Source organism: Bacillus sp. EKM501B (genome assembly GCF_011800505.1).
GTDB classification, from domain to species: domain Bacteria; phylum Bacillota; class Bacilli; order Bacillales; family Bacillaceae_G; genus Bacillus_A; species Bacillus_A cereus.
Map to the genome: position 1 here is coordinate 209061 of NZ_JAALFZ010000003.1, position 57671 is coordinate 266731.

The following is a 57671-nucleotide window of genomic DNA, read 5'->3' on the forward strand; positions in this document are numbered from 1 at the left end:
AGGAGCTCCAATGCCCTCCTGTTCTGAGCAAGTCACCTCCGCTTTAAAGTAATATCCAGCTCCAGCGGCTAGAATCTCCGGTCATTTCGCTCTCTCGCTCGAAGCAAAAAGCGCTTCAAGGTCGAGAGCTTGAAGTGTCCTGCGATTCTGAACGAGCCGCTTCCGCTTTTATTTGTTAAACAGCCTTTTGTTTTTCTTCTACATCTTGCCCATCCCAGCACTCTGTATTCTTTAAGCCAGGGATAGAGTTTGCAACGAAGACAGGATCTTTTCCTTGTTTCTTTTGCTTCAAATAGTCTACTAATGCAGCGTAAGCAAATTTGCTAAGGAATGAGATGGCAATTAAGTTTGTGAATACCATTAGTCCCATGAATAAATCAGCTAAACTCCAAACTGTTTTAAGAGCAGCGATTGATCCGAAGAATACCATTCCGACAACTGCAACACGATAAATCATTAACCATGTTTTACTTTCTTTAATGAATGCGATATTTGTTTCACCATAATAGTAGTTTCCTAGAAGTGAACTGAAAGCGAATAGGAAAATAATAATCGCTAAGAAAGTGCTTGCCCACGGTCCAATTTGTGAACTTAATGCGTTTTGTGTTAATTCGATACCTTCTAAATTTGATCCTTTGTAAAGTCCAGAACATAATACGATAAATGCTGTTGATGTACATACTAAGAATGTATCTACGAAAACGCCTAATGCTTGAACAAGCCCTTGTTTTACAGGGTGAGATACATCAGATGTTGCGGCTGCATTAGGAGAGCTACCCATTCCTGCTTCTGTAGCGAATAAACCGCGCTGAATTCCGAACTTGATTGCTGCTCCAATACCACCAGCGATGGCTTGGTCTAAACCGAATGCACCGTTAAAGATTTCCATGAAAATGCTTGGTAACATACTGAAGTTGTTAATAACGACAAAAATAGCCACGCCGATATAAACGATTGCCATTGGCGGAACAATCATTTCTGTAATACGTGAAATGCTCTTAATGCCACCAAAAATAATAACTGCAACTAATAAGGCTAATAGAGCTCCTACGATTGTTCGCTCTAGTCCAAAAGCATTTTCAAACGCTATTGTTACTGTATTTGCTTGCACTGAATTGAAAATTAATCCGTACGCAACTGTAATAAGAAGTGAAAACCAGACGCCCATCCAGCGTTTGTTTAACCCTTTTTCCATGTAATATGCTGGTCCACCACGGAACCTACTTCCATCTTTTACTTTATAAATTTGCGCAAGTGTACATTCTACAAAACTAGTAGCTGCTCCGATAATTGCGATAAACCACATCCAAAATATTGCGCCAGGTCCACCCATTGAAATTGCTAATGCTACACCAGCTAAGTTTCCGATACCGATACGTGCTGCTGCACTTAAGCAAAATGCTTGGAATGGTGAGATGCTATCTTTCTTTTTTTCTTTTCGATTAAACCCTTTACTAATTAAGCTGACCATCTCACTGAAATGAGTAATTTGGACAAATTTTAATTTAAAAGAGAAGTAAAGACCGAAGCCGATTAGCATTGCAATAAGAATATATGACCATAAAATATTATTCGTTACCTCAAGGAATCTGCTAAAGATATCAACCATATAATACACTTCCTTTTTTTCGTAATAAGAAAATTATATGCAAAAAATATACGAGAATCAATTTTTCTAAAAAATTATGTTACTTAAATTGTTTTTGTGTTATGATTATGTTACATAGTAATATTTTTAGAATTATTTACATTTTAAAAAACTAAATTTAAAGCGAGAAAGTGGGGATAATTTGAAAGAAGATTCTTTATGGAAAGTAAGCCTTGAGAGTTTGAAAATGAGAAGTAATATATTTTTTATCATTACATCTTTAAGTATCTTTTTAGGGTCCACTTATTATTACAATAAAAGATTTCCAAATCACAAATATCCTGAGTGGCTAGAATTTCTAAAGTTGATTGGATGAATAAAAGACAGAAAAACAGAAAATTAAAATAAAAAAGTTATGGAGGAGCTAAAAATGAATATTAGAGAAAGTGAACTTCCAGGTATTGGTTATAAGTTTCAAATTGTTACGAAAGGTAACGAAAAGATGGTAATTGTCATTCATGACGATGGTCGTAGAGAAATGTATCATTTTGATTCAGACCATGAAGAAAGCATCTCAAGTATTTCACTACGTGACTCAGAGGCGAGACAAATCGCTGCAATATTAGGTGGAATGGCATATAAGCCTAGGGCGTTAGAAAATGTTGAGATGGTTTTTGAAGGTTTAGCGATTGAGTGGTTCAAAGTGGAGAATACAGCTCCAGCAATTGGAAAAACAATTGGCGATCTTGAAATCAGAAAAACATATAGCGTAACAATAATCGCAGTTATGAAGAAGAACATGAAGAAGCTATTTAATCCAGGACCAGAAACAGTAATTGAAGAAGGAGATATGCTTGTAGTTTCAGGTGAGAGAGAAGAAATTAAAAAAATCATTAATGAATTACTTTCAAATAGGGGGGACTGATTAGATGGATACGTTAATTTTTGAAGTTGGTACAGCTTTAGTTTTAGTGGCAATTGCAGCAGTAATTGCTGGAAAATTTAAATTCTCAGTAATTCCTTTTCTAATCGTTCTTGGAATGTTAGTAGGACCGCATGCACCGACAATAGGTGTTATCGATTTCAAATTTATTGAAAGTGCAAGTGTAATTTCCTTCCTTGGACGAATTGGGGTTCTATTCCTTCTATTCTATCTAGGATTAGAATTTTCAATGAAAAAACTAATTAAATCTGGACGCTCTATTGCGATTGGCGGAACGATTTATATTTTAATTAACTTTTCACTTGGTTTGTTATACGGATTTATAATGGGATTCCCATTACTAGAAATCTTAATTATTGCGGGTATTATTACGATTTCTTCTAGCGCTATCGTTGCTAAAGTGTTAGTGGACTTAAGAAGAACTGGTAATAATGAAACCGAATTAATTTTAGGAATTATTATGTTTGAAGATATATTCCTTGCTGTATATTTATCAGTTGTTTCTGGTTTAGTACTTGGAGATCACGCTTCCTTCTTAGGTGCCCTTACTTCAATTGGAATTGCTTTAGGATATATGCTTCTATTCTTTATAGTAGCTAGAAAGGCTACGCCGTTATTAAATAAATTGCTCAATATTAGCTCAGATGAAATCTTTATTATTGTAGTATTTGCTTCGTTATTCTTCATTGCTGGTTTTTCAGAAACAATTCACGTTGCAGAAGCAATTGGAGCACTTCTTCTAGGATTAGTTTTCTCTGAGACAGAGCATAGTGACCGAATTGAACATCTTGTTGTTCCATTTAGAGACTTTTTCGGAGCTATTTTCTTCTTCAGCTTCGGGTTAAGTATTGATCCGTTCTCATTAGGCGGAGCGATATGGTTAACGTTAGGTGCTGTCCTTCTTACGATAATCGGTAACTTTGTAGCAGGAATGATTGCAGGAAGACAAGCTGGATTATCTCATAAAGCATCAACAAATATCGGATTAACAATCGTTTCAAGAGGAGAGTTCTCCATCATTATGGCTAATATCGGTATCGCCGGTGGTTTAATGTCAGTACTGAAACCATTCTCAGCACTATACGTGCTTATACTATCCATTTTAGGCCCACTTCTGACAAAAGAGTCGAAGAATGTATATAAATTCTTAAATAAAATCTTTAAGTGGGATACGAAGACTAACTAAATTAAAAAAATAAAAGTACAAGATATTTCCTGCTTGTACTTTTATTTTGGTGATGAAAACAGTAAAGAGAGGTACATGATGTTAGGAGAGTTGATTCATTCGGTTTTAGTTTTTTTAGAAGGACTTGGTTATTGGGGAATTATGCTTGGATTAATGCTAGAGGTTATTCCAAGTGAAATCGTATTGTCTTATGCAGGCTATTTAGTATCAACAGGAAGCATTACATTTTGGGGCGCTGTCGCGTTCGGTACAATTGGTGGTGTAATTGCACAACTATTCATTTATTGGATTGGTCGATATGGAGGAAGACCTGTTCTTGAGCGATATGGAAAATATATTTTAATTCAGAAGAAACATATTGATTATGCTGAAGATTGGTTTAATCGTTATGGAACTGGCGTTATCTTTACCGCACGTTTTATTCCGGTTGTGCGTCATGCTATTTCGATACCAGCGGGTATTGCGAAAATGTCACATGCTAAGTTTATTACGCTAACTACATTAGCTGTTATTCCGTGGTCAATTGTGTTTGTATATTTAGGTTTTAAATTAGGAACAGAGTGGGAAAGTATTAATAAAGTTGCGGGGCCATATGTGAAATACTTTGCACTTGCTGCTATTGTTTGTGCAATTGGTTATTTTGTATTAAAAAAAATGATGAAAAAAAAGTGATTACAGAAAAGGAATCTATGTCGACATAGATTCTTTTTTTATTGGCATTTTTTCAAGGATGAAAGAATACGTTTAATATTTACTATATTGTGGCATACATATAGGAAAAGGGAGTTTGGAAAGGGGAATAAAGAAAAATGGAACTCCAGTTTCAAAATGTATATCAACAGGTAGAGAATTGGTATGTGTTGGATTCGGAGCTTCCTTGGGATGTCAAAAAGCTGAGAGAGGATTTGTGTTCTCTTATTGAAGTATGTAAAACACCCGTTATTTTTTGTGATACGTGTGATGCAAATGATGTACTTCTATCATTAGGGGAAGAGGAAGAAGAGTTCCTATTCCCAGTAGGTGGTTTTTATCATAAAGAAAAGAAATTAATTTTCGTTTGTATGTGGGAAGAGTATGAGCAAGTTCTCAAAACGCTACTGCATGAATTTCGCCATGCGATGCAACATAAGAGAGATATATTGTATGTGGGAAGTGAACGGTACGAAGAGCGGTGGATTGAAAAAGATGCGAGGAAGTTCGCGGAGAGGAAATTGGATGAATATAAGAGTAGAAAGTTAATGTAAAGCATAGTGGAGAAATAGCCCTGTGCTTTCTTTGTGCTTATTAAAAATAAGTATTTGACTTTTATTAAGTTTAGTTCTAAACTAATGATATGAAACGAGCGAGGTGATGAAATGAAAACAGAAGATAGACTAGGGCTACTATTATGGTTTCGTTTGTCACGCTTTTATAATAAGAGTATTCGTGAGACGAATCAGCATTTGAAAAGATGGAATGTATCTGCCGCCCAGTTTGATGTGTTAGCTCAAGTTGGAGGACATGATCGTTTAACGCAGCAAGAACTTGGAAATAAGCTATTTGTTACGAAAGGAAATGTAACGCAGCTTTTAAATAAAATGGAGCAGCTTGAGTGGATTTTGCGTGAACAAGAGGGTACTACGAAATATATTTCTTTAACAGAAAAGGGAAGAGCTTTATATGAAGAAATCGTCCCACCTCAAGAAACGTTCCAAGCAGAGAAGTTTCATAATTTAAACATAGAGGAACAAAAGCAATTATTAACACTACTAAAAAAGTTACAATAAGAAAAAAATTTAAAATAAATCTCGAATTCGAGATAGTATGAGGTGAAGGATATGTTTAGAAAAGTTGATCATAAAAATATGGGCAGAGCAAATCATGGTTGGTTAAATACACATTTTCATTTTTCTTTTGCCAATTACTATAATCCAAATAACATGAACTTCGGAGCGTTACGTGTTATTAATGATGATCTAGTAGCGGCGCAAACTGGTTTTGATATGCATCCACATCGTGATATGGAGATTATTTCTTACGTTGTAGATGGTGCTTTAACACATGAAGACAGCATGGGAAATCGCGGAACGATTGAGCGTGGACATGTTCAATATATGAGTGCTGGCACGGGTGTATTTCATAGCGAGCATAATTTAGGCGATGAAACGCTGCGTTTATTACAAATTTGGATTTTACCAGACCGTGCGGATCATAAACCAAACTATGGTGAGTTTAAATTTGATTGGAGCAAGCGCGAAAATGAATGGTTCCATATGGTATCTTCAGTAGAAGGAAATGCACCAATTCAAATTCACCAAGATGCGAATTTATACTCCTTATCATTAGAGGCTGGAAAAGAAATTCATTTTCCAGTGAAAGAAGGCCGTCAATTGTATCTTGTACAAATTGAAGGAAGCAGTGTAATAAATGGTGAAACGTTTGTTATGCGTGATGCAGCAGAAGCGGTAGAAGAAGATATTCATATTGAAGCAAAAGAGCAATCTCATTATTTAGCAATTGAATTGAAAAAACAATAAAAGGTTTATAGAAAAGAGGACATCCGATAGATGTCCTCTTTTTTGATTGGAATTGTCTGAAAAATGTTTCTCAAATTTTCGGTAGAGGTATCGGCTGGGAAAATAAGAATTGTATAAAAGTGTCAAAAATCTTTATGGGAATGGGGAATGTTATAGTGAAAAAGCAAGTCATTTCATCAGCATTAGCGTTAACTGTTATCGCCGGGGGATTTGGAGCGTTTGGAGCAACGACAACGAAAGCGGAAGAACAAAAAATTCAATATCATCAAGAATTTAAAACACCTGCATACATAGGTGAAGAATGGAAAGCACCGGAAGGACTAGATAAAAAAGAGACAGTCTTTCAATACTTAGAGAGTAAGAAAGATATGTTTAAATTAGCAGGAAATATTGAAAAGCATTTTAATATCGTTGGAGAAGAAAAAGACGCTGAATCTGATACGACACATGTGAAGCTAGTTGAGAAACATAATAACATTCCTGTGTACGGTTCTGATCAAACTGTTACACTTGATAAAGAGAATAATGTAAAAGCATTCTTCGGACAAGTTATTCCGAATTTAGATGATAAAAATATTCCTGCAGCTGCAAGCATTACTGCGGAACAAGCAGAAACGATTGCAAAGGCAGATATTGAGAAAGAAATTGGTAAAGTAAAGAGTTATGACGGTGTGAAAAAAGATTTGTTTGTATATGAAAAGGACGGTAATTACTACCTTGCATACTTAGTTAAGGCATCGATTTCAAAACCAGCTCCAGGATATTGGCATTATTTTGTTGATGCAACGAATGGAAATGTTATTGAGAAATATAACGCTGTAGATAACATTACTGGATTTGGTTACGGAGTATTAGGTGCTAGACAATCATTTGAAATTGCTCAAGATACGAAAACAGGACAATTCAACTTGTTTGATGGTAAACGAGGACAAGGCATTCATACATTTGATGCAGAAAATATGGACGAGAACTGGTTTAATTTATTCTCACAATGGCTTGGATATACAGGAGAAGAAGTTGAAAGTAAATCTAAGTTCTTCGAAGATAAAGCTGCAGTTGATGCGCATGTAAATGCAGGGAAAGTATATGATTACTACAAAAAGACATTTAATCGTAACTCTTTCGATGATAAAGGTGCGAAGCTTATTTCAACTGTTCACGTAGGTACAGCTTGGAATAACGCAGCTTGGAATGGTGTGCAAATGATGTATGGTGATGGAGATGGAAAAACTTTCATTCCATTATCTGCTGGACTTGATGTTATCGGTCACGAATTAACGCATGCTGTAACTGAACATACAGCAAACCTTGTTTACAAAAATGAGTCAGGGGCGTTAAATGAATCGTTATCTGATATTATGGGTGTTATGGTTGAGAAGAAGAGCTGGGATTTAGGTGCTGATATTTATACACCTGATAAACCTGGTGATGCGCTTCGCTCTCTTAAAGACCCAGCGTCTATTCCAAACCCATTAAAACCAAGTGAAGGTTACCCAGATCACTATAGTAAACGTTACACTGGAACAGCTGATAATGGCGGCGTTCATATTAACAGTAGTATTAATAATAAAGCTGCTTATTTAGTTTCTGAAGGCGGAGATCATTACGGCGTGAAAGTAACTGGAGTGGGCCGTGAAGCGACAGAAAAAATTTACTACCGTGCTCTTACGAAATATTTAACTGCAAACTCTGACTTCAAAATGATGCGTCAAGCGGCACTTCAGTCAGCTGAAGATTTATACGGTAAAAACTCTAAAGCTGTACAAGCTGTAACGAAAGCTTATGATGCAGTAGGTGTAAAATAATAAGAGAAAAGACCTGACATCCTAGTCAGGTCTTTTCTTTATCCCGCTATCCGCAAATGATGAAATTTCCACTTTATTTAGTCGCGAATACCTAATGCGATTTTCGCCATACGTGACATACGTTCTTTCGACCACGGTGGATTCCAAACGACATTTACTTCTATTTCATTAACTTCAGGTACGTTTGTTGATAATACTTTTTTAACGTCTGATACGATTTGCCCAGCCATTGGACAACCGATAGAAGTCATAGTCATCGTAATGACAGCATTATTATTTTCATCTGCTGTAACATCATAAACTAATCCAAGATTAACGATATCAACACCTAGTTCAGGGTCAATAACAGCTTCTAAATTGGCAAGTAATTTATTTTCAAATGCTTCTTGTGACATAAGCAGCCCCTCCTACACTTTAATGATATCGATTCTCATTATAACGGAAATGAGCATAATGTGCAGGAAATGAGCTCAAAAAAATATCCCTCTTCGCAAGAGGGATATTTTTTGAACATCTATTCTGTTTTAAAATGAGATACGAGCTGATCTAACTCTTCAACTGTTTGTTTCATTTTTCTAGCAGTTACTGTCATTTCATTCATAACAATAACTTTCTGTTCAGCAGATTGTGCCGTTGCGGCAGTTTCGCTGGATACTTCAGTAGAGATAGAAGCGATGTTATTAAGTGAAGCATTCATTTCTTCAGCACTTGCAGCCATTTCTTCAGCAGTTGCTGATATATCTTGCATTTGAGTAGATACTTTATTTACTTGTTCCACAATTGTTGTGAAAGAAGTACCAGCTTCACGAATAACATTGATACCTTCAAATGCTTCAGAACGGCCTTGAGACATCATAGAGCTAGCAGTTTCTGTATCATTTTGAATTTGATGTAGTAATTGATTAATGTCTGTTGCAGCTGTTTTAGATTGTTCAGCAAGTTTTCGAACTTCGTCAGCTACGACAGCAAATCCTTTTCCTTGCTCGCCAGCACGAGCAGCCTCAATAGAAGCATTTAAAGCAAGTAAGTTTGTTTGCTCAGCAATATTAGAAATAGATTGTACAGCAGTATCAATATATTTCGTATGAGTGATTAGACGTTCAACCACTTCTGACGTAGCATTTACAGCTTCGTGTATTGTTGTCATTTGTGAAACAGATTTTTGGATAACGGTACTTCCATCGCTAGCATGTTCAGATGTGGCAACAGCAAGTTCCGCTACAGATGAAGCAGATTCAGCAATACGCTGAACACTTACTGCCATATCGTCCATTGCAGTTGAACTTTCTTCCATACTAGAAGTTTGTGATTGAATACTTGCATTTAAGTTGGACATCGAGCTTTGGACTCTTAATGTCGCCTCACGTGATGTATTCGTTTTTTCTAGCATATTTTCAGAAGCGGTTTGTACTTCCACTGATGTTTTTTGAACGCGATTAATGATATGTTGTAGGTTTTCTAACATTTTATTAAATGATGTTGCGATAGCACCGATTTCATCGTTGCTATTTACTTGTAGACGTGCCGTTAAGTCACCTTCTTGAGAGGCTAATTCTTTTAGTTTTGTATCAATTTGTTGAATTGGTTTCACAAGTTTACCAGAGAACCACCATGCAAGAATAATTGCAACGACAATACAAATAACAAGTGATAGAAAGACTGCATATTCAATTCCTAGTGAAGATTGATCAATTTGTTCAATAGATTGTTCACGTAATTTAGCTTGTTCATTACTGTAATTTGTGAAGTCACCAATTACTTTATAGACCGTTCCGTTTTCTGAAGAAGCTACTTGTAAAGCTTCTTCCCATTTTTGTTCTTTTGCAAGAGTGAATACTTTTTCTTCAACGAACTTTCTCCAAGTAGACCCTAATTCCATTGTACTTTTTACGGACGAAGGAAGATTTGGATTAGAAAGAAGTTTATCTTTTGAATCCTCAAGACGTTTACTCATCTCATTAAACTTGTCTAATTCGACTTGATCATGTTGTAGTAAATAACCTCTTAAAGCAGATAGCTGTACTTGATAAGCGTCTCCACGTTCTTTCAATTCTGTTGCCAGTGGAGAAATTTCTTTTTGTAATGTTTCAGCTTTACGAGATTGGTCAATAGCAAAAAATAAAATAAAAGCTAAGGCGATGCCAAATAAAGCGCAAATCGTTCCCATCATGAACATAAGTTTTTTTCTGATACTTACAAAATTCATATGATTAAAAGCCTCCTTTGTGAAATCTTAGTATTAGAATTAATAAATGTAAAAAATTGAAAGAAAGCTTTACTCCAGTTGGAATAAAGCTTTCTTATTTCCTTTAGGAATTATAGCAGACGGAATGAGAGATAGAAAGAGATATTTTAAATTGAAAAAAGAGAGACTGTAAAATTTTCTTTCCTATACCTTTGGGCTTGTGTCATTACAAGCGAAAGGTTCACTTTAAGCGTTTGTTTTGAAATGAGAGACGAGAACTTCAAGTTCTTGTACGATTGCTTTCATTTCAGAGGATTTGTTAGCCACGATACTCATTTTGTTTACTTGATCACCAGCTGAATGTGCTGTTTGTAATGTTTCTGCAGCAACTTCATTTGAAATAGAGGCGATATTATTTAAAGCTGCGTTCATTTCTTCAGAGCTTGCAGCCATCTCTTCAGCAGTTGCAGACATTTCTTGCATTTGCGTAGAGACTTTGTTAATGTGGTTAACAATTTCTGAGAATGAAGATCCGGCAGTACGAATAACAGTAATTCCTTCAGAAGCTTCTGCTTGACCTTGTGTCATCATGTCATTTGCTATTTTAGTATCGGCTTGAATTTGATGCAGTAAATGGTTAATGTCAGTTGCGGCTAGTTGAGATTGTTCAGCAAGTTTTCGAACCTCATCAGCAACAACAGCGAATCCTTTTCCATGTTCACCAGCACGAGCTGCTTCAATAGAAGCATTTAAAGCGAGTAAATTTGTTTGCTCGGCGATATTCGAAATAGATTGAAGTGCAGTATCGATATGATTTGTATGTGTAATGAGTCGCTCAACTACTTGTGATGTAGCGTTAACAGCTTCGTTAATTGTGTGCATTTGTGTAATAGATTTCTCAATGACTTTATTCCCATCATCTGCTTTTTCTGAAGTTGTGACAGCTAAACTAGTAACAGAAGAGGCGGACTCAGCGATACGCTGAACACTTGTTGCCATGTCATCCATTGCAGTTGAACTTTCTTCAATGCTAGAAACTTGTGAACGAATATTGTGTTCAAGAGCATTCATAGTTTCTTGGGTCCTTGCGGTATTTTCCATAGAAGCAGTCGTTTCGATAAATACATTTTCGGAAGCTTCTTTTACACTTGTTGATGTTTGTTGAACTTGTTTTATTATATGCTGTAAGTTAGTGAGCATTTGATTAAAGGAATTTGCAATGTCACCTATTTCATCTTTACTTGTTACGTGTAATCTAGCCGTTAAATCTCCATCTTGAGAAGCTAATTCTTTTAACTTCTCATCAATTTGTCGAATTGGTTTAACGAGTTTACCAGAGAACCACCATGCTAATAAAATAGACGTTAATGTACATGTAATGAGTGAGAAGAAAATAATATATTGAATAAGTGATGAAGAAGACTCGACGTCAGCAATTAATGCGTCACGTTTCTCATTCTCTTCATTTGTATATTTATTAAAACGATCTAAAAGATCATTTACATAATCTGTTTGTGCTAAAGCAATTTTGGATGCTTCGTCCCATTTTCCTTCACGAGCAAGAGGTAGTACCTCATTATCTATGACGCTACGCCATTTTCCCCCCATTAAAATAGCTTCTTTCATTCCTTCTGGGAGCTTCTTGTCACTTGTTACTTTCTCTCTAGTATCAGCTAATTTTTTCCCTTCTCGGTTGAACTTATCTAATCCTTTTTGATCATGTGATAGTAAATATTCTTGTAAACCAGCAACTTGTGCTTGGAACCAATCGCCACGTTCTTTTAAAATCGTCGCTCTTTTTGATACATCATTTTTTAACGTTTCGATTTCACTTGCTTGATTCATGGCGAATGAAAGAATAACTATAAGAGCAATGCTAAATAAAGAAGAAATGCTTAAGAGTGTGAACAGTAGTTTTTTTCGAACACTAACATATTTCATCGTTACCCCTACTCTCATTTAAACTGTTTATTATGATTTATGGATATTTAAAACAAAATTAATAAAAACATTATTATGAAGTTATTAATCTGTTCAATGAAAATTATAGCAGATAATGGAAGGAGTCAGATTGGTATTAGAAAAAGTTCTTAAAATGTATACATTTGCATATCATAAAATTCATAAATAAATATTAGAAATGCTATTGAAATTTGAAATGCCATCATGTATACTTCTAATTAGTTGATAACGATTATCAGTATCAACTAAAACATTACTCTTCGTTATGTTGGTCATACCCCTTTTTGACGACGTAAGTCAGAGACGAAATGTTGAAATATCTTGTGTCCTATTCTACAGAATTATGGTAATCTCCAACCTCAACTTATATGCGTGAGCATGCAAAAAGGATCCTATCCGTGAAGGGATCCTTTTTTGCATGCTGTCGCAATTATTGTATATAGACCAGGGATACGTTCTTCGATTCCTTCCGGTGCAGTAGAAGGGAAGAGCCATCTTTGATGAGGTCCGTGTTCTTCAACTAGTTTTTCAATTTTAAAATGTTCTTCCGCGAGTGTTGTAATAATTTCTCCTAACGTCCAGCGACGGATGGTTGTTTTAGGTAGCGATTCTTTCTGTGCTTCTGTAAGAAGGATGCTATAAGCAACATCATCTTCAATTAATTCTTCATCGAAATAATTTCCACTTGCTCGAAATGATGGATGGTCTACTCCTAATAGCTTTGTGTATATTGGATGGTAATCGCGAAGGATAAGTATTCCACCGGGCTTTAGTAGTTGAGAGATTGTTGTGAAAAGTGGTTTTAAATCTAGAAAGTAATGGAGTACACCAAGTTCCAGCAATACGATATCAAATGATTCGGAGAGCTGTACATTTAATACATCAGAAACGACATACTGGATAGAGACATCTGCTGCGTCCGCAAGTTCATTTGCATATTTTGCATTACTTGCTGAAATATCAAAAACTGTTACGTCAGCTCCTAAAAGAGCGAGTGCGACAGCTTTATTTCCTTTTGAGCCGAGTAAATTAATAATACATTTTCCTTTTGGGGATTTTATGTAAGGTAAATAATGTGCTACTTCGCGCGTGGGATCTTTCATGATTTTTTTCGCATAATCAGCTGGTGCCCCGTGGCGATTCGTCCAAGCTTCATAAGCAGCTGTATTCCAGCTTTTTTCATTTATAGTGCTTAGTTGTTTTTGGTTCAATGTTATCACTCCTTTTGTGAACGTATAGTTATTCGGCAGGGGGATGGGATTTCCTTTTCTTTCTGGATAAAAGTTTGATTTTTCTGTGATTAAGTCGTACAATACTTGTTATACGTAAAAGCGTTGAAAAGGAAAAGTAGGATGAACACATTCTTTCCAGAGAGCTTCGGTAGCTGAGAAGAAGCAAGAATATTCATTTGAACAATGGCCTTTGAGCTTCGTCCTGAACTTATCAAATGATAATAGTAGGCGGCGACGAGAGTTGGTACTCGTTATCAAAACCACAGTATAAGAGCACATAGCTCCGTACTTGTTAAGGCTAATTATGTAAGTAATTGGCGAAATAAGGTGGTACCGCGACTGTTTATACAGCCCCGCCCTTATCTTTTTTAAGATAAGGGCGGGGCTTTTTATATTTAAAAGGAGGAATGTAAGATGAGTATTTTTATTGGAGGCGCTTGGCCGTATGCAAATGGTTCGTTACACCTTGGCCATATTGCGAGTTTGTTACCTGGAGATATTTTAGCGCGTTATTACAGGGCAAAAGGTGAGAATGTGCTGTATGTTTCAGGGAGTGATTGTAATGGAACACCGATTGCAATTAGAGCAAAACAAGAAGGTGTGACAGCGAAAGAAATTGCTGATAAGTATCATGAAGAGTTCCAGCGATGTTTTCGTAGCCTTGGTTTTACTTATGATTGTTATACACGTACAGATAGTGAGCACCATCATGAAACGGTTCAAAATGTTTTTTTACGTTTATTAGAAGAAGGACATATTTATAAAAAAACAGTGGAACAAGCGTATTGTGAAACGTGTACACAGTTTTTACCGGATCGTTATGTAGAAGGAATATGTCCACATTGCCATGAAGCAGCAAGAGGAGATCAATGCGATGCTTGTTCTGCTATTTTAGATCCTCTCGATTTGTTAGAAAAGAAATGTAAGTTATGTGGTAGTACGCCATCTGTAGAGGAAACAGAGCATTTCTATTTTGCATTGCATACATTTCAGCAGCAAATTAAAAGAGCTGTAGAAATTGCCAAACAAACAGGGACATGGCGCGACAATGCGATTCAACTAACAGAGAGATATGTAAAGGAAGGATTACTAGATAGGGCCGTATCACGTGATTTACCAATTGGGGTACCAATTCCAGTAGAAGGGTATGAAGATAAGAAAATTTACGTATGGATTGAAGCAGTGACAGGCTATTATTCAGCGAGTAAACATTGGGCTGAAGAAACAGGGAAAGATGATCAAGAGTTTTGGGATAGCGAAGCGAAAACATATTATGTGCACGGAAAGGATAATATTCCGTTTCATTCCGTCATTTGGCCAGCGGTATTACTTGGAATAGGGGAGGAAGCAATCCCGCGTCATATCGTTTCGAATGAATATTTAACAGTTGAAAAAAGAAAATTATCTACAAGTAAAAACTGGGCAGTATGGGTGCCTGACATATTAGAACGCTATGATCCAGATTCTATTCGTTACTTTTTAACCGTCAACGCACCAGAAAATCGCGATACTGATTTTTCATGGCGGGAATTTATTTACAGTCATAATAGTGAATTATTAGGTGCATACGGGAACTTTGTGAACCGGACATTAAAGTTTATCGAAAAATATTATGGTGGTATCGTGCCGAAGGGAAGTATTGAGGTAGAGCTGAAAGATAAAGTAGAAGGATTATATAAGCGTGTAGGAGAGGCGATTGAGCAAACTAAATTTAAGGTGGCGCTAGAAACAATATTTGATACAGTACGTTTTGCAAATAAATATTTTGATGAAAAGCAGCCTTGGAAACAAAGAGAAGATGATCCAGTTTCATGTGAAGAAACGATTTATAACTGTGTGTATCTTATCGCTAATTTTGCCCATCTCCTTGAACCATTTTTACCATTTTCAAGTGAAAGAGTTCGAAACACATTGTCAATTGTGAACCGAAATTGGGAACCGCAAAATACGTTGCCAAGTAGAATTGATAGCGTGCAGCCATTATTTGAGCGAATCGATGTAAAACAAATTGAGCATGAGATAGAGAAGCTGTATGGAGCGGTAAAATGAGATAGAGAAAAAGACCTTTCAAGTAAATGAAAGGTCTTTTGTTATGCAGTATGATTCTCTTTCTTATCTTTCAAAAAGAAAAGTACAGCAAGGATTACAAGAATAATAGCTGCAATATCATACGTTATTTTAAATGTAGTATTAAAGTTTAAGTACTCTACGAAAGGAGTTTTCACTGCTCCTGCATATATACAAACGGGAACGAGAAGTAAATCGTAAAATTTCTTTTCTTTCATATATCTTATTAGGAAGAAGATACACATAATAGCAAAAAATACGATGCTTAAAATAGTCATTTATACCTCCAGATAAATTTACTTATTTTAATTGCAGTTATATCTTTTATATAAATTCTGTATTTTTTCAAGCGCTGTGCACGCGATTGTGTTTCCTTTCTTTCCTAGCCGTAAGCAGCTGAGGAGTGAAGATCCCAACCAATATAAAAATAATTCCAATCCACTGCATGAACGTTACGACTTCATGTACAAGTGTAATTGAAGCAATAATAGCAGTTGGTAATTCAGCTGCACCTAATATCGTACTAAGCCCTGTTCCAACCTTTGGTACACCGATTGAAAAACAAATGACAGGTACGACAACACCGAACAAGCCGAGGAAGAAAGCATATTTCCATAGGCCAGCTTGCAAAGCACCGTCTGTTAAAAAGGTTGGCGGAAAGAATAGGCATACGATAAGAGTAGCACTTGTTGTCATAAGAAAGCTTTTCGTATAAGGCGGAACATCCGTAGCGACGCGCCCGCTTGCAAAAACATAGAATGAAAAAGAGACCGCAGCTAATAGCCCAAAGATAATCCCTTTCGTAGAAAAACTTTGTCCGAGGCCTTCAAATACACCACCTGCAAACAATGTACCAGCAAATAAAATAAGGATAGATATGATCTTATCGCGGCTTGGAAATGTTCGATTTGCAATGGCTTCGATAATGACACCAATCCAAGTGAACTGAAAGAGTAGGACGACAGCGATAGATGCGGGTAGTTCTTCTACAGAAATAGCGTAAAAAATCCCAGTCATACTCATTGTTGTTCCGACGGTTAGTAATGAAAAAAATTGTTTTTTTGTTACTTTATGTTGTGAAAAGAAAAGAACGAGTAGAAATAGTCCAATCCATCCGAAGACATATTGTCCCCCTAGGAGTTGATGTGCTGAAAATCCATTTATGAATCCGAGTTTGAAAATAGTTGAAAGTATGCCGTAGCTGCAAGCGCCGAATAAAATGAGCAATGAATATTTAAACTTTTCCATAAAAAATCCTCCTTTTAAGTAATAAAAAACGCCCGCTATCCAAATAAGGATAACGGGCGAACGAAACAGAGTAAGACACTCTACAAAATTCCGCCACTCACACATGAAGTATGAGTTTGGGGTATGTAATTATAGTGAATGTTACATTGCTTTTGGGAATACAATGGAGCATTTTACACCTTGAGCTGTGTTTTGTATCCCGTAAGGAAACTGATGTTTATCTAATATTTGTTTCACGATATATAATCCAAGACCACTACCTTGTACTAACCCGTGTTTATCAGGATTTGCGCGATAGAAAGGCTCAAATAAATGAGCAAGTTTATCTTCATCAATTTGTGAACCTGTATTTAATACTTCTAATGCGTAACCATTTGGTTTTTCATAAAGCTTTATATATACGTGCTGATGGTCAATTGTATAATGAATTGCATTTGAAATAATGTTAAAAATAGCAGTTTGAATAAATTTAGGATCAGCTAAAATTTGTACGTCGTGTTTAATATTAGATTGTACATTTAATTGTTTTACAGATACAAAGTAATCTACTTTCTTCATAACATCCTCAATAATATTAGATAAAGAAATGACTTCTAAATTCGGTTTAAATTGAGGGTTTTGTATTTTGGATAATTCCGACATTTTTTCCGTTAATATGTTAATGTCTTGCATCATCTCGTAGGAACGTTTCAAATACTTATCTCTATCTTTATAAGCTCCAATTCCGTGAATCATGCCATCTAGTTGTCCCATAACGGCTGCGATTGGTGTTTTTAATTCATGGGACACCATAGACATAAATTCTTTACGAGATTGTTCTAATTGTTGTTCCTTCTTGAGCTCGTTTCTTAAATCTTGATTGCTTGCATGTAAATTCTTCACAATATTTGGTACTTGTGAAGCAGCTACTTGCAAATTAAAATCTGTTTGATCTGCATTTTTGTTAAGTAGCTTTTTATCGGAGAAATCAAGATTCATAATATCTTTTAAAGCATCACTCATATATTGAAAAGGTTTGGCAATTAGTTTTGTATAAATTAATGATCCGAGTAGTGATAATGCAAGCATTGTCGCGCCAATATGTGGAGCTAATTGCTGCAACGCATCTGCTAACTTTGGATTATCATTTGTATCATTTGTTTTACTTGCTGCATTTTGTGTATGTAAGGCATCATTATTAGCGGCTTTCTTTTCTGCTTCTGTAGGCGGATTAGAAGTGCTATTTTTCCCCGAAAGATTTTGTGTATGTTCTTTTGCCTTTGCAGTTTGGCTAGGCTGCAAAAGGTGATTGATAGCTGTAGAAAGAGATTTATAATCTATAATAGAAGATTGGAAATTAGAAATACTCCCCTTTGACACAGCTTTATTTTGCTTCGTTTTACTTCCGTCGTTTTGCTTATCTGAATCGGCCTGTTCTGTAGTCGGCGTTCCATTTTCTTTCGCAAAACGTTCTTTATCGTAGTTTGAAGCTAGAAAGTAAATAATTTGATAAAGACAAAGTGATAAAAGAATACAAAATAATAAGGTTTTGATGAAAATATTTTTGGTGATGTTGTCTTTGCTACGATTCGATTTTGTAGCCAATGCCTTTCACCGTTTTAATATAAGGAATTCCTAATTTTTTTCTTAAGTTTTTAATATGTGTATCTATAACTCTTACATCACCATAATGTTCATAGCCCCATACCTTATTCAACAAATCACTTCTTGATAATACTTTTCCTCGATTTTGCAGTAAAGTATAAATAATTTCAAATTCTTTTGTTGTCAATTCAATTTGATTACCATGAACATAAGCTGCATATGCTGTAGAGTTTAACATCAATTCATGGAATTGTAGTATAGTTGCAGCTTCTGCTTCCTTCGTTGCTGCCCTTCTTAATACAGCCTCTACACGCTTAATAAATACAGTGTAATGGAACGGTTTCGTAATATAGTCATCAATACCTAACTCAAATCCTTTAATTTCACTTTCTTCATTATGTAAGCCTGTTAACATAATGATTGGTACATCAGATTGTCCTCGCATAATTTTACAAATACTATAGCCATCTATATCTGGTAACATTACATCGAGGAGGACAAGATCGTATGAATTTTTTTGGAAAAGAAGAATACCTTCTGTTCCAGCACCAACTACATCAACTGTAAAGTTTTGTGCCATTAGAAATTCACGAATAAGTTCTTGTATATCTGGGTTGTCTTCAATCACCAGTATATGCGTCATAGTAACACCTCCTAAATAACGCTTTTTACTGCAATATTCGAATTCATCATTTTTCGAGTGACTCAGATTGTTTATACATATAATAAGCCCCCGCTATAAAATAATCATGAAGGTAGCAAGGGGAATAGTTTAGTGTTACTGAATAATTCAGAATTACAGTAGTTCTATTATAGTATGTATTATAAAATTTATAAAATATTATAACTGTATAATTTTAATATCTACGTTTATCAATGTTTAGATATTAGCTAATCAAATCTATTCCTATTATATATGTAAATACAGTTGTTTTGCTACTGTAAATGAATAAATAAAATAAGCCAAGACATAAAATTCTTGGCTACACATAAATCTTGTTTTTAGGCTATTTTACAGTGACAGTAGCTTGCTGCTGAACGCGCTCAAATAACCAGTGTATATCATTGTTATACATACGAATACAACCAAGTGTTGTCCATTTGCCGATTGCTTGATTATTGTTAGTTCCGTGAATCGCATAAGTTGTTCCGTAAGTTCCTGCCATATTTAATCCGAGCCAACGGTCACCAAGTGGATTACGTGGATCGCCGCCTTTAATTTTGCCTGTATAATAAGGGCGGTTTTTAATTTTATTTACGATTTGAAAAGTGCCTTTAGGTGTAGGTGTTGCAGCTTTTCCAGTAGCGACAGTAAAACTTTTTATAAATTTTCCATCCTGATAATAATCCATTTTATTTAACTGAGTGTCTACGATTAATTGATCTTTCGTTGTAGCTGCCTCTGCACTAGCGAATGGAAGAGTTAAAAATCCTAATGATAATAGTGCGCTTAATAATAATTTTTTCATTGTTATTCTCCTTTTACTATCGTAATAGTCTTACATACAATGAAGTTGTAATCCTCGTAATGCTTTATTTACATTTTCATCTAATGTTTCAAAGAATGTAGTGATTTTGCTGTTGTGTTTGTTGTTATCAATAAGTAATCTTTCATTTAATAAAAGCTCACCACGTAGTCCAAAACTTTGAACTTGAATATTTAGCTCATCTTCATTTTCAGAAATGATTGGTAAGAAATAGTGAAAAGCTTTTGTTGGAATGATGTAGCTTTTGCCAATCATGCTTTCTTGATTTGAATTAATCCATTTTTTCGTGACAATTTTAATATTCTTTTTTGAAACGATAAAAGATAGTGTTGTAGATTTTGTTAAACTTACGTCAAATTCACTTGTTTCACATATTTGTAAATTAAAAACGGTTTCATTTTGATGAGATTCAACATTTGTATTAATAAAATCGTGCATTTTATATGCTTCCATTTCGTATTCACCCTTTTTTCAATTTCGAAAAACGACTTATATTTATTCAAATTAATGCTTAGTCATATATTGGTTAAATTTTTCAACAAATTCCGATATAATCTTACAATACGTATATGAAGCTAATATGAAGTTAGCATGAGTTTGTGATGGTTTTTTATTGAGAACAAAATAAGAGAGCTTTTTTAGTGCTAAAAAATGGATAAAATCTGCATGTTATTAATGCGTCTTTTCGCTATTTCGACTTGGAAAATAATTTTTACTATTTAATAAAGAACGAAAATCATTAGTGTGACCCTTACAAAAATGTAATAAAAATGTAAGCTATTGTGATAGTTATTTCGACAATTTTTTTATACAATAATAGTAAGAAGTTGTACGTGATTGAAAGGAGAGATGACATGGAATGGATTCATGAATTATTTCAGCAATACGGGTATTATGTTGTACTTGTCGGCTTGCTGTTAGAATATATTGCACTTCCGTTTCCGGGAGAGCCAACATTAGCATATGCGGGATTTTTAGCACATAAGGGTGATTTAAGTTTACCGATTTTAATTATTCTATCCTTTATTGGGACAAGTGTAGGAATGACGATTCAATACTTTTTAGGAAATAAATTAGGTATGCCTTTCATTCAAAAGTATGGGAAATACGTATTTTTAACACAAAGAAAAATTGACTTAACGAGAATGTGGTTTGATAAGTATGGGTACTTCCTAATTTTTATTGGTTTCTTTATTCCTGGTGTACGTCATTTCACAGGATACTTTGCAGGAATTATTAATTTACCATTCCGTCGTTTTGCCATTACAATTTATTCAGGCGCTCTATTTTGGGCATCATTCTTCTTAATCGGTGGTTACTGGTTAGGTGGAAACTTACATGATATCTTTGGAGTGCTAGAAGGTCATATCGGTAAAATTATTTTTGGAGTTATTGTGATTGTAGCGGTTACGTTAGGTATTCGTTTCCGTAAGCAGTTAAAACGAGTATTACTACAAAACGCAAGTTAATATGAAATCCATTCTATGTCAGAATTTAGGAAGGCAGTGCAAAAGCACTGCCTTTTTTATTTTATTTTTAAGACTATGTTTAATGCACATTTTACATTCTTTATAGGAATTTGATACAGGATAAGAAATAAGTATTTTGTCAATTATGATAGTCGTAATGACAATTATAATTGACAAATATAAGGATATTATTTACAATTTTAATTAAATAAATGAAAAAGAGGGAAGACATGAAGCTTCAAAATCGAGTGAGGGAATTGCGAGCAAAGCATCGTTTATCACAAGGGGATTTAGGGAAAGCGATTGGATCATCACGGCAAACGATTAGTTTAATTGAGCGTGGGGATTATGCACCATCTATCGTATTGTCGTTAAAAATTGCACAAATTTTCAATGTACCGGTGGAGGAAATATTTACGTTAATAGAGGGGGAAGAGGACGATGAAGAGTAAGCGAAAAAAACAATTTGATTCTGTGGGGAAAATAGCATTAAGTATGATAGGAGGATTTTTAACGTCTTATATAGCTTTAAATTTACTCTCGGATGAACCGAGAAAACTATCATCCAATACATTTATAGGTATATGTACTATTTTTGGAATTTTAATGATGTACTATACTTGGAAGAATACACGTATGTTAGCAGAGGCACGCGATGAAGAAGAGAGCGTACAAGGCAGAAAATTAGGCATTATAAGTATATATTTACGTGTAGGTGATATAGTTACGCAGGCATGGTTTGTATATGCAGTTATTACATGTAGACGTGCACTGTTGCAGGATACAAATGTTTCATTTGCGGTGTGGAATTTAGTAGCTTCTATTGCTTGTTTAACTACTGTAGTAATTATCGGACTCATAACAAAAAATCGTTATAATAAGCTATATCCTGAACAAGGTGTAACGTATATGGAATCTATGAAAATGTGGACGAAAAATGCAGATGAAGGATTAAAGCACATTGTGCATGAGGCTGGATATAAAGCATATGAATTTACGAATACAATATTGGCATATGTATGGTGGGCTGCCGTTATATATACAGCTGCTAGTAATATCGATTTTGTATTAATTGGCTTAATCTCATTTATTTGGATATTGCATCTTGGGAAGTTCATGTACGAAATGCAAAGGAAAATGATTTATTAAGGGGAGAAAAAGGTGGATATTTTAAGAAGGCCAGCTGGCTCAATGACAGTGGCGTTAATTCTGTCCATTTTATACGGAGTAATCCGAACTGGGAAATTAGAAGTAATTTTGAACCTATGGGCAATAGTTGGAATTTCATTATTAGTGTTAGCCATTCATGAGCTAGGACATGTAGTATTTGGTGTAATAGGTGGTTTAACATTTAAATTTATGACAGTAGGACCCATTACTATTCAAAAAGAAAAGGGAAAATTACGCATTCGAGCAAATAAATTATGGGCTTACTTTGGAGGCGTTGCAACACTAGTACCACCTTCTATAGAGACACCGAATCTTTCGAAAAAATGGGCGTGGCTCACTTTAGGTGGACCAATTACGAGTTTACTGTTTGGTATTACTTCCGGTTACATATACATGGTGAGTTATTATCAATATCTTTTATATTTTTCCTTTTTCCATTTTGCAATCTTTGCGGTTACAATTGTGCCGATAAAAGGAACGCTTATGAGTGATGGGATGCAATTTCTTATTTTAATTAAAGATGATGAAAGAGCTAGAAATCATTTATATGAGATTCAAATATCGAGTGAGTTATTTAGTTATAAAAGACCGAAAGATTGGGATGAAAGATTAGTAGAATTGAGTGAGGAGAAAATAAAAGAGAATAAAGGGATAAGAGAGATAATGAGTAGACTTATGCTTGTCTTTTTTGCTCGTGCAGATCAAGAGGGAATGGAAAGAGCGATACCGTATATAGAAAGAATTGTTCAACTACCTGTAACGAAAGAAAATAAGTTTTTCGTTAGTAGTTTTCATAGTTGGTATCTTTTATATAAAGCCCTTTATGAGATGGATAGTCTTTCTTTGCAAGAAGCAAAGGAACATGCAAAGGCTATTACAAAAATGGACTTAAACGGATATTATCGTACACAAGGAATTATCAAATATTTAGAGAATGATCTAGAAGCTTCCCATACTTATATGAAGAAAGCTGATAAAGAATTAAAGAGCGCCGAGAAGAGTGAGATTGGATATTTACAATTAGAAAGAGAATGGTTTGAGCAGTTGAAGGTGAGGGTATCTTACGATGGATGAGGTATCCTCTTTTTTATATGTCATCTTATGCCGTTCCATAAATAGCCTGGGGCGAGTAAAATGAGATAAGAAGAGCAAAGCTTGGAGGAAGTAAATATGGAAATTTTATCAATTATTTTGATAGTCTTGCTCATTTATGTTGTTTTTAAAGTGGCATATGTAGCATTAAAGATACTCGCGATCCTATTAATTATCTTTTTAATCGTAGAGTTCGGCAGTAAGTTGCTTGGGGGATAGGGTATATTGTGCGTTTCGAGTGTCGAAGGTTGTCGTTAAATCGATATCTTGTGTTGAACCGTTGATATAATGAAAAAATCGTTGATATAAGTGGAGAAATGATCGATATATTTTAAAAAACGTTGATATATTTTAGTGAATACGAAGTGGGGTATGTGGAAAAGAAGTTGCCGTTGGGTAGCTTCTTTTTATTGTAGTGGCAGGGTATAGAGCATAAATAGGTTGCCGAAAATTGCCGGTAAGTCGATATCCTGTGTCGAATGGTCGATATAATGAAAAAATCGCTGATATAAGTGGAGAAATCGCCGATATATATGGAGAATCGCTGATATAATCCGGTTGGTACTGGATGGGGTATGTGAGAAAGAAGTTGCCGTGAGGGTAACTTCTTTTTATCGTGATGCGGGGATATGCAAAACAATATAAAAAGCTGGAAGAGTATCTTCCAGCTTAAGAGTTACTTTCAATTTGACGACCGCTATCTTCTTCAGTGTCTTGTAATAGGTTGAATACGTCTGCTAGGCAGAATGCAATGAACCAAGTCCATAGACCGTGGAAGAAAGCTGAGCTTAATTGAAGTGGTAATGTATAGTTTGTCATTGAGTAGGAAATACATCCACCAACGATTCCGATCATTGTTAATAACATTGTTTTTTGAGCATTTTCTTCTGGATTGAAGAGGAAGTAAATGTATCCGCCTAAAATTGAAGCGCTTACAAGCGTTTCGATTCCATTAAAGATGATATTCTCTCCAAGCTGAGTGTTTGTCCAGAAGCAGATTGTTCCGCCGATAATAGCAAACAGGACAGCTATTGTATATCGTATATATTGATTCATATGTTCATCTCCCTATGTAATAAGATGATTTGGAAGTCAAAAAGGTAGGTATAGTATATTGAAGTGAGTTTTAATTGTACGTATCTTTTTATAAAAAGATCATTGAAGAGTAACTAAGATGATCGGTTGTTTAAACCGTTACGTGTATGGTGTCTGAAATATACCCGACTGCTCGTTTCTTTTTGCTTGTAAAATAAGAGAAACTTCCAAGTCTATATACTCTTTTTTTTGTGAGTCTGCTTTCATTATAACACATTTAGGGACATAATAATAGAATTATCTGATTTTGTAATAAGTGTAAAAAATAAAAAGCGTAAGGAAATACCATTAACGGTGCAGTTTAGTGAAAGAAGGATTTTAATTTATTATGATGAAATATGTAATCAAGGTGAGATCTAAGAATGAGGCTTAAATACTATAAAAAATGTTTTATAGTATGAATGTAAGGGAGGAGAGCTAACTTGGAGTTCACAACAGAAAGATTAATAATTAGACCTTTTAAGAGTACTGATTTACAGGATGTATTTGCTATTTATAATAGTGATGATACATGTAAGTTCCTATTACATAATAAGTGGACTCATGAAGACATGCAGAAAAGATTTAATAAAAAGCTAGCAAATAATGTACTTACTAAAGAATCAATATTAAGTTTGGCAGTTATATACAAAACTAAAGTAGTTGGTGATTTATCAGTATGGTACACAAATATGAAAGACACTGTTGAGATTGGTTATAGTTTTGCAAATGAAGTAGCTGGGAGAGGTTTGGCTACAGAAGCAGTAAGTAGTTTGGTATTGAAATTATTTAATGAATGTAATGTACATCGTATACAGGCTAATCTTGATGCACGTAATACAGCTTCACAAAAATTGTGTGAACGAATAGGCATGAGAAAGGAAGCCCATTTCATACAAGATTTTTGGAATAAAGAGGAATGGACAGATAGTATTGTATATGGAATGCTATCCTCCGATTTGTAGTAATAAACTTAGTGATTTTATTATGCTAAAAGGTACGTTAGTTGAATAACAAAGGGCATAACATATTATATATGACTAATATGTTATGCCCTTTAATTTATTAACCTGTTTTATATGCGTTTGAAACGGCCGACAATTTCAACTGTTTCAGTAATGTTCATAAATGCTTTGTTATCCACTTGACGGATAATACGTTTCATTTCGCCTAACTCATAGCGAGTCACGACAGTGTAAATCATTTTTTTCTTATGGTTTGTATAGCCGCCGACAGCGTCTACCATTGTCACCCCGCGTATGCCGTGATGTAGTAGTGCGCTTTTTATTTCCTCGCCTTTTTCTGTAATAGTCATTATCGTTAATTTAATATGTTTCGTATGCACAGCGTCGATAACTTTGCTGACTACAAATCGACTAATTAACGTATAAAGTGTAATATCCCATCCGAAAATAAAACCTGCTGCTACAAGTAAGATTAAGTTGAATACAAATATGATTGCTCCAATTGAAACATCTCGATATTTCGCTACAATCAATCCAACAACATCAAAACCACCTGTTGAAGAAGCAAATCGGAATATAATTCCTGAAGCTGCTCCGCAGATAACACCACCGAATACAGAAGAAAGTAAAATATCGTCTGAAACTTGGTGTACCGGGATAATGTTCATCGCTAACGATGACACAGCTACAAAGTAAGCTGTTAAAAAGGTTGTCTTCTTGCCTAAGTAAAAGTGACTTAAAATAAGAAGAGGAATGTTTAGTAAAAAGATAAGTGCACCGATATTGTAGTGCATTAAATAACCGATAATCATCCCTACACCAGCGAATCCACCGCTAATCATATTATGCGGGATAAAAAACATATTCATAGAAATTGCATACAAAATAGAAGCTATAAAAATAACAACCAACTGTATCATAAATTCTAAGTGAAATGTTTTAGCTGCTGGGAAGGATAAAAAGGCGGTGTCGGGAACGTAATCGGCGTCTCCTAGTTGACCCATAGTATGTTTCATCTCCATATTCATTTTTGATTACAAGAAGAGAATAAAGGTTTTTTCAAAAACTGGCAATAGTTTTATTATAATGCAAAAATTTTATAAATTTCTAATAAATCAAGCCTATTCATTGATGTGTGTGAATATGCTAAAGAAAGCGAATACAACGTTTCTTAATTATTGTTTTCTTGAGAAAATATGCAAAATACTTTTTTTGAAAATAAAAGGAAATAGAGAATATTTGCCCGATGTGCTAAAATGACCTTATTAAGGATGTGAAGCGATGGAATTTTTATTGCAGGATGCAATTCTATATATATCGTTTGTAACGACAGCACTTTGCTTATTAGAAGTTTTCTTCCTTGCTAATGTTTCTCGCTTTGTGCGTCAACAAGCATCAAGCGGTAGACAAAGAGCTTTTGCGTTAGTTGATACATGTGAAGATAGTGCGGGAAATGTACCGCTATTTTCAATTTTTTATAAATATGGAATGATTCGTTCCGTACGCAGACAAGAATCAAGTGAAGAGAATGATGAGGTTGGTCCGTATACACCAATGTTTCGCTAAATAATTACGAAACATTGGAGGAATGAACATGTTAAAATCATACCGAGCTGCGCTCATTAGTTTATCAGTAGTACTTGTTTTTGTTTTATCTGGCTGCAGTAATGCAGGCACAATTGATTCACATAGTACGGGAATATGGAACCATTATTTCGTATATCCAATCTCGTATATGATTCAATTTGTTGCTCATCATATACCGGGAGCTAGCTTCGGGGTTGCTATCATTATTATGACGCTCGTTATTCGTTCAGCCATGATTCCATTAGCTGTTTCGCAATATCGCAGCCAAGCGAAAATGAAGAAAATGCAACCTGAATTGCAGAAGCTAAAGAAAAAATACGGTGATGTAAGCAAAGACCTTGAAAAACAAAAGCAGTATCAAAAAGAAATGTCAGAACTAATGAAATCAGGCGGTTGGAATCCACTTGCTGGTTGCTGGCCAATTTTTATACAAATGCCGATTTTCTCTGCTTTGTATTATGCGATTAGCAGAACGGAAGAGATTCGCACATCTTCGTTTTTATGGGTGAACCTAGGACATGCAGATCCATATCATATATTACCGATTATTGCAGCGTTAACGACATTTATTCAGATGAAAGTTTTCCAATCGAATATTACACCTGGAGAACAAGTACAGATGCTAAAGATGCAGCAAATTATGATGCCAGCAATGATTCTATTTATGGGGTTTGCGGCGCCATCAGGACTTGTGTTGTACTGGATAACAGGTAACTTATTTACAATGACACAAACAATTGTATTAAGAAAAATAATGGAACGTGAAGAGTTACAATTACAAAAAGCATAGAGAAACACCGCTCATTACGAGCGGTGTTTTTTATTTGAATCGTTAAGGAAATTTTAAGAAACCAATATTACTATTGGCGTTGTATACGAAAGTGTACATGCTTTAGAAATATGAAGGAGGAAATTTCCTATGAAGAAGAAAACAGTTGGTTATTTAGCGATTGCAGGTGCTTTATCATTCGGAATCATTGGAGGAGTCGGTGTTCCGGCATTCGCGGCAACAAATACTCCAACAGCTGAGCAAGCGACAAAAACAGTGAAAAAAGATTTAGATGCCGCTACAAAACAAAAAGTAAAAACGATTATGGACGATACAAAGAAACAGTTACAGGAGCTAGGTGTAAAGCTTCCAGAAAAAGAAAAACGTAAAGAAATGTTTGCGGGATTAGATGAACAGGCGAAAGAAAAAGCGAAGTCGATTTTAGAGCAAGAAAAGTCTGGAAAATTAACACGAGAACAAGCAAAAGAGGAATTAACAAAGTTAGGCGTAAAAATGCCGGAGAAAGGTAAGCGTGGAGACATGTTTGCTAACTTAGATGAACAGGCGAAAGAGAAAGCGAAGTCGATTTTAGAGCAAAAGAAATCTGGAAAATTAACGCATGAGCAAGCAAAAGAGGAATTAACAAAGCTAGGCGTGAAAATGCCGGAGAAAGGTAAACATGGAGACATGTTTGCTAACTTAGATGAACAGGCAAAAGAAAAAGCAAAGTCAATTTTAGAGCAAAAGAAATCTGGAAAATTAACGCATGAGCAAGCAAAAGAAGAATTAACAAAATTAGGTGTGAAACTTCCAGAGAAAGAGAAGCATGAAGACATCTTTGCAGGATTAGATGAAGCAACAAAAACAAAAGCAAAAGCGATTTTAGACAATGAAAAGAAACAATTAGAGGCATTGAATGTTGATTTACCGCACCATAAGTTTTTTATGAAAAAAGATGAGAAATAATTGAATGAAGTCGTATCTTTCGTGTGGGCAACCGAAAGGTACAGGTGTGAGGGGGCTTTCTTTTGAAAGACCTCCTTTTATTGTTGGCGTTTTTTGTTGGTAAATCGATATATTTGAAAAATCGCTGATATAATTTTTACAGCTACACTGCTCCAAAGATACGAGGGAATTAGAGAAATATTACAGCTTCTGTTATAATATAAGAAGATAAATATTTCCTATGTTATATAAAAAATATATTGATTTTTTCTAACAATTCAATATAATGAACAATAACTACAAAATTCGACATCAAGAAGTGATGATGAGGACACGATCAATTTTTTACGATTTCCAGAGAGGGAAGCCTTTGGCTGTGAGCTTCCTAATACGGAAAAATAGATTACCACCTCTGAACTGCAGCAGTGAACGAGCATCTAGTAATTGCTTGCCGGCAAAAACCGTTATTTAGACTTGAGAAATTGGTGAAGTGTATTACTTTACGAATTGAAACAAGGGTGGAACCACGAATACAACACTCGTCCCTTTTTTAGGGAGGAGTGTTTTTTTATTTCATTTTTGCATCACACTAGGATTGGAAGGAGGATACGCAGCATGCATCATGATGAGAAGAACAAAATTGGTTTAACAGTAGCACTTTCTATCGTAGTAGGAACGATTATTGGATCTGGTGTGTTTATGAAACCAGGGAGCGTATTAGATTACTCGGGGAGTTCTAATATGGCCATTCTTGCTTGGGTAATTGGTGGTCTGTTGACGCTAGCAAGTGGTTTAACAGTAGCTGAAATTGGAGCGCAAATCCCGAAAAATGGTGGGTTGTATACGTATTTAGAGGAGATTTACGGAAGTTTTTGGGGATATTTATCAGGTTGGATGCAAACAATTGTTTATGGACCTGCTATTATCGGAACATTAGGTTTATACTTTAGTTCTTTAATGATTAATTTTTTCTATTTAGATAAAGTGTGGAATTTACCAATCGCAATTGGAACGGTTGTGTTCCTTGGCGTTGTAAATAGCATGGGAACAAAATACGGAGGTATCGTTCAAACAATCACGACAATTGGGAAGATGATTCCGATTGTGTTAATTGTTGTGCTAGGTTTCTGGAAAGGGAATAGCGATATTTTTAACGTAGTTGTGCCGATATCGGAAAATCAAAGTATCGGTATGGCAATTTTAGCAACGTTATTTGCTTATGACGGCTGGATTTTACTTGCTTCGATTGGTGGAGAAATGAAGAATCCAACAAAGTTATTACCGAAAGCAATGACAGTAGGGATTTTAATCGTAACGGCTGCTTACGTATTAATTAACTTGGCATTATTAAATGTATTACCAGCAGCGAAAATTGTAGACCTTGGAGAAAATGCAACAGCGACAGCTGCAGGCATGTTACTTGGAGAATATGGCGGAAAAATTATTAGTATCGGTATTATCGTTTCTATTTTCGGCTGTTTAAATGGAAAGATTTTAACGTTCCCACGTATCCCAATGTCTATGGCAGAGCGTGGACAACTTCCATTTTCTAAGTTTATTGCAAAGGAAAGTCCGAGATTTAAAACACCAGCAAATGCGATTACTGTTGAAATCATTTTAGGAATTATTTTAATGATTATTAGTGATCCAAATAAGCTATCTGAGATTTCCGTATTCATTATTTATATTTTCTATGTAATGACGTTTATTGGTGTCTTTATTTTAAGAAAACGTAATAAGAATAAAGAGCGTGCATATAGTGTACCGTTATTCCCAATCGTACCAATCGTAGCGATTTTAGGTTCGTTATTTGTAATTGGTAGTGCGATTATTAACGATCCAGTAAGTTGTTTCTTATCGATTGGAATTGTATTTACGGGACTGCCGGTGTATTGGTACTTGAATAAGAAGAAAGAAACAGAATGATGAAAAGGTAGGCGTATTATACGCCTACCTTTTTTACTGTAAAAAAATTGTACTTGCTTCCACTTTCTATTTTGGTTACTATGATGGTAGTAACCAAAATAGAAAGCGTGGGGAAAGACTTGAATTTTCGTGTTTATATTTTAGCTATCGCGGCTTTTGTAGTCGGAACGGTTGAGCTAATTATAGGAGGAACGCTCGATTTAGTTGCCAATGATTTAGGAGTATCTATTAGTGCGGCTGGTCAGCTTATAACAATATTTTCGGTAGTATTTGCTTTGTCAGGTCCAGTTTTATTAGCTTTGACAGGGAAGTTTGAAAGAAAAACATTGTATGTTGGAGCATTATCGATTTTCTTAATCGGAAATATTATTTCGGCGTTTAGTGTGAATTACGGAATGCTGATGTTCTCAAGGGTTATTTGTGCGGCCAGTGGTTCATTAATTATTGCACTATCGGTAACACTTGCTTCTAGTGTAGTAGAACCGCATTTTCGTGCGCGTGCAATTGGAATCATTTTTATGGGAATTAGTGGATCACTTGTACTTGGAGTACCGCTTGGTCTTGTACTCGGAAATGCATACGGATGGCGTGCACCATTTGTATTAATTTCGGTATTAACAGTTATGGCAATTGCTTGTATTTCATTATTCTTAACGAAAGTACCACCGACATCGGTATTATCAATAAAAGAACAACTTGCTACTTTAAAAGATAAAAAAATTGTAAGTGCACAGTTAACATCATTTTTGTTTTTAACAGGGCATTTAACATTGTATGCATATTTAACACCGTTTTTAAAAGATGTCATGCATGTTGAAGCAAACTGGATTAGTGTGTTTTACTTTATTTTCGGAATCGCAGCAGTAATTGGTGGCGGATTCGGTGGCTGGCTTGCTGATAAATGGGGATCGAAGAAAAGTATTATTTCTATCATTATCGTATTTGCGTGTGCAATCTTCATACTGCCATTAATGACATTCTCATTCCCGCTCTTCATCATTATGATGGGACTTTGGAGTATGCTGAGCTGGGCGATTTCACCAGCGCAACAAAACTATTTAATTGAAATTGCACCAGAATCAGCTGGTATTCAGCAAAGTTTAAATAACTCTGCCCTTCACTTAGGGATTGCGCTCGGTTCAACAGTAGGCGGAGTTGTTATTGAAAAATCATCTGTTATATATAACGCTTGGGTAGGCGGTGGCTTTATTATATTAGCGCTGCTTTGTGCGATTTTCTCGATTACGAGAGGACGCTCTACTCAGTTCGTGAAAGAAGAATCTATCGTTTGATAGGTTCTTTTTTTATTTGTAAAAAATTGCAGGTTTTAGTAGGGAAATGGAGAAAAGGGTATATAGCGAGGTGATAGTATATGGATTATTCAATTATTGGTTTTATATTCACAGTATTGCCGTTATTTGTGGTTATCATTGTTTTTAGATGGGTTCGTTTCATCTATAAAAATTCAGAGAAACAGGTAGAGCAAAATGAGAAAATCATTGAGCTGTTGATGGAGATAAAGGAACAAAACGAAAAGGAGTCTAAGTGAAAAACTAGACTCCTTTTTATTATTTAATTAGTATCTTAATTTCATTAACAAACTCTTAATTTCCTCATCTTCCATAAAGAGGTCATGGTGTTTCTGGGTAATCTTTGCAAGTGCAACGTCATGATAGAAAAATTCTGTAAAGAACTTTACAAATGGTTGTGACATTGTTTTCATTGCTTGCCATGACTCTTGTTCTACGCCAGCAAATAAAATTTCACGATCGTCAACGATGAGTAGCAAGTAGCGCTCTAATGCATTAGGTTCTTCAGCTGGGATTAGAAAATGCATGTTTTCTAAGTCTGTTTCTACTTCTCCAACAATAAGGGATTCAATTTGAACACCTTGTTTTGCTTTTTGTTCTAGTAAAGGAAGATATTCTAAAAGAGTATCATTCCAAGCTGAAATACGGATTGATTCTTTTGCACTTTCAATGAGTTCCTTACTTTGAACTCGAATAGAAGATTGCATCTTTAAGCTCCACACACGGTCATCTGTAAATGATTTTTTTGATATATTTGTTTCCAGTTCTTTAATATTTGATTGGAATTCTGTCGTTAATTTTTCAATTGCTAGCTTTAGTGGTAATGCTGTATACAGTTTTTTCTTTTCTGAAACAGAATCCATTACCATTCCTTTATCGATTAGGCGTGCTAGCACTTCATATATTTTTGCTTTTGGAACACCTGAATGCTTCACAATCGTTGTAGCATCTAATGGTTCATTGCTTGATACGACAACTTCATAAGCTTGGCTTTCATATTGTGAGAAACCGAATTTTTGTAACATAGTTCCCTCCGAACGAATGAGATTATATTTTAAGGATAATGAACTATTTGTTTTTGCACAAGTGGTAGTCCGTTTTCTAATTGTATTAAGGTGAGAATTAATTTCAATTTTTTAATTTTATCTATTATACTTAATATAATGATTAATAAGATTTTAATTTAATGCGAAGGGGATGCTGGGGGGAAGATGTTAAGAAGTTTACGTTTAAAAATTGCGGTAGTGTTTTCAGTTCTTATTTCTATGATGTTCGTAATATTGGGTACAGCTGTGTATCAATTACAGAAAGAAAAGGAAGTGCGTTCCTTAGACGAATATTCTCAAAATGCGATGGATCTTGTGACAGAGCAACTTACGACATTTGTTCAAAGAACGGATGAAGATATGGGGTATTACGCGAACAGTGAGATGATTCGTAATATGCTTCAAGGTGGGGTTACTCCAGAAGAGGAAGCGTTTTTAACGAAAGAGTTTGCAGAGTATAAAAAGAATCATCCTGGTATTTTAGATTTATATATTGGTACGAAAGATAAAAAAACATTAAGTGCCAATCTTGCTGAAGGTGGGCAAGTGCCAGAAGGATACGATCCAACGACAAGACCATGGTATAAAGATTCAGAGGCTGATGTAAAAAAGGTCCACTGGGGACAACCTTCTTATGAAATTGCAACAGGAAAGTTAAGTGTAGGTGTTTCTAAAGCAATTACAGCTCAAGATGGATCTGTATTAGGCGTTGTTGCGATGGATGTATCGCTTGGGACGATTCAGAAGTTGCTTCACAATATTCAATACAATAATGACGGAGAAATGTTTATTATAAATGATAAAAATATGGCTCTTGTTTATCCAGAAAAGATAGGGAAAGATGTTTCTAAAGAGCCACTTATAAAGAGCTTAAATAAAGAGGTAACAAAATATGCGGTCACTACAATAAAAAGTGAAGATGTAGTTGTTTATAGTCAATCATTTGATACGATGAAATGGACGATAGGAATCTTTTATCCGAAAGAAACGATCGATGGGCTATTAAATAGTACGAGAAATACAGTTATTATAATGGCATGTATTAGTTTATTAGTTGGAATCGTAGCTTCCTACTTGTTCTCAAGAAGATTAGCAAGACCACTGCAACTATTAAAGAATCACGTGCAAAAAGTAGCAGAAGGCGATTTAACGTTGCGAATGAAAGTGACAAGTAAAGATGAAGTTGGAGAGTTGACTAAGCACTTTAATGATATGGTTGAACAAATGAATGAAATGGTAAGTAAAATTAAAAACAGCGTATCAACGGTGCAACAATCAACGAATAGTTTACATTACTTAACGAATGAAACAGTAGCGGCTAGTAGAGAAGTTTCAGGAGCAATGGATGATGTGAGTGGAGGAGCCTCTACTCTTGCGAATGGTGTGGATGAAGTTTCAGCTCAGCTCGAGAATATGGCGGAGTCAGTGGAACAAATGAATAGCTCCGTTGGTGAAATAAAAGGAGTGGCTGGCAAAGCGGAAGAGGCATCTAAGCAAGGATTAAATACAATGAGGAATTTAATCCGTACGAGGGGACAATCATCTTCGATTGTTGTTCATACAGAAGAAGCATCGGATAAGTTAGAACAAAGAGTTGGATCGATTCAAAATGTTGTTGAGCTTATAAAAGGCATTTCGGATCAAACAAATTTACTTGCTTTAAATGCATCGATTGAAGCTGCCCGTGCAGGGGAGCAAGGTAAGGGATTTGCGGTTGTTGCTGAAGAGGTTCGGAAATTAGCGGAACAATCAAAAGAGGCAACCGGAGAAATCACAACGATGATTGGTGATGTACAATTAGAAGTAAAAAGGGTTGTAGAAGTTGTAAGTAAATTGAAAGACATTGCAGATGTGCAAAATAAAGTGACGACAGAGGCGGAAATGGAGTTCCGCACAATTATGTCAGTCGTAAATACGATTAGTACTTCAGTTGAAAAAATTGTAGAAGAGGTACATAACATAGGTTACGAGCAAGGGGAAATTACAGCGGTAATGCATACAATTGCTGGTACGAGTCAAGAAAGTGCAGCTGTTTCTGAAGAGGTACATGCTGCAACGGAATCACAGGTGAATCATTTAGAAAAGGTAGCTCACACGATGGAAAGTTTGACAGAACATATGAGAGATTTAGAAAGATTAGTCGAGCAGTTTAAAGTGGAAGAGTAACATATTAGTAAAATGATGAGGATTTCGGTAAAATAGACAATGGATATATAAGAAACGATTATAGGAGGAAGACTACTATGGCAATTGTTGATGTATCGATTATTCCAGTAGGAACAGGTAATCCAAGTGTTAGTGAATATGTAGCAGAAGTACAAAAGGTGCTAGAGAAAAATGCGGATCGCGTGAAGTATCAATTAACACCGATGAATACAATTATTGAAGGAGATCTTCCTGTCATTCTAGAAGTAATTCAACAAATGCATGAAGTTCCATATACGAAAGGTGCACAGCGTGTTGCAACAACAATTCGTATTGATGATCGTCGTGATAAAGTAAGCACAATGGAGAAAAAATTAAACTCTGTTCGATCAAAATTATAAAGAAAAGCAGCGATTTTCGCTGCTTTTTTCATATAGGAGGTAAATAAGATGAGTGAAAAGTTTAACGAACAATTTGACGGGTTGTTAGAGAAATACACGGAACTGTTACTTGGAGAGAGCAATGAAGAGAGAAAAGAACAGGTACAGAAGTGGGCACTTTATTCTTACATAGCGAAGACGATGCCAGCTTTAGTGAAGCATTGGAATGAGACGTATCCCGATGCGAAAGAAGAGATGGTGCAGTTAATTACGGATATTAAAAGGCTGAATGAAGAGAAGCGAAATGAGCAATAAAAAAACTTGAGGGAAATATAATCGTAAGTTTTCTGTATTAATATCCTTATATAATTTACATGGAATATTAAGGGTTTTATAGGCATGTCGAATATTTTCGACATGCCTATTTTATGCCTAGTAAACTCCATTTTTCTAAATGTCGAAAAATATTTCAGTTATATTTATAAGCGGAAATATAGGGTTTTAAATGTTTTTATAGTATTTTATAAATTATCTAAATAATTATTTGTATCCAATAATTTTAAACAGTGATATAATTTTGAAGAGGGGTAAAAAACAGATAAATCAAGTCATAGGGGTGAATTACATGGAACAATTAATGCGAAATTCGTTTCTTTTCTTATCTAAAAATAAAGCGCTAACAAAACTGGCTAAAAAGTACGGTTTACGCTTTGGTGCAGGTCGCTTTGTCGCAGGGGAGACAATTGAATTAGCGACAGCAGCTATCAAACAATTGAACAAGCAAGGACTTTGTGTAACAATCGATTATTTAGGGGAATTCGTTGATAATGAAGCGGAAGCAAATGAAATGGCTAACCAATCGATTGAAGCAATCCGTGCAATTGGAAGAGAAGGTCTTGATTCGCAGCTTTCTTTAAAGATGACTTCTATGGGATTAGATATCTCTGATGAAATCGTAATGAACAATATGCGCCGTATTTTAGAAGCGGCGAAAGAAAATGGTGTGTTCGTTACCATTGATATGGAAGACTATACACGCTGTGGTAAAACAATTGATATCTTTAAACAATTAAAATCTGAATACGATAATATTGGTACTGTTATTCAAGCTTACCTATATCGTACAGAAAAAGATATTGAAGATTTAAATGCTTATAATCCTAATTTACGTCTTGTAAAAGGTGCTTATAAAGAACCTGAAGAAGTGGCATTCCCAGACAAGAAAGATGTAGATGACAATTATAAAAAAATTATTAAAATGCACTTATTAAATGGAAATTATACTGCAATTGCTTCACATGACGAAGCGATTATTGAATATACAAAAAAACTTGCTGAAGAACACAACATTCCAAGGGATCAATTTGAATTCCAAATGTTATATGGTATTCGTAATGAGCGTCAACTTGAGCTAGTAAAAGAAGGCTACAAAATGCGAGTTTACGTACCTTATGGAAACGACTGGTATGGATATTTCATGCGTCGTCTAGCAGAGCGTCCAGCAAACGTTGCGTTCGTATTAAAAGGTATGGTTAAAAAATAACCAAGGAGAAAATACTCCTTGGTTATTTTAATTGCTGAAATGCATAATGTGCCATTTTCTTCGTATCAGGATACAGTTGCTTGCGGGTAGAAGATAATACAACATTAATGACACGTTTACCGTCTTTTTCATCCACTGTTACGACTGTATATTTGCCAAGTGCTGATAGACCGCTTTTACTTCCAATCGCATATGGATCGTCATATAGTTCTTCTCGTCCGTAGTTTGCGATGTTTGGAGAGCGTTCTGAAGTATGTAGAGTTGTACGTGTTGAATTCATATATTCTAAAACAACTGGATACTTTAATGCTTCTTTCGTAATAATAGCAATGTCATATGGCGATACTTTATTTCCAAGTGCATCAGCACCACTTGCGTTTTTGAAAGTCGCATGCTTTGTACCAAGTTCCTTCGCTCTAGCATTCATCATTTTCACAAATTCATTTTTTGATCCTGCAATATGTTCTGCAATTGATTCAGCTATTGGATCTGCACTAATGATAAGCATAAGTTTTAATGCCTCATCACGCTTTAATTTTTCTCCAGCACGAAGTTTAATTTTCTTGCTTTGACTTTCTGTTTTAATTGCGTTTTCTGTAACCGTAATTTCTTCATCTTCTTTTACATTCTCTAGTAAAAGAAGGGTTGTCATCATTTTGGCTATACTAGCCGGATAAGAGCGTTCGTCTTCGCGTTTCCCATACAAAATTTCACCTGTGTTTGCATCGATTGTAACCCCATATTGCCCAGTAATGTTGGGTTGATCAGCTCTTACAGCTTGTTGTCTTTGTGCATAAGAGAAGAAAATCATCCCTGTAAATAGTGTGGCAATCATTACAATCATAACTATTGTTCGTTTCATTATAATTCCCTCATTTGTTACAAATAAATTGGGCAGAAAAAGCAGCCATTAATCATTATGCCACGTTCTCTGCCCAAAAATATAGCGTTATTTTTCGCCCATATTATGCTTTTTATATTGTTGGTTATTACCTTGACGTCCTTTTTCCACGCCGTGGTTATGCGGACCTGCGTTTCCAGTTACACTAGCTGCACTAATTCCAGCCTTTGAAGGGTTCTTCTTAAGTTTTGCCATATATATTCCTCCAGTTTCGTCAGATTATAAAAAGGGAAAGTGTATTTTAGTGAAGAAAATACATATATAGCATGGCCAAATGAAAGAAAAATATTTATTTCAGAAAATTTTATCAATAAATATATTGCGAAAATTTAAACAGTATCATATATTTATTAGTAGAGGCTCACTCATTGATTGCGACTTATGTCGAAAAATTGAATGAGCATTCATTCAAGAATAGGGGGAGAATTGGATGTTCCAAATTAAAAAGGCTGCTGTTCTAGGTTCAGGCGTAATGGGTTCGGGAATTGCGGCACACTTAGCTAATATTGGTATTCCGACATTATTGCTTGATATTGTACCACCTGCGCTTACGAAAGAAGAAGAAGCGAAGGGACTTACATTAGAACATAAAAGTGTGAGAAATCGTTTTAGTAATACGGCTGTGCAAAAACTATTAAAGCAAAAACCAGCTCCTCTGACAGTGAAAGGAAATCTAGCACTGATTGAAGCAGGTAACTTAGAAGATGATCTTGAGCGTCTAGCTGATGTAGATTGGATTATTGAAGTAGTAGTTGAAAACTTAGATATTAAAAAGAAATTATTTGAAAAAGTAGACGCTGTTCGTAAACCGGGCTCAATTGTAAGCTCGAATACGTCAGGCATTTCAGTTGAAAAAATGGCAGAAGGTCGTTCAGACGACTTCCAGAAACACTTCTTAGGCACACACTTTTTTAACCCACCACGATATTTAAAACTTCTAGAGGTAATACCGACGAAAGAAACAGATCCACAAGTATTAAGCTTCATGAAACTATTTGGCGAAGACGTTCTTGGAAAAGGCGTTGTTATCGCAAAAGATACACCAAACTTTATTGGAAACCGCATCGGTACGTACGGTTTACTTGTTACTCTTCAAGAGATGGTAAAACGCGGCTATAGCATTGGGGAAGTTGATTCTGTAACAGGCCCACTTATTGGTCGTCCGAAGAGCGCAACGTTCCGCACATTAGATGTTGTCGGTTTAGATACATTCGTACACGTTGCAAATAACGTATATGAAAATGTGCAAGAAGAAGAGCGTGATGTATTTAAAGTACCAGCCTTCATGCATGACATGCTTGAGAAAAAATGGCTTGGAAGCAAAACAGGTCAAGGCTTCTTCTTAAAACAAGGAAAAGAAATTTTAGAACTAAATCCTGAAACGATGGAATATGAAGCGCGTAAAAAATTAAAAGCTGCATCCGTAGAGTTAAGTAAACAAGAAAAAGGATTAGCGAATAAATTGAAAGCGCTTGTATACGCAAAAGACCGCGCAGGAGAGTTATTATGGAACATCATTACACCAACTCTTTTATACTCTGCAAAACTGCATAAAGAAATTGCTGACGATATCGTTGCAATTGACCAAGCGATGAAGTGGGGCTTCGGCTGGGAGCAAGGACCGTTTGAAGTTTGGGATGCAATCGGCGTTGAAAAATCCGTTCAAAAGATGGAAGAAAACGGCGTAGTCGTTCCTACTTGGGTGAAAGAAATGTTAGAGAAAGGTTTCACTACTTTCTATAAACATGATAACGGCGATAGCTACTATTACGATAATGGCGAATATAAGCTAATCGAACGTAATAAAAAAGCAATTTCTCTTAAGCAATTAAAAGCGAAAAATGGTGTATTAAAGAAAAATAGCGGAGCGAGCTTAATTGATTTAGGCGACGGCATCCTTTGCTTAGAGTTCCATTCGAAGAGTAATGCAATCGGTATGGATATTACGCAAATGATTAACTACGCTGTTGATGAAGTAGAAAAGAATTATAAAGGTCTTGTTATCGGTAACCAATCGAAGAACTTCTGCGTTGGTGCGAACCTAGCAATGATCTTAATGGAAGCACAAGACGACAACTACTTTGAAATTGAGTGGGTTGTGAAAAACTTCCAAGATGCAATGACGAAAATTAAGTACTCTTCTAAGCCAGTTGTAGCAGCACCATACGGTATGACGCTTGGCGGAGGTACAGAAGTTTGCTTACCAGCAGCGAGCATTCAAGCTTCTAGTGAAACGTATATGGGCTTAGTAGAAGTTGGTGTTGGCTTAATCCCTGGCGGAGGCGGTAATAAAGAGCTATACATTAAACACTTAAACAAAATGGCAAACGGTGTAGAGTTTGATCTGCAAAAAGTTGCAAATAAAGTGTTCGAAACAGTCGCAATGGCGAAAGTTTCAACTTCAGGACAAGAAGCAGTTTCTCATAACTTCTTAGGTGATAAAGATGGTATTAGTGTGAATGGTGATCACTTACTATACGATGCGAAACAGAAAGCACTTGCTTTATATGAAGCTGGTTATAAAGCGCCGATCCGTAAAAAGATACCAGTTGTTGGGGAAACAGGATATGCAACTCTTGCACTTGGTGCTGAAGCAATGCATTTATCTGGTTATATTTCAGAGTACGATCTTCACATTGCTAAGAAACTTGCATATGTCATTGCGGGCGGAAAAGTGCCGTACGGAACAGAAGTTGATGAGCAATATTTATTAGATGTAGAACGTGAAGCATTTATTAGCTTAGTAAGTGAGATGAAATCACAAGCAAGAATGCAGCACATGCTTGTAAAAGGAAAGCCATTACGTAACTAATAACGAGGGGAGATATCGTTCATGAGAGAAGCTGTCATTGTTGCGGGAGCAAGAACACCAATTGGAAAAGCAAAGAGGGGTTCATTAAAAACAGTTCGTCCTGACGATCTAGGGGCGTTAGTAGTAAAGGAAACGTTAAAGCGTGCAAATTATGAAGGACCAATCGATGATTTAATTTTCGGTTGTGCGATGCCAGAAGCAGAGCAAGGTTTAAATATGGCTCGTAATATCGGCGGATTAGCAGGACTTTCTTACGATGTTCCAGCTATTACGATTAACCGTTACTGTTCTTCAGGTTTACAAAGTATCGCTTACGGAGCTGAGCGTATTATGCTTGGTCACTCTGAAGCTGTATTATCAGGCGGAGCAGAATCAATGAGTTTAGTTCCAATGATGGGACACGTTGTTCGTCCGAATAGTCGCCTTGTAGAAGCGGCTCCAGAATATTATATGGGTATGGGACATACAGCAGAGCAAGTTGCTGTGAAATATGGAATTTCTCGTGAAGAGCAAGATGCATTTGCAGTAAGAAGTCATCAACGTGCTGCGAAAGCATTAGCTGCAGGAAACTTTGCTGATGAAACAGTACCTGTAGATGTGACGTTACGCTCGGTTGGATCAAACAATAAACTTCAAGAAGAAACGATCACTTTCGCACAAGACGAAGGTGTAAGAGCAGAGACGACACTAGACATTTTAGGAAAATTACGTCCAGCATTTAACGTTCGCGGTTCTGTAACGGCTGGTAACTCTTCACAAATGAGTGATGGTGCAGCATCTGTATTATTAATGGATCGCGAAAAAGCAGTGAGCGATGGCATGAAGCCACTTGCGAAATTCCGTTCATTTGCAGTAGCTGGCGTACCACCAGAAGTAATGGGAATCGGCCCAATCGCTGCAATTCCAAAAGCGTTAAAACTAGCTGGCTTAGAGTTATCTGATATTGGCTTATTCGAACTAAATGAAGCATTTGCTTCTCAATCGATCCAAGTTATTCGTGAACTTGGTTTAGATGAAGAAAAAGTAAACGTAAACGGTGGTGCAATCGCACTTGGACATCCACTTGGCTGTACAGGAGCAAAACTAACACTATCTCTTATTCACGAGATGAAACGTCGCAACGAACAATTCGGTATCGTAACAATGTGTATCGGCGGCGGAATGGGAGCAGCGGGAGTATTTGAATTACTTTAAAAAGTGCAGGTGGCTCGTTTAGAACAGGAGGGCGTTGGAAGCCTTGACGAAGAGGCGCTTTTTGCCTCACAGGAAGGGGTGAAACGACCGACTGTTTTAGCCACTGGAACTTGATTATGAAAAAAAGTGGAAGCGGCTCGTTCAGAATGTGAGGGGGATGGAGCTTCAGACGTAGAGGCGTTCTTTGCCTCGCAGGAAGAAGCGAAGCCACCGAACATTCTAGCCGCTGGAACTGGATTATAAAAAAAAAATGGAAGCAACAAAGGTTTATAAAAAAAGGGAGAGCTAGCTTCTTTCAAAAAGAGAGAAGCGGCTCATGAAAATATGAAGGAGGAAATTTTCATGGAAAAAACAGTAGGAAATGCGGTTAAAGGCGGTAGCTTTTTAGTAGATGAGATTACGATTGATCAAGTGTTTACGCCAGAAGATTTTTCATCTGAGCATAAAATGATTGCTAAAACGACAGAGGACTTTATCGTAAATGAAGTTCTTCCAGAGCTTGAATATTTAGAGCAACATGAGTTTGATCGTTCAGTTCGTCTTTTAAAAGAAGCTGGAGAACTTGGTTTATTAGGCGCTGACGTACCAGAAGAGTACGGCGGAATTGGTCTTGATAAAGTAAGCTCAGCGTTAATCGCAGAGAAATTCTCTCGCGCTGGTGGTTTTGCAATTACTCACGGTGCTCACGTAGGTATCGGATCTTTACCAATCGTATTATTCGGTAACGAAGAGCAAAAGAAAAAGTATTTACCATTACTTGCAACTGGTGAAAAATTAGCTGCATACGCATTAACAGAGCCAGGTTCAGGATCTGACGCATTAGGCGCAAAAACAACTGCACGTTTAAATGCAGAAGGTACACATTATGTATTAAACGGTGAAAAACAGTGGATTACAAACTCTGCATTCGCTGACGTATTCGTTGTATATGCAAAAATCGATGGAGAGCACTTCTCAGCATTTATCGTAGAGAAAGACTACGCTGGCGTATCTACAAGCCCAGAAGAAAAGAAAATGGGTATTAAATGTTCTTCAACTCGTACGTTAATTTTAGAAGATGCGTTAGTACCGAAAGAAAACTTACTTGGTGAAATCGGTAAAGGTCATATTATCGCATTCAACATTTTAAATATCGGTCGTTATAAATTAGGTGTTGGTACAGTTGGATCTGCGAAACGTGCAGTAGAAATTTCAGCACAATATGCAAACCAACGTCAACAGTTCAAACAACCAATCGCTCGCTTCCCATTAATTCAAGAGAAACTTGCGAATATGGCAGCAAAAACATATGCAGCTGAAAGCTCTGTATATCGTACAGTAGGTTTATTCGAAAGCCGCATGAGCACATTATCTGAAGAAGAAGTAAAAGATGGTAAAGCAGTAGCAGCTTCTATCGCTGAATATGCAATCGAGTGCTCTTTAAACAAAGTATTTGGTTCTGAAGTATTAGACTATACAGTTGATGAAGGTGTTCAAATTCACGGTGGTTACGGATTTATGGCAGAATACGAGATTGAAAGAATGTACCGTGATTCTCGTATTAACCGTATTTTCGAAGGAACGAACGAAATTAACCGCCTAATCGTACCAGGTACGTTCTTACGTAAAGCGATGAAAGGTGAATTACCACTTCTTCAAAAAGCACAAAAATTACAAGAAGAGTTAATGATGATGATGCCAGAAGAAGTAGGCGATGAGCCATTAGCACTTCAAAAGTATTTAGTAACTAATGCGAAGAAAATCGGCTTAATGGTAGCTGGATTAGCGGCTCAAAAATATGGTAAAGCATTAGATAAAGAGCAAGAAATTCTTGTAAATATCGCTGACATCGTAAGCAATCTATACGCAATGGAATCAGCTGTTCTTCGTACAGAAAAAGCGATCAAAACAACTGGTCTTGAAAAGAATAAACAAAAAGTGTTATACACTGAAGTATTCTGCCAAGAAGCATTTAACGAAATCGAAGCAGATGCGAAAGAAACACTTATCGCAGTTGAAAACGGCGACATGCTGCGCATGATGTTATCATCATTACGTAAATTAACTCGCCACACACCACTTAACGTAATTCCGAAGAAACGTGAAATCGCTGCGAAAATTTTAGAAGATGAGCGTTACACAGTTTAATATCTTTAAAGAACAGTAGTCGTTTATACGGCTACTGTTCTTTTTTTTGAAAAAAAGAAATTTTTTAGTGACACAAAACTAATGCCATTAGTATAATAAAACTAATGGTATTAGTTTTCGTGAAAAGGGAGATGGGACTATGAGGATGATACATGAAAAAACGTTATATCAATTGTCATTTTTGCCAAGAGCGTTTCCTGTAAATTGTTACTTTGTAGAGGAAGAAGATGGTTTAACTTTAATTGATGCGGCTTTGCCATATAGCGCAAAAGGTATTTTACAGGCGGCTGAGAAAATAGGAAAACCAATTACTAAAATTGTATTAACACATGCGCATGATGATCACATCGGTGCATTAGACGCATTAAAGGAAGTACTTCCTCATGTTCCAGTCTATATTTCTAAGCGGGACGCAAAGCTGTTAGAAGGAGATACGACGTTACAAAAGGATGAACCGAATATACCGATAAAAGGCGGTGTACCTAAAAAAGTAAAAACGGTACCTGATGTTTTATTAGAAGATGGCGACCGAGTTGGATCGCTTCTTGCAATTATGACACCGGGACATACACCAGGATCCATGTCGTTTCTTGATGTACGGAATAAAGCTCTTATTGTTGGGGATGCATTCCAAACAAGAGGAGGTATGGCTGTTTCGGGACAAATGAAATTTTGGTTTCCGTTTCCTGCGATGGCAACGTGGAGCAAAGAAATATCATTACAAAGTGCAGAGAAGTTAAGCGAATATGAGCCTTCCTTACTTGCGGCAGGGCATGGGGAAATGATAAAGAATCCAGGGACTGTCATAGAGCTTGCTATTAAGGAAGCGAAACGGAATATAGAAAGTAAGAAAGAGGGTTAATTTATGTCACCGAGAATCGGACTTACATTACAGAAAATTGTAGAAACAGCTGCAGAAATTGCAGATACAAATGGAATACAAGAAGTAACGTTAGCTTCATTAGCGCAAAGGTTAGGGATACGTTCGCCCTCACTATATAATTATGTAAAAGGGTTACAAGATGTACGGAAAAATCTTGGTATTTACGGAATAAAACAGCTGCATAACAAACTGGAAGAAGCGGCCGAGGATAAACGTATGGATGAAGCAATTCATGCATTAGGAGAAGCGTATGTAGCATTTGTCCGAAAACATCCTGGACTATATGAAGCAACTTTTTTACGAGATGAAGAAGTAAGAAAAGCAGGTGACGGAATTGTAAAGCTTTGTCTTCAAGTATTACAACAGTATGGCTTAGAAGGAGAGAATGCACTTCATGCGACACGCGGATTCAGAAGTATTTGTCATGGATTTGCTTCGATTGAACAGCAAGGCGGATTTGGTTTGCCGTTAGATCTAGATATAAGTTTACATGTATTATTGGAAACGTTTATTAAAGGGTTACGTGAATAAGAAGCAAGGTAAACAAAAACCTTAGAAGTGATTCTAAGGTTTTTTAGTGCATATGATTCGAAAAGAATGGTAGGCTTTTTCTTATGAAATGATATTATTTTGCAGGTTTGAAAAATGTATATATCGCTAAGGAAAAGCAAACGAAACTGAATACGATGGGGTCTTGATAGGGACTAGGCTCAGAGCCCTTCTGGATTTCTGTAAGGAAGTCATGTGTTTTCATGTTCATTGCTCCTTTATATAAGAATACTTTTAATGAAGCTAATACTTACTAATAGAGTTGCACTAATAAACAATTATAAAAATGTAGTGTTACGATTTTTATAATTGTTAAGTGCTATAAATAGAAAACAAATGAGAAATAACATATGTAAAGGTATAGAAGTGAATATTGGTTTTAAATTTAATATATCAATCAACAGTTTTACATAGAAGCTTGCGTAAATGATAAAGAAGATAACTTTAACATATTTTTGCATGAGCATGCCTTCCTACCATGGTTTGTTTGAGGATTATACTGTTATTATAAGGTTAGCTTTTGAATATTTGTATTTTTCTGTAACTATAACATTTTTTTGTATTTATAAATAGATGTGATTGATTTGAAATGTAAGAAAGCTTTTTCATGAATACGATTTAAAAAGAACAGAATACTAAAGGAGAATGAAAGAAGAAAGGTAGGAGTATTCCATGCAAAATTTAACAGAGCTTGAAGTAGAAAATTTACGTCATTTGATCGGTGGACACGCAACAATTATTAACAAGTTGGAACAGTATGCACAGACGTGTACAGATCCACAATTGAAACAAATGTTACAAAAGGATGCGCAAGATGCACGAAATACGAAGCAACAATTAATGACTTTCCTAGGATAGGAGGAAGCGGAACATGAATGAAAAAGATATGGTAAATGATTATTTAGCAGGATTAAATGCAAGTTTAACAAGTTATGCAAATTATATTGCTCAGTCTGATAATGAACAGTTACACCAAACGTTAATTCAAATTCGTAATCAAGATGAAATGCGCCAACGTAATATGTATGAGTACGCAAAGCAAAAAAGTTATTACAAACCGGCAGCACCTGCGAATCCGATGATTGTGCAGCAATTAAAAAGTCAATTAAGTGCGGAATAACAGGAAAAAGAAGACGAGCGAATTTATTCGCTCGTCTTCTTTTTTATATGTCAATAAATACATAATAAATATTTTTCCAATTGTAACAAATATGACGAAAATGGAATATAACAATTCACAAAAAGGACAAATGCTTTGTTCAATATTTCACAAAGTATCCATGGTTTCTATCGTGATAAACTCTATAATTAGGAGTGTAAAGAGCAAAAGAAATAGATTATATGATCAATTAGGAGAGATTGCTATGAAAAGACATACAAGAAAAATTGCAATTATCGGTACTGGATTAGTTGGATCAAGTTGTGCGTATTCCATTGTAAATCAAGGGATTTGTGAAGAGCTATTATTAATTGATATAAATCATGAACGTGCAGTTGGGGAAGCGATGGATTTATCACATTGCATTAACTTTACAAATACAAGAACAAAAGTATATGCAGGAAGCTATGAAGACTGCAAAGATATGGACATCGTTATTATTACAGCAGGGCCAGCACCAAAACCTGGACAAAGTCGCTTAGATACTTTAGGAGCGAGTGCGAAGATTATGGAAAGTGTTGTTGGCGGCGTAATGGAAAGTGGATTTGATGGTATTTTCTTACTTGCATCGAACCCAGTTGATATTATTACATATGAAGTGTGGAAATTATCTGGATTACCTAGAAATCGCGTAATCGGTACAGGTACATCATTAGATTCTTCTCGCTTAAGAACAATTTTATCTGAAATGTTACATGTAGACCCTCGTAGTATTCATGGGTATTCATTAGGAGAACATGGTGATTCTCAAATGGTTGCTTGGTCTCACGTAACTGTTGGTGGAAAGCCAATTCTGCAAATTTTAGAAGAACAAAAAGAACGATTTGGTAAAATAGATTTAGATGAAATTGTTGAGAAGACTGCAAAAGCTGGTTGGGAAATTTATAAACGTAAAGGAACTACTTATTACGGAATTGGAAATTCTCTAGCATATATTGCGAGTTCCATCTTTAATGATGATCACCGTGTCATTGCTGTATCAGCCATTTTAGATGGTGAGTATGGTGAATATGATATTTGTACAGGAGTACCAGCTATTATTACTAGAGACGGTATAAGAGAAGTTGTAGAACTCAATTTAACAGAGGATGAAGAATCTCGATTCGCAAAATCAAACGATATTTTACGTGATTATATGAAAACAATTGGTTACTAACTTATAGAAGAAGGTGAAACAAATGAAGGAATATATAATGTCTCGTGTATTTAAAGCATCTGCTGGAATCGCACAAGGTATTTTCGTATCCCTCGGAATTGGTTTACTGATCGAAAATATAGGAAGAATTGTTGATATACCATTACTTATTACAATCGGAGTTGTTGCAAAATCACTAATGGCACCGGCAATTGGTGCCGGAATTGCTTTTATGCTCGGTGCAAACGGTCTTGTAATCTTCTCAGCGATGGTAGCCGGAGCAATTGGTGCCGGATCCATTTCAATTACTGAAGCTGGTCTAATTATTAAAACAGGTGAGCCAATCGGTGCATTATTAACAGCAACTTTAGCTGTATATATTGGTAAACGTTTAAGTGGAAAAACTGCGTTAGATATGATGCTCGTTCCATTTGCGGCCATATTAGGTTCTGGTTTAGTTGGTATTTGGTTATCTCATAATATTACTCCTGTTTTAAATACAGTTGGAGCGTTTATTAAAGATAGCTCAGCTGGTAGCCCATTCATCGCTTCTATCGTCATTGCAGTAGTTTGGGGGCTATTACTTATCTCTCCAGCTTCATCAGCTGCGTTAGCAATTGCACTTAGCTTAGACGGTGTTGCAGGTGGTGCTGCTCTTGCCGGATGCGTCGCTCAGTTTATCGGATTCTCTGTCATCTCAGCGAAAGAAAATAATTTAGGTGGCATATTAGCTCAAGCACTTTGTACTCCGAAAGTACAGTTACCAAATATCACTAAAAATCCAATGATTCTCGTCCCAACTGTCGTTGCCAGTGCTATAGTCGGTCCAGTATCCGCATTAATTTTCCAACTGGAAGCAGGAAAGGAAATTGCAGGTCTTGGATTAAGTTCTCTTATCGCACCAATTAATTTAATTTCCAGCCAAGGATGGGAAGTTCTCCCGGCGATGGTAATTACTTATATCGTCATTCCAGTAGCTGTTTCTTATATACTTTACATTGCTCTTAAAAAAGCAGGTCGTATTCACTCTGGTGATATGACTGTACCGCAATCTTAAGTTGAAAATCTCCTTAATAATATATAAAAGCAGACTGAGAAGCCACAGTCTGCTTTTTTGTCATGCTACATTCTATGATTTTGTTTTACTGGAACTCTTATTGGTTCTTTGGCCAATAAGAGCTGAACGCCGAAGTAAAGTATACTTGCAAGCGTCATTCCAGAAATGGCATCTACAAAGGCATGCTGCTTCGTAAATAGCGTTGATAAAATAATAAGTGTACCGAAGAAAGTAAGGATGTAATATTCAAAAGCATGCTGTTCTCTACGCTTAAAGGCAGCTAACATAATTACAAATGTAGTAAGAACGTGAATGCTAGGGAAACAGTTTACTGGCTGGTCGATACTATAAATATAGCGAACTAGTTCAGAAAATACATCTGTTCCAACGACAGTCGGACGCGGTACAGTTGTTTGCCAAAAATAATAAATAGAAAAACAAGCAAGCTTTCCAAAAATAACACTACTTAAAGTGACATAATATTGCTTTCGGTCAGCAAAGCAGTAATAAATAAGTGCGCCGTATAAGTATGGAAACCAAAGTAAATAAGGAATAATAAATGCTTTTACAAATGGAATCCAATCATCTACTACAGTTGTAACGTCTACTGCGTGAACAGTCGATTTATTTAATACGTCGTAAAGGGGACTTACGAGCACGAGTAGAAGTATATAACTTAACGGAAGAAAAGATGAAAGTTTAAATTTCTTCATGTTGATCTCCTATGTTTAGTAATGTAAGTAAATTCAATTGATTATAATATAGAAACGTGAATTGGGCTATCGATTTTACTTACATTTTCTTGAATTAACCTTACGTTTTTGTCACTTGACTAAAAAGAAGGAGAGGGTGCTAAATGAAGCGTTTATCGTATTTCTTATTTTTTATATTGATATGCCTAGTAGGTGCTGGGTGTGCAAAGGATAAAGCAGGAGAGAAATTAGAATATAACGGAAGAGCACTCGTAATTGGAGTTGTTGGAGAAAAGCCGAAAGATACGTTTAGGAATGTAAAGTTTGAAGAAATGAAGTTAGAGGAACTGGAAAAGAAATCTAAGGAAGTGGATGGTTTTCTAATAATGAAAGATCACTTTCAAGAAGCCTCAACAGAGCAGTATAAAAATGTATTTTCATCGCTAAAGAAACCAGTGTTTTTTATCGGTTTACAAGATAAATCATATTCAATTTTTATTACAAAAGGAATAGAGTATAACAGTGCACGAAAAGATGTAAATGCTATGTATACGCAAGGCTTTGCAAATATCGGAAGTGGTGAAGGGCAACAATGGGCAATTGGTTTATCTAATGGTGGAAATACAGAAGAAAGTATTCATAATATGTATATCGTCGTATTTCAAACCATCGCAGATTATTTGAATAGATGATGAGGGAGCCTGTAAACGAGGCTTCTTATTTTTTTAATCAAACGTTTGTTTAAGCTGTATGTTCGGTAGGAAGAAACTGATGTAACTCAATGGTTAAGAAAGAAAAATGGAGAATTAATCAAACGTTTGTTTAAGCTGTATGTTCGGTAGGAAGAAACTCCTGTAGTTCAAAGGTTAAGAAAGAAAAATGGAGAATTAATCAAACGCTTGTTTAAGATATATGTTTGGTGCAGAATCTAAAAAATTTATATATTTATTTTTTTCTTAACAAATGGCGGAAAAATAAGAAAAATTCGCAGGATTATTAAAAATTATCACGAAATAAGTAAAAGTTTAGCGAATAATGGTTTGAAATAATAAAACGTTTTCTATATGATAAAGGTAAAGGTTAGTAAAAAAGTAGGTGAATTTATGACAGTAACATTTTATTCATATCCAAAGTGTGGCACATGTCAAAAGGCAAAGAAATGGTTTGAGGCAAACGATGTAGCATATGAGATGATTCATATTGTTGAAAATCCACCATCAAAAGAAGATTTACGTAATTTACATGAAAAAAGTGAATTACCATTAAAAAAATTCTTTAATACAAGTGGAATGCGTTACCGTGAACTTGGTCTAAAAGATAAGTTGAAAGATGCAAGCGAAGACGAAATGTATGAGCTTTTAGCATCTGATGGCATGTTGATTAAACGTCCAATTGTAACAGATGGAACGAATGTAACACTTGGTTTTAACGAAGAGCAGTTTGAAAGTGTGTGGAAAAAGTACCAATAAGGTATTTTTACATAATTAATACATTCACTGGAGGTACAGTCATGAGCATTCCAAATAATTTACGTTACTCTGAAGAACACGAATGGGTAAAAACTGAAGGTAATGAAGTTGTTATCGGTATCACTCACTTTGCACAAGGTGAGCTAGGCGATATCGTATTCGTTGAACTTCCTGAAGTAGGTGCAACAATCGAAGCTGACGAGCCATTCGGAAGCGTAGAATCTGTTAAAACAGTTTCTGAGTTATACGCACCTGTAAGCGGTAAAGTTGTAGCAGTAAACGAAGAATTAAGTGACCAACCAGAACTTGTTAACGAATCTCCATACGAGGGTGCATGGATGGTTAAAGTTGAACTTTCTGATGCAAGCCAAGTTGAGAAGTTATTAACTGCAGAAAAATATGCAGAAATGACAAACCAAGACTAATTATAGTCGACTAAAGGACAGGCTTTGTGCTGTCCTTTTTTATTTTGTGTGAAATAATGAAATTCAAGTTATATGTAAATAAATAAGCTATTATGAGAAAAACTGTTTTGTGGTAAGGTTTCATAAGTCTTCACAATCTAAACGAGCCGCTTGCGCTTTTCATTGTCCAGCTCCACCTCCTAGCCCTTCATGTCTAAGAACCCTCCGCACAAGAAGACAAAAAGCGTCTTCTGTACGAAAGAACCTTAGCCAACAGGGCTAAACAGTCGGTTCCGCTTTTCGTTGTCTAGCTCCAGCGGCTAGAACAGTCGGTCATTTCACTCCTGAACTTGAGGCAAAAGGCGCCTCTAGTTCAGGAGTTCCAATGCCCTCCTGTTCTAAACGAGCCGCTTCCGCTTTTCTTTTGCAAAAATAAACAGGAAACAACATGAAAATAACGAATATACTATATACTAAGTTCAAGGTTATATAGTATATGGTGATCGGGTGATGACATATGATTTATGTAGAAAAAGTCATTATTGTAGAAGGTACATCAGATAGAAGAAAGATTGAATCTATTATTCGTGAACCGGTGGAAATTGTTTGTACAAATGGTACAATTGGTTTGTCGAAAATGGATGAGCTCGTTGATCAGTTTTTTGATAAGGAAGTGTATGTGCTAGTGGATGCTGATGATGCTGGAGAAAAGTTAAGGAAACAATTTCGAAAAGAATTTCCGCAAGCCGAGCATATCTATATTGATCGCTCGTACCGAGAAGTGGCAACTGCGCCATCTACACACTTAGCAAATGTATTATGGGGAGCCGACATTGACGTTTATACAGAATATTTACGGTAAGGAATGATAGAAGTGATTGATTGGACAGGAGCCGAAGCTACAGCCCTAATAGAGAACGAAGAAAAAACAGTATTATATGTATATACTCCAATGTGTGGAACATGCCAATTAGCAAAAAAGATGTTAACAGTCGTTGAGATGACAATTGAAGGCCTCAAAATTGGGATGTTAGATTTAAATTATGCTCCGTATTTAGCGAAAGAGTATGGGATTGAAAGTGTACCTTGTTTACTTGTTTTTGAAAATGGGACACTGATGAAGAAGATATACGCATTTCATTCGGTTGAATATTTATATACGGAATTAAAGTAGGCGGCAAAATTTTTGCCGCCTCGACATATTTCTTGGGAAATATGTCGAGATGCAGGGTGGATACAGTATTTGTCGAGCGAAAATAACAGGATTGCTCTTTAGTGAGAGGGAATGGTATGTAATAGAAAGTGATATGAAGGATGTGATTTAGGGTGAGATTATATTCTTTGCTTCAATCATTTGTAAATTACGCTAATGGTCAATATCATTTAGAACCGCTTTTAAGACAAGAAGAAAAAACTGTTAATTTTCGCTTTGGAGATGAAAGTTGTTCGTTACAAATTTCAAGAGATTATATAGAGCTGGTACATGAGGAAAGAGGAACGGAACAAATCATTTGCTTAGATGAAAAGGATATAGAACAATTGGTGAATGGAAATGTACGATTGCAAATGTTAATGAACGATGGACGTGTACAATATTCAGGAACGTACCGAACGATGTTATTAGTGGAATCGATGTTTCATATATGTAAACCGATGTCAGTAGGTGCTTAAAATTCTGAAGTTTCATTTTTTGCGAAAATTTCTGTTGACATGGTGAGTGTATATTGATACAATTCAAGTCATAAAATATAGACAATTTCATAAATTTCAAATCAGACGAAAATTGAATCTGATTTCTCTTATCAAGAGAGGTGGAGGGACTGTGCCCTGTGAAGCCCGGCAACCGTCAACTTATGTTGAAATGGTGCCAATTCCTGCAAAGCGAATGCTTTGAGAGATGAGAGAGAGGGATAATGTTGTTATATACGCATATAAACCTTTCTGCTTCTCTAAAGCAGAAAGGTTTTTTTATTGTTTGAATGTGGAGGACATTCAAATAATAAAAGTAATGATAACAGTGGACTACACGCATTAAAAATAAAAAATTGCGGAGTCGATCCAAACAAAAAAGGGGTGAACATCATGATTCTATTAGAGAACGTAAAGAAAATATATAAGGCGAAAAGCGGTGATGTCACTGCTGTAGATAACGCCAATTTAAAAATAGAAAAAGGCGAAATATTTGGTGTTATTGGATATAGCGGCGCTGGAAAAAGTTCGTTAATCAGATTGTTTAATCAGTTAGAGAAACCGACTTCTGGCCAAATTACAATTGCGAATCGTGTTATATCAGCAATTACAGGAAGTGAACTTCGTAAGGCAAGACAAGAAATCGGAATGATTTTTCAACACTTCAACTTACTTTGGTCACGAACTGTACGTGAAAATATTGAGTTTCCACTTGAAATTGCAGGTGTTGATAAAGCGAAGAGAAGAAAACGTGTTGATGAATTAATTCATCTTGTTGGATTAGAAGGAAGAGGAGACGCGTACCCATCTCAGCTGAGTGGAGGACAAAAGCAACGCGTCGGGATTGCAAGAGCATTAGCTAACAATCCACAAGTGCTTTTATGTGATGAAGCAACGTCAGCTCTTGATCCGGAAACGACAGATCAAATTTTGGATTTACTATTAGACATTAATAAGCGCCTTGGTTTAACAATTGTACTCATTACACATGAGATGCACGTGATTCGAAAGATATGTAACCGAGTAGCGGTAATGGAGAGAGGAAAGATTGTAGAAACAGGTCCAGTACTTGATGTATTCCGTAATCCGAAGCAAGATATTACGAAACGATTTGTACAGCAGTTAACAGATTCTGAAGATACAAATGAAACGATTGAAAATTTAATTGAAAAATATCCAGATGGAAAAGTAATTCGTTTGCAGTTTATCGGTGAGGCTGTAGAAAGACCAGTGCTTCAACGATTAATGCAACGCAGTGATATAGAAGTTAGCATTTTGCAAGGAAATATTGCACAAACGAATAACGGTTCTTACGGTAGTTTAGTTGTTCATTTAAATGGTGAGGAAACAGCGATCCAGCAAGCAATAGAAGGAATTCATCAAGATCAAGTAGAGCTGGAGGTGATTGCACATGGATAAGTTACTCGCAAATGTTGATTGGAATCAAATGTTAGAAGCAACTGGTGAAACGTTATATATGACGGCAATCGCAGCTCTTGCGACATTTGTTTTAGGACTAATTTTAGGATTGTTACTCTTCATGACAGCAAAAGATAATTTATGGGAAAACAAATCAATTAATACGGTGATTGGAGCATTCGTAAATATATTCCGCTCTATACCGTTCATCATTTTAATTATTTTATTAATCCCATTTACAAAGATTCTTCTTGGAACAATTCTTGGAGCAAGTGCAGCTCTGCCGGCTTTAATTATTGGAGCCGCACCATTCTACGCGAGAATGGTTGAAATTGCACTTCGCGAAATTGATAAAGGTGTAATTGAAGCTTCAAAAGCAATGGGAGCAAAAACAAGCACAATTATTTTGAAAGTGTTAATTCCAGAATCATTACCAGCATTAGTATCTGGTATTACGGTTACGACAATTGCTTTAGTAGGCTATACAGCAATGGCGGGAGTTGTTGGTGCTGGTGGCCTTGGAACACTTGCTTACTTAGAAGGATTCCAGAGAGGGAATAACGATGTAACAATCGTTGCGACAATTTGTGTATTACTAGTTGTATTTTTAATTCAGTGGATTGGTGATAGTTTAACGACTCGAATAGATAAACGATAATAAAAACGGGAGGATATTTTAAATGAAAAGATTATTACTTACGGCACTTATTTCAACTTCAATTTTTGGGTTAGCTGCTTGTGGCGGGAAAGATAAAGATGAAAAGAAACTTGTTGTTGGTGCTTCTAACGTACCGCATGCTGAAATTTTAGAAAAAGCAAAACCGTTACTTGAGAAAAAAGGAATTGAATTAGAAGTGAAAAAATTCCAAGATTACGTGTTGCCAAATAAATCGTTAGCGGATAAGGAATTAGATGCAAACTATTTCCAGCACATTCCGTATTTAGAAAAAGAAATTAAAGATAAAAAATATGATTTTGAAATAGCAGGGAAAATTCATATTGAACCAATTGGTGTATATTCTCAAAAATATAAGAGTTTAAAAGAACTTCCAGACGGGGCGACAATTATTATGAGTAATTCCGTTACTGACCATGGACGTGGTTTAGCAATTTTACAAAAAGAAGGCATTTTAAAAATTAAAGACGGAGTAGATCCAGTTAGTGCAACTCCAAAAGATATTGCAGATAATCCGAAACACTTAAAATTCAAAACGGATATTGAGCCTGGTTTGTTGCCACAAGTGTATAACAATAAAGAAGGCGACGCTGTTTTAATTAACTCGAACTATGCAATTGATGCGAAATTAAACCCAGAAAAAGATGCAATTGCAATTGAAGGCGATGATTCTCCATACGCAAACGTACTAGTGGTTCGTAAAGGTGATAAAGATAAAAAAGCGATTAAAGAGCTTGTAGAAGTATTACATTCTAAAGAAATTAAAGACTTTATTACTAAAGAATATAAAGGTGCAGTTGTTCCTGTAAAAGAATAATTGCTGAAAAAGGGCTGGTGTATGCCGGTCCTTTTTTACTACATAACTATAGGGAGAAGGGGACGTCATATGAAAAAGATTCTATTGTCAGTTGTTACAGCATTATCTGTATTTACATTAGCTGCTTGCGGAGGGAAGGAAGAGAATAAGCTTGTTGTGGGAGCCTCTAACGTGCCGCACGCTGTTATTTTAGAAAAGGCACAGCCGATATTAGAGAAAAAAGGCATTAAGTTAGAGATTAAAAAGTTTCAGGATTATGTACTGCCAAATAAAGCGTTAGCGGATAAAGAAATTGATGCGAACTACTTCCAGCATATTCCGTACTTAGATAAAGAAATTCAAGAAAAGGGATATAAAATTGTAAACGCAGGAAAAATCCATTTAGAGCCGATGGGTATTTATTCTAAGAAGTATAAAAGCTTAAAAGACTTACCAGATGGCGGGACAGTGATTATGAGTAATAACGTAGCGGAGCGTGGCCGTATGCTAGCACTGTTACAAAAAGGCGGCGTTATTAAATTAAAAGACGGAGTAGATGTTGTTAAGGCAACAGTAAAAGATGTAGTCGAAAATCCGAAAAACTTAAAGTTTAAAACAGATGTAGAGCCTGGATTGTCACCAAAGCTGTATGAAAATAATGAAGGTGATGCTTTATTTATTAATTCAAACTATGCAATTGATGCAAAATTAAATCCAACAAAGGATGCAATTGCGATTGAAGGAGCAGACTCTCCGTATGCAAACATCATTGCAGTTCGTAAAGGTGATGAGAAGAAAAAAGAAATTAAAGAGCTAGTAGAAGTGCTACATTCAAAAGAAATTCAAGATTTTATTAATAAAGAATATAAAGGTGCTGTACTTCCGGTAAGTGAATAAATATAAGGAAAGGGCTGGAAAATTACCAGTCCTTTTTTCTTTATATAAATAAGAAGAAAGGTGTATCATAGAAAGATGTGAAGGAAATACTTATATACATTTGTGAAAAAACGGTTACTTTTTTTCGTCGTTTGCGATATCATTTTATTTGATATAAAATTAGAATGAGAATAAAATGAGAATATGAACGTTTTAGGAATTTTTAAAATGTATATATAGGATTAATGGAGGTATTGAGATGGCTGGTTCTACATTAACGGTTAAAGACTTACACGTATCAATTGATGGCAAAGAAATTTTAAAGGGTGTAAACCTTGAAGTAAAAGGTGGAGAAATCCACGCAATTATGGGACCTAACGGAACAGGTAAATCAACTTTATCTTCTGCAATTATGGGTCACCCAAAGTATGAAGTAACAGAAGGTAGCATCATCATCGACGGTGAAGATGTATTAGAAATGGAAGTAGACGAGCGCGCACAAGCAGGTCTATTCCTAGCAATGCAATATCCAAGTGAAATTAGCGGAGTAACAAACGCTGACTTCTTACGTTCTGCAATTAACGCACGTCGTGAAGAAGGCGATGAAAT

At 35.8% G+C, this 57671-nt stretch carries 61 protein-coding genes, 1 riboswitch and 2 other annotated features (1 of these 64 only partly in view); of the genes, 44 read left to right on the forward strand and 17 right to left on the reverse strand.

From position 1 onward, the window contains the following. Positions 1-175: 175 nt before the first annotated feature. Positions 176-1609 (reverse strand): alanine/glycine:cation symporter family protein, encoded by a 1434-nt coding sequence (locus HFD78_RS10135; protein ID WP_000227591.1) that lies wholly within the window; start codon positions 1607-1609, stop codon positions 176-178. Positions 1610-2018: 409 nt separating this feature from the next. On the opposite strand from HFD78_RS10135, the gene HFD78_RS10140 reads away from it, so the two are divergent. The 7 genes from HFD78_RS10140 (at position 2019) to HFD78_RS10170 (ending at position 8038) form a co-directional block, all read left to right on the forward strand. After that, a complete protein-coding gene (locus HFD78_RS10140; RefSeq protein WP_098255158.1) occupies positions 2019-2513 on the forward strand; it encodes a cation:proton antiporter regulatory subunit in 495 nt (164 codons plus the stop codon). Positions 2514-2517: 4 nt separating this feature from the next. Further along, positions 2518-3717: a cation:proton antiporter gene (locus tag HFD78_RS10145; RefSeq protein ID WP_000380218.1), complete on the forward strand. Its 1200-nt coding sequence runs from the start codon at positions 2518-2520 to the stop codon at positions 3715-3717. Positions 3718-3795: 78 nt separating this feature from the next. Next, positions 3796-4389 carry an undecaprenyl phosphate transporter UptA gene (gene uptA, locus HFD78_RS10150; RefSeq protein ID WP_000900214.1) on the forward strand — a complete coding sequence of 198 codons (594 nt, stop codon included), beginning with the start codon at positions 3796-3798 and terminating at the stop codon, positions 4387-4389. A gap of 137 nt (positions 4390-4526) precedes the next feature. Continuing rightward, a complete protein-coding gene (locus HFD78_RS10155) occupies positions 4527-4961 on the forward strand; it encodes a DUF3920 family protein (RefSeq protein WP_000422795.1) in 435 nt (144 codons plus the stop codon). Between the two features lie 111 nt (positions 4962-5072). Next, complete coding sequence (locus tag HFD78_RS10160; protein WP_061139651.1) at positions 5073-5483, forward strand: MarR family winged helix-turn-helix transcriptional regulator; 411 nt, start codon at positions 5073-5075, stop codon at positions 5481-5483. A 51-nt stretch (positions 5484-5534) separates the two neighbouring features. Further along, the gene (locus HFD78_RS10165; protein ID WP_065702881.1) at positions 5535-6233 is read left to right on the forward strand and encodes a pirin family protein; all 699 of its coding nucleotides are present in this window, start codon (positions 5535-5537) and stop codon (positions 6231-6233) included. 155 nt (positions 6234-6388) lie between these two features. Further along, complete coding sequence (locus HFD78_RS10170) at positions 6389-8038, forward strand: M4 family metallopeptidase (protein ID WP_000745121.1); 1650 nt, start codon at positions 6389-6391, stop codon at positions 8036-8038. A gap of 77 nt (positions 8039-8115) precedes the next feature. Here the strand turns inward: HFD78_RS10170 and HFD78_RS10175 are convergent, their stop codons facing one another. The 4 genes from HFD78_RS10175 to HFD78_RS10190 all read right to left on the reverse strand — a co-directional run bounded on the left by HFD78_RS10175 (position 8116) and on the right by HFD78_RS10190 (position 13396). Then, positions 8116-8433, reverse strand: coding sequence for a metal-sulfur cluster assembly factor (locus tag HFD78_RS10175; RefSeq protein ID WP_000076422.1), 318 nt, complete (start codon positions 8431-8433; stop codon positions 8116-8118). A gap of 119 nt (positions 8434-8552) precedes the next feature. Next, positions 8553-10244, reverse strand: coding sequence for a methyl-accepting chemotaxis protein (locus HFD78_RS10180; RefSeq protein ID WP_001012195.1), 1692 nt, complete (start codon positions 10242-10244; stop codon positions 8553-8555). A 225-nt stretch (positions 10245-10469) separates the two neighbouring features. After that, positions 10470-12164 carry a methyl-accepting chemotaxis protein gene (locus HFD78_RS10185; RefSeq protein ID WP_098219137.1) on the reverse strand — a complete coding sequence of 565 codons (1695 nt, stop codon included), beginning with the start codon at positions 12162-12164 and terminating at the stop codon, positions 10470-10472. Between the two features lie 413 nt (positions 12165-12577). Continuing rightward, positions 12578-13396, reverse strand: coding sequence for a class I SAM-dependent methyltransferase (locus HFD78_RS10190; RefSeq protein ID WP_098255159.1), 819 nt, complete (start codon positions 13394-13396; stop codon positions 12578-12580). Between the two features lie 114 nt (positions 13397-13510). Next, positions 13511-13781, forward strand: a binding site (T-box leader). 50 nt (positions 13782-13831) lie between these two features. Between HFD78_RS10190 and metG the strand changes: the two genes are divergently transcribed. After that, entirely contained in the window at positions 13832-15466 is a 1635-nt protein-coding gene (gene metG / locus HFD78_RS10195; protein WP_000021560.1) for a methionine--tRNA ligase, read from the forward strand. A gap of 41 nt (positions 15467-15507) precedes the next feature. Here the strand turns inward: metG and HFD78_RS10200 are convergent, their stop codons facing one another. The 6 genes from HFD78_RS10200 to HFD78_RS10225 all read right to left on the reverse strand — a co-directional run bounded on the left by HFD78_RS10200 (position 15508) and on the right by HFD78_RS10225 (position 20256). Beyond that, positions 15508-15762: a hypothetical protein gene (locus HFD78_RS10200; protein ID WP_000154132.1), complete on the reverse strand. Its 255-nt coding sequence runs from the start codon at positions 15760-15762 to the stop codon at positions 15508-15510. 67 nt (positions 15763-15829) lie between these two features. Then, positions 15830-16732: an EamA family transporter gene (locus tag HFD78_RS10205; protein WP_191968071.1), complete on the reverse strand. Its 903-nt coding sequence runs from the start codon at positions 16730-16732 to the stop codon at positions 15830-15832. Positions 16733-16873: 141 nt separating this feature from the next. Further along, complete coding sequence (locus HFD78_RS10210) at positions 16874-18316, reverse strand: sensor histidine kinase (RefSeq protein ID WP_000201959.1); 1443 nt, start codon at positions 18314-18316, stop codon at positions 16874-16876. Then, positions 18294-18959: a response regulator transcription factor gene (locus tag HFD78_RS10215; protein WP_000148833.1), complete on the reverse strand. Its 666-nt coding sequence runs from the start codon at positions 18957-18959 to the stop codon at positions 18294-18296. The genes HFD78_RS10210 and HFD78_RS10215 overlap by 23 nt, the downstream gene beginning before the upstream one ends. 364 nt (positions 18960-19323) lie before the next feature. Further along, positions 19324-19785: a L,D-transpeptidase gene (locus HFD78_RS10220; RefSeq protein ID WP_000735058.1), complete on the reverse strand. Its 462-nt coding sequence runs from the start codon at positions 19783-19785 to the stop codon at positions 19324-19326. Positions 19786-19815: 30 nt separating this feature from the next. Beyond that, positions 19816-20256, reverse strand: a complete 441-nt coding sequence (locus HFD78_RS10225; RefSeq protein ID WP_000388768.1) for a DUF3978 family protein — start codon at positions 20254-20256, stop codon at positions 19816-19818. 401 nt (positions 20257-20657) lie between these two features. On the opposite strand from HFD78_RS10225, the gene HFD78_RS10230 reads away from it, so the two are divergent. The 5 genes from HFD78_RS10230 to HFD78_RS10250 all read left to right on the forward strand — a co-directional run bounded on the left by HFD78_RS10230 (position 20658) and on the right by HFD78_RS10250 (position 23753). Continuing rightward, the gene (locus HFD78_RS10230) at positions 20658-21272 is read left to right on the forward strand and encodes a DedA family protein (protein WP_000454747.1); all 615 of its coding nucleotides are present in this window, start codon (positions 20658-20660) and stop codon (positions 21270-21272) included. Between the two features lie 230 nt (positions 21273-21502). Beyond that, positions 21503-21724 carry a helix-turn-helix transcriptional regulator gene (locus HFD78_RS10235; protein WP_000776165.1) on the forward strand — a complete coding sequence of 74 codons (222 nt, stop codon included), beginning with the start codon at positions 21503-21505 and terminating at the stop codon, positions 21722-21724. Beyond that, positions 21714-22421 carry a DUF3169 family protein gene (locus HFD78_RS10240; RefSeq protein ID WP_000837712.1) on the forward strand — a complete coding sequence of 236 codons (708 nt, stop codon included), beginning with the start codon at positions 21714-21716 and terminating at the stop codon, positions 22419-22421. The genes HFD78_RS10235 and HFD78_RS10240 overlap by 11 nt, the downstream gene beginning before the upstream one ends. A 42-nt stretch (positions 22422-22463) precedes the next feature. Beyond that, positions 22464-23516 (forward strand): site-2 protease family protein, encoded by a 1053-nt coding sequence (locus HFD78_RS10245; protein WP_033668377.1) that lies wholly within the window; start codon positions 22464-22466, stop codon positions 23514-23516. Between the two features lie 96 nt (positions 23517-23612). Then, positions 23613-23753: a DUF3985 family protein gene (locus tag HFD78_RS10250; RefSeq protein WP_000404758.1), complete on the forward strand. Its 141-nt coding sequence runs from the start codon at positions 23613-23615 to the stop codon at positions 23751-23753. 450 nt (positions 23754-24203) lie between these two features. Here HFD78_RS10250 and HFD78_RS10255 read toward each other — a convergent pair whose 3' ends face one another. Next, positions 24204-24590, reverse strand: coding sequence for a DUF3938 domain-containing protein (locus HFD78_RS10255; protein ID WP_001077776.1), 387 nt, complete (start codon positions 24588-24590; stop codon positions 24204-24206). A 461-nt stretch (positions 24591-25051) separates the two neighbouring features. On the opposite strand from HFD78_RS10255, the gene HFD78_RS10260 reads away from it, so the two are divergent. Next, the gene (locus HFD78_RS10260; protein ID WP_000397305.1) at positions 25052-25573 is read left to right on the forward strand and encodes a GNAT family N-acetyltransferase; all 522 of its coding nucleotides are present in this window, start codon (positions 25052-25054) and stop codon (positions 25571-25573) included. Between the two features lie 110 nt (positions 25574-25683). Here the strand turns inward: HFD78_RS10260 and HFD78_RS10265 are convergent, their stop codons facing one another. After that, a complete protein-coding gene (locus HFD78_RS10265) occupies positions 25684-26577 on the reverse strand; it encodes a YitT family protein (RefSeq protein ID WP_000530044.1) in 894 nt (297 codons plus the stop codon). Between the two features lie 277 nt (positions 26578-26854). On the opposite strand from HFD78_RS10265, the gene HFD78_RS10270 reads away from it, so the two are divergent. The 6 genes from HFD78_RS10270 (at position 26855) to HFD78_RS10295 (ending at position 32349) form a co-directional block, all read left to right on the forward strand. Next, positions 26855-27139, forward strand: a complete 285-nt coding sequence (locus HFD78_RS10270) for a hypothetical protein (protein ID WP_000394930.1) — start codon at positions 26855-26857, stop codon at positions 27137-27139. A 28-nt stretch (positions 27140-27167) separates the two neighbouring features. Next, on the forward strand, positions 27168-27950 hold the full coding sequence (locus tag HFD78_RS10275; protein ID WP_000920519.1) for a membrane protein insertase YidC: 783 nt from the start codon (positions 27168-27170) through the stop codon (positions 27948-27950). A gap of 129 nt (positions 27951-28079) precedes the next feature. After that, positions 28080-28895 carry a hypothetical protein gene (locus HFD78_RS10280; RefSeq protein WP_000730882.1) on the forward strand — a complete coding sequence of 272 codons (816 nt, stop codon included), beginning with the start codon at positions 28080-28082 and terminating at the stop codon, positions 28893-28895. A gap of 292 nt (positions 28896-29187) precedes the next feature. Beyond that, positions 29188-29424: a binding site (T-box leader), on the forward strand. 65 nt (positions 29425-29489) lie between these two features. After that, positions 29490-30800, forward strand: a complete 1311-nt coding sequence (locus tag HFD78_RS10285; protein ID WP_000546312.1) for an APC family permease — start codon at positions 29490-29492, stop codon at positions 30798-30800. A gap of 107 nt (positions 30801-30907) precedes the next feature. Continuing rightward, positions 30908-32092: an MFS transporter gene (locus tag HFD78_RS10290; protein WP_002062676.1), complete on the forward strand. Its 1185-nt coding sequence runs from the start codon at positions 30908-30910 to the stop codon at positions 32090-32092. Positions 32093-32172: 80 nt separating this feature from the next. Continuing rightward, the gene (locus HFD78_RS10295; protein WP_000386585.1) at positions 32173-32349 is read left to right on the forward strand and encodes a hypothetical protein; all 177 of its coding nucleotides are present in this window, start codon (positions 32173-32175) and stop codon (positions 32347-32349) included. Positions 32350-32376: 27 nt separating this feature from the next. Here the strand turns inward: HFD78_RS10295 and HFD78_RS10300 are convergent, their stop codons facing one another. Further along, positions 32377-33135 (reverse strand): TrmB family transcriptional regulator, encoded by a 759-nt coding sequence (locus HFD78_RS10300; RefSeq protein WP_000939479.1) that lies wholly within the window; start codon positions 33133-33135, stop codon positions 32377-32379. Between the two features lie 186 nt (positions 33136-33321). Between HFD78_RS10300 and HFD78_RS10305 the strand changes: the two genes are divergently transcribed. The 4 genes from HFD78_RS10305 (at position 33322) to HFD78_RS10320 (ending at position 37224) form a co-directional block, all read left to right on the forward strand. Next, positions 33322-35322 (forward strand): methyl-accepting chemotaxis protein, encoded by a 2001-nt coding sequence (locus tag HFD78_RS10305; protein ID WP_097814097.1) that lies wholly within the window; start codon positions 33322-33324, stop codon positions 35320-35322. Between the two features lie 77 nt (positions 35323-35399). Then, positions 35400-35702, forward strand: coding sequence for an MTH1187 family thiamine-binding protein (locus HFD78_RS10310; protein ID WP_001018860.1), 303 nt, complete (start codon positions 35400-35402; stop codon positions 35700-35702). Positions 35703-35750: 48 nt separating this feature from the next. Further along, entirely contained in the window at positions 35751-35996 is a 246-nt protein-coding gene (locus HFD78_RS10315; RefSeq protein ID WP_001290594.1) for a YusU family protein, read from the forward strand. Between the two features lie 310 nt (positions 35997-36306). Further along, entirely contained in the window at positions 36307-37224 is a 918-nt protein-coding gene (locus HFD78_RS10320) for a proline dehydrogenase family protein (RefSeq protein ID WP_000436772.1), read from the forward strand. Between the two features lie 22 nt (positions 37225-37246). Here the strand turns inward: HFD78_RS10320 and HFD78_RS10325 are convergent, their stop codons facing one another. Both HFD78_RS10325 and HFD78_RS10330 read right to left on the reverse strand, forming a co-directional pair. Beyond that, positions 37247-38086 carry a D-alanyl-D-alanine carboxypeptidase family protein gene (locus tag HFD78_RS10325; RefSeq protein WP_000831467.1) on the reverse strand — a complete coding sequence of 280 codons (840 nt, stop codon included), beginning with the start codon at positions 38084-38086 and terminating at the stop codon, positions 37247-37249. A gap of 87 nt (positions 38087-38173) precedes the next feature. Next, a complete protein-coding gene (locus HFD78_RS10330) occupies positions 38174-38320 on the reverse strand; it encodes a YuzL family protein (protein WP_001096344.1) in 147 nt (48 codons plus the stop codon). A gap of 235 nt (positions 38321-38555) precedes the next feature. Between HFD78_RS10330 and HFD78_RS10335 the strand changes: the two genes are divergently transcribed. From HFD78_RS10335 to HFD78_RS10375, 9 genes are all read left to right on the forward strand, one after another. Next, a complete protein-coding gene (locus HFD78_RS10335; RefSeq protein ID WP_000486378.1) occupies positions 38556-40937 on the forward strand; it encodes a 3-hydroxyacyl-CoA dehydrogenase/enoyl-CoA hydratase family protein in 2382 nt (793 codons plus the stop codon). Between the two features lie 21 nt (positions 40938-40958). Then, entirely contained in the window at positions 40959-42131 is a 1173-nt protein-coding gene (locus tag HFD78_RS10340) for an acetyl-CoA C-acetyltransferase (RefSeq protein ID WP_001206324.1), read from the forward strand. Positions 42132-42473: 342 nt separating this feature from the next. Continuing rightward, entirely contained in the window at positions 42474-44258 is a 1785-nt protein-coding gene (locus HFD78_RS10345; protein WP_000416291.1) for an acyl-CoA dehydrogenase family protein, read from the forward strand. Positions 44259-44397: 139 nt separating this feature from the next. Continuing rightward, positions 44398-45120: an MBL fold metallo-hydrolase gene (locus HFD78_RS10350; protein WP_001242324.1), complete on the forward strand. Its 723-nt coding sequence runs from the start codon at positions 44398-44400 to the stop codon at positions 45118-45120. Positions 45121-45123: 3 nt separating this feature from the next. Then, positions 45124-45672 (forward strand): TetR/AcrR family transcriptional regulator, encoded by a 549-nt coding sequence (locus tag HFD78_RS10355; RefSeq protein WP_000074942.1) that lies wholly within the window; start codon positions 45124-45126, stop codon positions 45670-45672. A gap of 690 nt (positions 45673-46362) precedes the next feature. Continuing rightward, the gene (locus tag HFD78_RS10360; protein ID WP_001180555.1) at positions 46363-46548 is read left to right on the forward strand and encodes a hypothetical protein; all 186 of its coding nucleotides are present in this window, start codon (positions 46363-46365) and stop codon (positions 46546-46548) included. 13 nt (positions 46549-46561) lie between these two features. Further along, entirely contained in the window at positions 46562-46810 is a 249-nt protein-coding gene (locus HFD78_RS10365; RefSeq protein WP_001002987.1) for a spore coat protein, read from the forward strand. Positions 46811-47054: 244 nt separating this feature from the next. Further along, the gene (locus tag HFD78_RS10370; RefSeq protein ID WP_000820651.1) at positions 47055-48005 is read left to right on the forward strand and encodes an L-lactate dehydrogenase; all 951 of its coding nucleotides are present in this window, start codon (positions 47055-47057) and stop codon (positions 48003-48005) included. Between the two features lie 22 nt (positions 48006-48027). Continuing rightward, the gene (locus HFD78_RS10375; protein WP_000666178.1) at positions 48028-49041 is read left to right on the forward strand and encodes a PTS sugar transporter subunit IIC; all 1014 of its coding nucleotides are present in this window, start codon (positions 48028-48030) and stop codon (positions 49039-49041) included. A gap of 65 nt (positions 49042-49106) precedes the next feature. Here HFD78_RS10375 and HFD78_RS10380 read toward each other — a convergent pair whose 3' ends face one another. After that, the gene (locus HFD78_RS10380) at positions 49107-49754 is read right to left on the reverse strand and encodes a phosphatase PAP2 family protein (RefSeq protein ID WP_000713771.1); all 648 of its coding nucleotides are present in this window, start codon (positions 49752-49754) and stop codon (positions 49107-49109) included. 143 nt (positions 49755-49897) lie between these two features. Here HFD78_RS10380 and HFD78_RS10385 point away from each other — a divergent pair, with 143 nt between their 5' ends. The 11 genes from HFD78_RS10385 to sufC all read left to right on the forward strand — a co-directional run. Beyond that, a complete protein-coding gene (locus HFD78_RS10385; RefSeq protein WP_000826869.1) occupies positions 49898-50425 on the forward strand; it encodes a hypothetical protein in 528 nt (175 codons plus the stop codon). Positions 50426-50836: 411 nt separating this feature from the next. Continuing rightward, positions 50837-51202 carry an arsenate reductase family protein gene (locus HFD78_RS10390; RefSeq protein WP_000218968.1) on the forward strand — a complete coding sequence of 122 codons (366 nt, stop codon included), beginning with the start codon at positions 50837-50839 and terminating at the stop codon, positions 51200-51202. 41 nt (positions 51203-51243) lie between these two features. Next, positions 51244-51627 (forward strand): glycine cleavage system protein GcvH, encoded by a 384-nt coding sequence (gene gcvH, locus HFD78_RS10395; protein ID WP_000026896.1) that lies wholly within the window; start codon positions 51244-51246, stop codon positions 51625-51627. A gap of 496 nt (positions 51628-52123) precedes the next feature. After that, positions 52124-52468: a toprim domain-containing protein gene (locus HFD78_RS10400; RefSeq protein ID WP_000640870.1), complete on the forward strand. Its 345-nt coding sequence runs from the start codon at positions 52124-52126 to the stop codon at positions 52466-52468. Between the two features lie 3 nt (positions 52469-52471). Next, positions 52472-52780 carry a thioredoxin family protein gene (locus tag HFD78_RS10405; RefSeq protein ID WP_002062684.1) on the forward strand — a complete coding sequence of 103 codons (309 nt, stop codon included), beginning with the start codon at positions 52472-52474 and terminating at the stop codon, positions 52778-52780. Between the two features lie 152 nt (positions 52781-52932). Next, positions 52933-53277 carry a hypothetical protein gene (locus HFD78_RS10410; RefSeq protein WP_001242139.1) on the forward strand — a complete coding sequence of 115 codons (345 nt, stop codon included), beginning with the start codon at positions 52933-52935 and terminating at the stop codon, positions 53275-53277. Between the two features lie 125 nt (positions 53278-53402). Beyond that, a riboswitch (SAM riboswitch) is annotated at positions 53403-53510 on the forward strand. Positions 53511-53688: 178 nt separating this feature from the next. Further along, the gene (locus tag HFD78_RS10415) at positions 53689-54714 is read left to right on the forward strand and encodes a methionine ABC transporter ATP-binding protein (RefSeq protein ID WP_000601778.1); all 1026 of its coding nucleotides are present in this window, start codon (positions 53689-53691) and stop codon (positions 54712-54714) included. Continuing rightward, entirely contained in the window at positions 54707-55372 is a 666-nt protein-coding gene (locus tag HFD78_RS10420; protein WP_000359401.1) for a methionine ABC transporter permease, read from the forward strand. The genes HFD78_RS10415 and HFD78_RS10420 overlap by 8 nt, the downstream gene beginning before the upstream one ends. Before the next feature lie 22 nt (positions 55373-55394). After that, positions 55395-56207: a methionine ABC transporter substrate-binding lipoprotein MetQ gene (metQ, locus tag HFD78_RS10425; RefSeq protein WP_000826143.1), complete on the forward strand. Its 813-nt coding sequence runs from the start codon at positions 55395-55397 to the stop codon at positions 56205-56207. A gap of 69 nt (positions 56208-56276) precedes the next feature. Then, complete coding sequence (gene metQ, locus HFD78_RS10430) at positions 56277-57083, forward strand: methionine ABC transporter substrate-binding lipoprotein MetQ (protein WP_000722399.1); 807 nt, start codon at positions 56277-56279, stop codon at positions 57081-57083. 238 nt (positions 57084-57321) lie between these two features. Next, on the forward strand, positions 57322-57671 hold the start of the coding sequence (sufC, locus tag HFD78_RS10435) for a Fe-S cluster assembly ATPase SufC (protein WP_000929160.1). It continues 436 nt past the right edge of the window; 350 of the gene's 786 nt are visible here — the first part of the coding sequence; the start codon lies at positions 57322-57324; its stop codon lies beyond the right edge, outside the window.

Bases quoted from the DNA above. Each gene is read 5' to 3' on its own strand.
- HFD78_RS10135 (WP_000227591.1), bottom strand. From the start codon at position 1,609: ATGGTTGATATCTTTAGCAGATTCCTTGAGGTAACGAATAATATTTTA.
- HFD78_RS10140 (WP_098255158.1), top strand. From the start codon at position 2,019: ATGAATATTAGAGAAAGTGAACTTCCAGGTATTGGTTATAAGTTTCAA.
- HFD78_RS10145 (WP_000380218.1), top strand. From the start codon at position 2,518: ATGGATACGTTAATTTTTGAAGTTGGTACAGCTTTAGTTTTAGTGGCA.
- uptA (WP_000900214.1), top strand. From the start codon at position 3,796: ATGTTAGGAGAGTTGATTCATTCGGTTTTAGTTTTTTTAGAAGGACTT.
- HFD78_RS10155 (WP_000422795.1), top strand. From the start codon at position 4,527: ATGGAACTCCAGTTTCAAAATGTATATCAACAGGTAGAGAATTGGTAT.
- HFD78_RS10160 (WP_061139651.1), top strand. From the start codon at position 5,073: ATGAAAACAGAAGATAGACTAGGGCTACTATTATGGTTTCGTTTGTCA.
- HFD78_RS10165 (WP_065702881.1), top strand. From the start codon at position 5,535: ATGTTTAGAAAAGTTGATCATAAAAATATGGGCAGAGCAAATCATGGT.
- HFD78_RS10175 (WP_000076422.1), bottom strand. From the start codon at position 8,433: ATGTCACAAGAAGCATTTGAAAATAAATTACTTGCCAATTTAGAAGCT.
- HFD78_RS10180 (WP_001012195.1), bottom strand. From the start codon at position 10,244: ATGAATTTTGTAAGTATCAGAAAAAAACTTATGTTCATGATGGGAACG.
- HFD78_RS10185 (WP_098219137.1), bottom strand. From the start codon at position 12,164: ATGAAATATGTTAGTGTTCGAAAAAAACTACTGTTCACACTCTTAAGC.
- metG (WP_000021560.1), top strand. From the start codon at position 13,832: ATGAGTATTTTTATTGGAGGCGCTTGGCCGTATGCAAATGGTTCGTTA.
- HFD78_RS10200 (WP_000154132.1), bottom strand. From the start codon at position 15,762: ATGACTATTTTAAGCATCGTATTTTTTGCTATTATGTGTATCTTCTTC.
- HFD78_RS10205 (WP_191968071.1), bottom strand. From the start codon at position 16,732: ATGGAAAAGTTTAAATATTCATTGCTCATTTTATTCGGCGCTTGCAGC.
- HFD78_RS10215 (WP_000148833.1), bottom strand. From the start codon at position 18,959: ATGACGCATATACTGGTGATTGAAGACAACCCAGATATACAAGAACTT.
- HFD78_RS10220 (WP_000735058.1), bottom strand. From the start codon at position 19,785: ATGAAAAAATTATTATTAAGCGCACTATTATCATTAGGATTTTTAACT.
- HFD78_RS10225 (WP_000388768.1), bottom strand. From the start codon at position 20,256: ATGGAAGCATATAAAATGCACGATTTTATTAATACAAATGTTGAATCT.
- HFD78_RS10230 (WP_000454747.1), top strand. From the start codon at position 20,658: ATGGAATGGATTCATGAATTATTTCAGCAATACGGGTATTATGTTGTA.
- HFD78_RS10235 (WP_000776165.1), top strand. From the start codon at position 21,503: ATGAAGCTTCAAAATCGAGTGAGGGAATTGCGAGCAAAGCATCGTTTA.
- HFD78_RS10240 (WP_000837712.1), top strand. From the start codon at position 21,714: ATGAAGAGTAAGCGAAAAAAACAATTTGATTCTGTGGGGAAAATAGCA.
- HFD78_RS10245 (WP_033668377.1), top strand. From the start codon at position 22,464: ATGACAGTGGCGTTAATTCTGTCCATTTTATACGGAGTAATCCGAACT.
- HFD78_RS10250 (WP_000404758.1), top strand. From the start codon at position 23,613: ATGGAAATTTTATCAATTATTTTGATAGTCTTGCTCATTTATGTTGTT.
- HFD78_RS10255 (WP_001077776.1), bottom strand. From the start codon at position 24,590: ATGAATCAATATATACGATATACAATAGCTGTCCTGTTTGCTATTATC.
- HFD78_RS10265 (WP_000530044.1), bottom strand. From the start codon at position 26,577: ATGGGTCAACTAGGAGACGCCGATTACGTTCCCGACACCGCCTTTTTA.
- HFD78_RS10270 (WP_000394930.1), top strand. From the start codon at position 26,855: ATGGAATTTTTATTGCAGGATGCAATTCTATATATATCGTTTGTAACG.
- HFD78_RS10275 (WP_000920519.1), top strand. From the start codon at position 27,168: ATGTTAAAATCATACCGAGCTGCGCTCATTAGTTTATCAGTAGTACTT.
- HFD78_RS10280 (WP_000730882.1), top strand. From the start codon at position 28,080: ATGAAGAAGAAAACAGTTGGTTATTTAGCGATTGCAGGTGCTTTATCA.
- HFD78_RS10285 (WP_000546312.1), top strand. From the start codon at position 29,490: ATGCATCATGATGAGAAGAACAAAATTGGTTTAACAGTAGCACTTTCT.
- HFD78_RS10295 (WP_000386585.1), top strand. From the start codon at position 32,173: ATGGATTATTCAATTATTGGTTTTATATTCACAGTATTGCCGTTATTT.
- HFD78_RS10300 (WP_000939479.1), bottom strand. From the start codon at position 33,135: ATGTTACAAAAATTCGGTTTCTCACAATATGAAAGCCAAGCTTATGAA.
- HFD78_RS10305 (WP_097814097.1), top strand. From the start codon at position 33,322: ATGTTAAGAAGTTTACGTTTAAAAATTGCGGTAGTGTTTTCAGTTCTT.
- HFD78_RS10310 (WP_001018860.1), top strand. From the start codon at position 35,400: ATGGCAATTGTTGATGTATCGATTATTCCAGTAGGAACAGGTAATCCA.
- HFD78_RS10315 (WP_001290594.1), top strand. From the start codon at position 35,751: ATGAGTGAAAAGTTTAACGAACAATTTGACGGGTTGTTAGAGAAATAC.
- HFD78_RS10320 (WP_000436772.1), top strand. From the start codon at position 36,307: ATGGAACAATTAATGCGAAATTCGTTTCTTTTCTTATCTAAAAATAAA.
- HFD78_RS10325 (WP_000831467.1), bottom strand. From the start codon at position 38,086: ATGAAACGAACAATAGTTATGATTGTAATGATTGCCACACTATTTACA.
- HFD78_RS10330 (WP_001096344.1), bottom strand. From the start codon at position 38,320: ATGGCAAAACTTAAGAAGAACCCTTCAAAGGCTGGAATTAGTGCAGCT.
- HFD78_RS10335 (WP_000486378.1), top strand. From the start codon at position 38,556: ATGTTCCAAATTAAAAAGGCTGCTGTTCTAGGTTCAGGCGTAATGGGT.
- HFD78_RS10340 (WP_001206324.1), top strand. From the start codon at position 40,959: ATGAGAGAAGCTGTCATTGTTGCGGGAGCAAGAACACCAATTGGAAAA.
- HFD78_RS10345 (WP_000416291.1), top strand. From the start codon at position 42,474: ATGGAAAAAACAGTAGGAAATGCGGTTAAAGGCGGTAGCTTTTTAGTA.
- HFD78_RS10350 (WP_001242324.1), top strand. From the start codon at position 44,398: ATGAGGATGATACATGAAAAAACGTTATATCAATTGTCATTTTTGCCA.
- HFD78_RS10355 (WP_000074942.1), top strand. From the start codon at position 45,124: ATGTCACCGAGAATCGGACTTACATTACAGAAAATTGTAGAAACAGCT.
- HFD78_RS10360 (WP_001180555.1), top strand. From the start codon at position 46,363: ATGCAAAATTTAACAGAGCTTGAAGTAGAAAATTTACGTCATTTGATC.
- HFD78_RS10365 (WP_001002987.1), top strand. From the start codon at position 46,562: ATGAATGAAAAAGATATGGTAAATGATTATTTAGCAGGATTAAATGCA.
- HFD78_RS10370 (WP_000820651.1), top strand. From the start codon at position 47,055: ATGAAAAGACATACAAGAAAAATTGCAATTATCGGTACTGGATTAGTT.
- HFD78_RS10375 (WP_000666178.1), top strand. From the start codon at position 48,028: ATGAAGGAATATATAATGTCTCGTGTATTTAAAGCATCTGCTGGAATC.
- HFD78_RS10380 (WP_000713771.1), bottom strand. From the start codon at position 49,754: ATGAAGAAATTTAAACTTTCATCTTTTCTTCCGTTAAGTTATATACTT.
- HFD78_RS10385 (WP_000826869.1), top strand. From the start codon at position 49,898: ATGAAGCGTTTATCGTATTTCTTATTTTTTATATTGATATGCCTAGTA.
- HFD78_RS10390 (WP_000218968.1), top strand. From the start codon at position 50,837: ATGACAGTAACATTTTATTCATATCCAAAGTGTGGCACATGTCAAAAG.
- gcvH (WP_000026896.1), top strand. From the start codon at position 51,244: ATGAGCATTCCAAATAATTTACGTTACTCTGAAGAACACGAATGGGTA.
- HFD78_RS10400 (WP_000640870.1), top strand. From the start codon at position 52,124: ATGATTTATGTAGAAAAAGTCATTATTGTAGAAGGTACATCAGATAGA.
- HFD78_RS10405 (WP_002062684.1), top strand. From the start codon at position 52,472: ATGATAGAAGTGATTGATTGGACAGGAGCCGAAGCTACAGCCCTAATA.
- HFD78_RS10415 (WP_000601778.1), top strand. From the start codon at position 53,689: ATGATTCTATTAGAGAACGTAAAGAAAATATATAAGGCGAAAAGCGGT.
- HFD78_RS10420 (WP_000359401.1), top strand. From the start codon at position 54,707: ATGGATAAGTTACTCGCAAATGTTGATTGGAATCAAATGTTAGAAGCA.
- metQ (WP_000826143.1), top strand. From the start codon at position 55,395: ATGAAAAGATTATTACTTACGGCACTTATTTCAACTTCAATTTTTGGG.
- metQ (WP_000722399.1), top strand. From the start codon at position 56,277: ATGAAAAAGATTCTATTGTCAGTTGTTACAGCATTATCTGTATTTACA.